The 57671-nt window shown below is 50.5% G+C and carries 44 protein-coding genes and 1 pseudogene (1 of these 45 running past the window's edge); 22 read left to right on the plus strand and 23 right to left on the minus strand.

The window, feature by feature from the left end; translation table 11 throughout:
• Window positions 1-516 precede the first annotated feature (516 nt).
• The 4 genes and pseudogenes from H6G21_RS21995 to H6G21_RS22010 form a co-directional block, all read right to left on the minus strand.
• Entirely contained in the window at window positions 517-810 is a 294-nt protein-coding gene (locus H6G21_RS21995; protein ID WP_190576024.1) for a hypothetical protein, read from the minus strand.
• Window positions 800-1097 (minus strand): annotated as a pseudogene (locus H6G21_RS26375) (BrnT family toxin). The gene H6G21_RS21995 and the pseudogene H6G21_RS26375 overlap by 11 nt, the downstream one beginning before the upstream one ends.
• Window positions 1098-2342: 1245 nt before the next feature.
• On the minus strand, window positions 2343-2561 hold the full coding sequence (locus H6G21_RS22005; protein WP_190576026.1) for a hypothetical protein: 219 nt from the start codon (window positions 2559-2561) through the stop codon (window positions 2343-2345).
• 423 nt (window positions 2562-2984) lie between these two features.
• Window positions 2985-4184: a pentapeptide repeat-containing protein gene (locus tag H6G21_RS22010; RefSeq protein ID WP_190576028.1), complete on the minus strand. Its 1200-nt coding sequence runs from the start codon at window positions 4182-4184 to the stop codon at window positions 2985-2987.
• 190 nt (window positions 4185-4374) lie between these two features.
• Here H6G21_RS22010 and H6G21_RS22015 point away from each other — a divergent pair, with 190 nt between their 5' ends.
• A complete protein-coding gene (locus H6G21_RS22015; RefSeq protein ID WP_242042000.1) occupies window positions 4375-4803 on the plus strand; it encodes a hypothetical protein in 429 nt (142 codons plus the stop codon).
• Between the two features lie 14 nt (window positions 4804-4817).
• Here H6G21_RS22015 and H6G21_RS22020 read toward each other — a convergent pair whose 3' ends face one another.
• Both H6G21_RS22020 and H6G21_RS22025 read right to left on the minus strand, forming a co-directional pair.
• A complete protein-coding gene (locus tag H6G21_RS22020) occupies window positions 4818-6188 on the minus strand; it encodes a hypothetical protein (RefSeq protein WP_190576030.1) in 1371 nt (456 codons plus the stop codon).
• A 68-nt stretch (window positions 6189-6256) separates the two neighbouring features.
• Window positions 6257-8905 carry a dynamin family protein gene (locus tag H6G21_RS22025; RefSeq protein WP_190576032.1) on the minus strand — a complete coding sequence of 883 codons (2649 nt, stop codon included), beginning with the start codon at window positions 8903-8905 and terminating at the stop codon, window positions 6257-6259.
• Between the two features lie 387 nt (window positions 8906-9292).
• Between H6G21_RS22025 and H6G21_RS22030 the strand changes: the two genes are divergently transcribed.
• The 3 genes from H6G21_RS22030 to H6G21_RS22040 are packed head-to-tail and all read left to right on the plus strand — an operon-like array spanning window position 9293 to window position 11819.
• Window positions 9293-10462 carry an FAD-dependent oxidoreductase gene (locus H6G21_RS22030; RefSeq protein WP_190576035.1) on the plus strand — a complete coding sequence of 390 codons (1170 nt, stop codon included), beginning with the start codon at window positions 9293-9295 and terminating at the stop codon, window positions 10460-10462.
• 35 nt (window positions 10463-10497) lie between these two features.
• Window positions 10498-10860: a hypothetical protein gene (locus tag H6G21_RS22035; protein WP_190576037.1), complete on the plus strand. Its 363-nt coding sequence runs from the start codon at window positions 10498-10500 to the stop codon at window positions 10858-10860.
• Window positions 10861-10865: 5 nt separating this feature from the next.
• Complete coding sequence (locus tag H6G21_RS22040) at window positions 10866-11819, plus strand: RsmB/NOP family class I SAM-dependent RNA methyltransferase (protein WP_190576039.1); 954 nt, start codon at window positions 10866-10868, stop codon at window positions 11817-11819.
• A gap of 83 nt (window positions 11820-11902) precedes the next feature.
• Here the strand turns inward: H6G21_RS22040 and H6G21_RS22045 are convergent, their stop codons facing one another.
• Complete coding sequence (locus H6G21_RS22045) at window positions 11903-12796, minus strand: MBL fold metallo-hydrolase (protein ID WP_190576041.1); 894 nt, start codon at window positions 12794-12796, stop codon at window positions 11903-11905.
• A 247-nt stretch (window positions 12797-13043) separates the two neighbouring features.
• Between H6G21_RS22045 and H6G21_RS22050 the strand changes: the two genes are divergently transcribed.
• The 4 genes from H6G21_RS22050 to H6G21_RS22065 all read left to right on the plus strand — a co-directional run bounded on the left by H6G21_RS22050 (window position 13044) and on the right by H6G21_RS22065 (window position 20940).
• Entirely contained in the window at window positions 13044-13238 is a 195-nt protein-coding gene (locus tag H6G21_RS22050) for a hypothetical protein (protein WP_190576043.1), read from the plus strand.
• Between the two features lie 275 nt (window positions 13239-13513).
• On the plus strand, window positions 13514-18463 hold the full coding sequence (locus H6G21_RS22055) for a PAS domain-containing protein (RefSeq protein ID WP_190576052.1): 4950 nt from the start codon (window positions 13514-13516) through the stop codon (window positions 18461-18463).
• Window positions 18464-18527: 64 nt separating this feature from the next.
• Window positions 18528-18986 (plus strand): response regulator, encoded by a 459-nt coding sequence (locus tag H6G21_RS22060; protein ID WP_190576054.1) that lies wholly within the window; start codon window positions 18528-18530, stop codon window positions 18984-18986.
• A 739-nt stretch (window positions 18987-19725) separates the two neighbouring features.
• A complete protein-coding gene (locus H6G21_RS22065; RefSeq protein WP_190576056.1) occupies window positions 19726-20940 on the plus strand; it encodes an ATP-binding protein in 1215 nt (404 codons plus the stop codon).
• Window positions 20941-20993: 53 nt separating this feature from the next.
• On the opposite strand, the gene H6G21_RS22070 is transcribed toward H6G21_RS22065, so the two are convergent.
• From H6G21_RS22070 to H6G21_RS22080, 3 genes are all read right to left on the minus strand, one after another.
• Window positions 20994-22058 carry a DRTGG domain-containing protein gene (locus H6G21_RS22070; RefSeq protein WP_190576058.1) on the minus strand — a complete coding sequence of 355 codons (1065 nt, stop codon included), beginning with the start codon at window positions 22056-22058 and terminating at the stop codon, window positions 20994-20996.
• 484 nt (window positions 22059-22542) lie between these two features.
• Window positions 22543-22920, minus strand: coding sequence for a type IV pilus biogenesis protein EbsA (gene ebsA, locus H6G21_RS22075; protein WP_190576060.1), 378 nt, complete (start codon window positions 22918-22920; stop codon window positions 22543-22545).
• A gap of 155 nt (window positions 22921-23075) precedes the next feature.
• Window positions 23076-25004, minus strand: coding sequence for a GTPase (locus H6G21_RS22080; protein ID WP_190576067.1), 1929 nt, complete (start codon window positions 25002-25004; stop codon window positions 23076-23078).
• Between the two features lie 248 nt (window positions 25005-25252).
• Between H6G21_RS22080 and H6G21_RS22085 the strand changes: the two genes are divergently transcribed.
• Window positions 25253-25468, plus strand: a complete 216-nt coding sequence (locus tag H6G21_RS22085) for a chlorophyll a/b-binding protein (protein WP_190576069.1) — start codon at window positions 25253-25255, stop codon at window positions 25466-25468.
• 217 nt (window positions 25469-25685) lie between these two features.
• Here H6G21_RS22085 and polA read toward each other — a convergent pair whose 3' ends face one another.
• On the minus strand, window positions 25686-28592 hold the full coding sequence (polA, locus tag H6G21_RS22090) for a DNA polymerase I (protein ID WP_190576071.1): 2907 nt from the start codon (window positions 28590-28592) through the stop codon (window positions 25686-25688).
• 175 nt (window positions 28593-28767) lie between these two features.
• Here polA and H6G21_RS22095 point away from each other — a divergent pair, with 175 nt between their 5' ends.
• Genes H6G21_RS22095 through H6G21_RS22115 form a run of 5 tightly spaced genes read left to right on the plus strand, consistent with a single transcriptional unit; the run spans window position 28768 to window position 32803 of the window.
• Complete coding sequence (locus tag H6G21_RS22095; RefSeq protein WP_190576073.1) at window positions 28768-30252, plus strand: class I SAM-dependent DNA methyltransferase; 1485 nt, start codon at window positions 28768-28770, stop codon at window positions 30250-30252.
• A 41-nt stretch (window positions 30253-30293) separates the two neighbouring features.
• Window positions 30294-30884, plus strand: coding sequence for a Uma2 family endonuclease (locus tag H6G21_RS22100; RefSeq protein WP_190576075.1), 591 nt, complete (start codon window positions 30294-30296; stop codon window positions 30882-30884).
• Window positions 30885-30906: 22 nt separating this feature from the next.
• Window positions 30907-31215, plus strand: a complete 309-nt coding sequence (locus H6G21_RS22105) for a nucleotidyltransferase family protein (protein WP_190576077.1) — start codon at window positions 30907-30909, stop codon at window positions 31213-31215.
• The gene (locus tag H6G21_RS22110; protein WP_190576079.1) at window positions 31199-31549 is read left to right on the plus strand and encodes a DUF86 domain-containing protein; all 351 of its coding nucleotides are present in this window, start codon (window positions 31199-31201) and stop codon (window positions 31547-31549) included. Before H6G21_RS22105 ends, H6G21_RS22110 begins: the two co-directional genes overlap by 17 nt.
• 39 nt (window positions 31550-31588) lie before the next feature.
• Window positions 31589-32803 (plus strand): restriction endonuclease subunit S, encoded by a 1215-nt coding sequence (locus H6G21_RS22115; RefSeq protein ID WP_190576081.1) that lies wholly within the window; start codon window positions 31589-31591, stop codon window positions 32801-32803.
• Window positions 32804-32855: 52 nt separating this feature from the next.
• Here H6G21_RS22115 and H6G21_RS22120 read toward each other — a convergent pair whose 3' ends face one another.
• The 9 genes from H6G21_RS22120 to H6G21_RS22160 all read right to left on the minus strand — a co-directional run bounded on the left by H6G21_RS22120 (window position 32856) and on the right by H6G21_RS22160 (window position 41788).
• A complete protein-coding gene (locus H6G21_RS22120) occupies window positions 32856-35090 on the minus strand; it encodes a CHASE2 domain-containing protein (protein ID WP_190576083.1) in 2235 nt (744 codons plus the stop codon).
• Window positions 35091-35325: 235 nt separating this feature from the next.
• Window positions 35326-36297 carry a glutathione synthase gene (gene gshB / locus H6G21_RS22125; protein WP_190576085.1) on the minus strand — a complete coding sequence of 324 codons (972 nt, stop codon included), beginning with the start codon at window positions 36295-36297 and terminating at the stop codon, window positions 35326-35328.
• 141 nt (window positions 36298-36438) lie between these two features.
• Window positions 36439-38292 carry a tetratricopeptide repeat protein gene (locus H6G21_RS22130; protein WP_190576087.1) on the minus strand — a complete coding sequence of 618 codons (1854 nt, stop codon included), beginning with the start codon at window positions 38290-38292 and terminating at the stop codon, window positions 36439-36441.
• A 178-nt stretch (window positions 38293-38470) separates the two neighbouring features.
• Window positions 38471-39385: an NAD(+) kinase gene (locus tag H6G21_RS22135; RefSeq protein WP_190576089.1), complete on the minus strand. Its 915-nt coding sequence runs from the start codon at window positions 39383-39385 to the stop codon at window positions 38471-38473.
• Between the two features lie 173 nt (window positions 39386-39558).
• Window positions 39559-39840: a 4a-hydroxytetrahydrobiopterin dehydratase gene (locus H6G21_RS22140; RefSeq protein WP_190576091.1), complete on the minus strand. Its 282-nt coding sequence runs from the start codon at window positions 39838-39840 to the stop codon at window positions 39559-39561.
• Window positions 39841-39967: 127 nt separating this feature from the next.
• A complete protein-coding gene (locus H6G21_RS22145; RefSeq protein ID WP_190576093.1) occupies window positions 39968-40738 on the minus strand; it encodes an MBL fold metallo-hydrolase in 771 nt (256 codons plus the stop codon).
• A 145-nt stretch (window positions 40739-40883) separates the two neighbouring features.
• On the minus strand, window positions 40884-41099 hold the full coding sequence (locus tag H6G21_RS22150) for an RNA-binding S4 domain-containing protein (RefSeq protein ID WP_190576095.1): 216 nt from the start codon (window positions 41097-41099) through the stop codon (window positions 40884-40886).
• 55 nt (window positions 41100-41154) lie between these two features.
• Window positions 41155-41520: a clan AA aspartic protease gene (locus H6G21_RS22155; RefSeq protein WP_190576096.1), complete on the minus strand. Its 366-nt coding sequence runs from the start codon at window positions 41518-41520 to the stop codon at window positions 41155-41157.
• Entirely contained in the window at window positions 41498-41788 is a 291-nt protein-coding gene (locus tag H6G21_RS22160; RefSeq protein ID WP_190576125.1) for a hypothetical protein, read from the minus strand. The genes H6G21_RS22155 and H6G21_RS22160 overlap by 23 nt, the downstream gene beginning before the upstream one ends.
• 185 nt (window positions 41789-41973) lie before the next feature.
• Here H6G21_RS22160 and H6G21_RS22165 point away from each other — a divergent pair, with 185 nt between their 5' ends.
• A complete protein-coding gene (locus H6G21_RS22165; RefSeq protein WP_190576098.1) occupies window positions 41974-43704 on the plus strand; it encodes an ABC-ATPase domain-containing protein in 1731 nt (576 codons plus the stop codon).
• Between the two features lie 357 nt (window positions 43705-44061).
• Window positions 44062-44394 (plus strand): hypothetical protein, encoded by a 333-nt coding sequence (locus H6G21_RS22170; RefSeq protein WP_190576100.1) that lies wholly within the window; start codon window positions 44062-44064, stop codon window positions 44392-44394.
• A 280-nt stretch (window positions 44395-44674) separates the two neighbouring features.
• On the opposite strand, the gene H6G21_RS22175 is transcribed toward H6G21_RS22170, so the two are convergent.
• Complete coding sequence (locus tag H6G21_RS22175; RefSeq protein ID WP_190576102.1) at window positions 44675-45193, minus strand: NYN domain-containing protein; 519 nt, start codon at window positions 45191-45193, stop codon at window positions 44675-44677.
• 1171 nt (window positions 45194-46364) lie between these two features.
• On the opposite strand from H6G21_RS22175, the gene H6G21_RS22180 reads away from it, so the two are divergent.
• Window positions 46365-48848 (plus strand): serine/threonine-protein kinase, encoded by a 2484-nt coding sequence (locus H6G21_RS22180; protein ID WP_190576104.1) that lies wholly within the window; start codon window positions 46365-46367, stop codon window positions 48846-48848.
• A 47-nt stretch (window positions 48849-48895) separates the two neighbouring features.
• On the opposite strand, the gene H6G21_RS22185 is transcribed toward H6G21_RS22180, so the two are convergent.
• A complete protein-coding gene (locus H6G21_RS22185) occupies window positions 48896-50185 on the minus strand; it encodes an FAD-dependent hydroxylase (protein WP_190576106.1) in 1290 nt (429 codons plus the stop codon).
• 294 nt (window positions 50186-50479) lie between these two features.
• Between H6G21_RS22185 and H6G21_RS22190 the strand changes: the two genes are divergently transcribed.
• On the plus strand, window positions 50480-50833 hold the full coding sequence (locus H6G21_RS22190; protein WP_190576108.1) for a hypothetical protein: 354 nt from the start codon (window positions 50480-50482) through the stop codon (window positions 50831-50833).
• 494 nt (window positions 50834-51327) lie between these two features.
• Here the strand turns inward: H6G21_RS22190 and H6G21_RS22195 are convergent, their stop codons facing one another.
• Complete coding sequence (locus H6G21_RS22195) at window positions 51328-51543, minus strand: hypothetical protein (protein WP_190576110.1); 216 nt, start codon at window positions 51541-51543, stop codon at window positions 51328-51330.
• Window positions 51544-51879: 336 nt separating this feature from the next.
• Between H6G21_RS22195 and H6G21_RS22200 the strand changes: the two genes are divergently transcribed.
• The 4 genes from H6G21_RS22200 to H6G21_RS26095 form a co-directional block, all read left to right on the plus strand.
• Window positions 51880-53607 (plus strand): AAA-like domain-containing protein, encoded by a 1728-nt coding sequence (locus tag H6G21_RS22200; protein ID WP_190576112.1) that lies wholly within the window; start codon window positions 51880-51882, stop codon window positions 53605-53607.
• A gap of 121 nt (window positions 53608-53728) precedes the next feature.
• Window positions 53729-54349 (plus strand): restriction endonuclease subunit R, encoded by a 621-nt coding sequence (locus tag H6G21_RS22205; protein ID WP_190576114.1) that lies wholly within the window; start codon window positions 53729-53731, stop codon window positions 54347-54349.
• A 26-nt stretch (window positions 54350-54375) separates the two neighbouring features.
• Entirely contained in the window at window positions 54376-54627 is a 252-nt protein-coding gene (locus H6G21_RS22210) for a hypothetical protein (protein ID WP_190576116.1), read from the plus strand.
• A 182-nt stretch (window positions 54628-54809) separates the two neighbouring features.
• Window positions 54810-57671: the 5' portion of an AAA-like domain-containing protein gene (locus H6G21_RS26095; RefSeq protein ID WP_190576118.1), read on the plus strand. The gene runs 1020 nt beyond the window's last position; the window shows 2862 of its 3882 coding nt (coding positions 1-2862); its start codon is at window positions 54810-54812; its stop codon lies beyond the right edge, outside the window.

The raw sequence follows: 57671 nt of genomic DNA on the forward strand, positions 1-57671 counted from the left end.
TTGGCGGGTTGGATTGGCAACTGCAGGGAGTCGGCTCATCGTCAACGCTTGAATGCAACACATTTACAATAAAAAATGTCGGAACCTGCCTTTGCCTCTCTTTAGATTCTCTTTAGAACTCAGCTCTAAGAAGAATGCTCTTTGCTCTAATCCTATCCTATGGATAGAATCTGCCACTGTTTTTTCGACTAATACAATTTCATTTAGTGTCGATGCTGATTGAGCTTGAACTTTAGACGGATCGTGAATAACATATGCACTTAAAAGAATGAGAATGCTGCTTCGTAGGAAATTAGCGCTAAATTTGCTGACGTTCATTCTCAACCCACAAAAAGATAAGGAACTCTTTCTTATCAAGTAAGACAAGAAAAATATACGCGAAATGCAATATTTTTTCACATGTTCACTTGTAAAGGAACGTTCTGGATCAACGGCTCCGAAGCCACGTTATGCTGCTTATAGATCAATCCTACGAGTCCGCTGCATCCGGGTTGTTGTACTGCTAGCAAGTACAGGTCAACTAGCTGTGGCTTGCACCACCTCGCTCAACGCTTCATCAATCACGGTATCGCTCACACCTCGCCGCTTCAAACTCGCAATCAAAGCACTCACCGTCTCACCTTCAAAGCGCTCCAAATCAGCACGTAATCCCTGGCCGATGTATGCCCGAACCAACGGCTGATAACCGGAAAATCCTAACAATGGCGCAATTCGCTTCAAATCCTCAACCACATCTTCCGGCATCCGAATCGTCACGCTCGTCATGGGCCGATTCTTATCTAATCGCTTCTTTAACGCTTCAACTTTCATATTCTTTCCTCTCTTGTCGCGTTGCTGTCCGCGCCGAAATAATCCGAATGCAGTCACCTTCCTGCTCAATATGGACGACATAGAGCAAGTTATAGCGAGTATCCAAGCCAATTACTGCATCTCTTGCTTCATCATTGCGACTCGCATCAACTAAAACTAGGAATGGATCGAAAAACGCCTCAGCTGCCTGCTGAAAGGTAATCCCATCATGATTGACCGGATTAAATCCGCGCCTTCTCTACATTCCAGATAAACGTAATGCCATTCAGCACAAAGTAAACGTCCATGCTCATCATTCTAAGCAAGACGTATGTACAGTGTCAATACGCATTCGCGGAAATCGACAATTCTTAACTTGCTGCCACAACCTGGAACGAAGCGGTACAACGTTCCGGTTGAGCGGCAGCAGATTAACCTAAACGATAGACACGAAGACTCTCAACTGTCCGCTCCAAGCGATTATGTTATGCCATTCAGACAGTATAGTAAAAGATGCTCCTCGAAATGCAATGGATGTACCATAATTCAGTCATCTGATGAATTGTCAGAAGACGAAGATGAACGCAATATACCTAGTAAGAACGAGATTCCGATAGCTTGGAGAAGAGAAATTTTTGATAATCCAAACAAATCTGGTATGAGCCAGTTCCACAAAAGAACAATCAATACAGAGTTAATGACTGCCCAAACGATAGCACTAATCAGTATTGTTAAGCAGCCACTACCGCAACCAATATTAAAAAAATTGCTCGAACTATTCATGAGAAATATTTCCCCATTTACTTAGCTCTATCTGGAACCGAAAGCTTACTTACTTGAAAGCAATAGTCTTGCTAACAAAAATAAGCCAACTGCTTGCAACCAAGATATTTGCTTCAATCCGAATAGAGTAGGCATAAGTGAATTCCATAGGAAGACTGTTAATGGACTGACCAAAATAGCCATAAACACTAACAACGGAATGCTGATTAAGAGAGCTATCGCAGTAGCAGAGACATACCATCGCCAGTATGACAATCCTGATTGTTGCGGGAAGGGAGAAGGATCCATGTACACCTCGTAGTAAGGCTTAAAGCTACTTCATAATGGTCTATCTGCTAGAAAAACTCAACCATACGTAAAACCTAACACTTCTTTACAATAATCTGGATGTCAGCTAGCGTACTTCCGGATTTTTTCCAATCCATAATTTAAGCCGCATAACGCAAAGTTCACCTGCTGTGGGTTGATTTTGCTGAAAACAGTTTAGCATTGCCAGTCAGGTGCGACGACGGGTTAGGCTGGGCTAATGAGGAAGTTTTTCTAAAGATTTAATTCAGAACGACTGCCCACGAAACTATTTGGAAAGCCGATCGAACTTTGTATCACACAAATGAGGGAGGAAATGAACGATCACTCTCAACTACCACGATCGCTGCTTTCGCAGACGGGTTTCTGGGCCAATGAGCTGATCGCTTTTGCAACACCCCGTGAGGTGCCTACAGTCTGCCAGATGAACAAACTTGTAGGGCACCTCAGCTTCATCGTTACCGTTATCGCAGCCGTTCGCGGCTGAGGATGCTGATGTATTGTCCGTCCGAATGCACGATCTTCATCGGTTGACTCCAATGAATCCTGTCTGCGATTCGATGGGCATGGAATTGATTAATTGTGTCCTGCACGAACTCCTTGTGACCGATTAAGTGGATCTGTAAGCGTTGTTTCTCAGGTTGAACTGTGCGATCGCTCCGATCGCTAGAACCGTTTGCCATAATGTGAGCTTCTCCTGTTTGTAGTGAATCTCATCCCTACTGCAATCTTGCTCCCTTCGCCTGCGTGTGGGAGAAGGGCCGGGAATGAGGGCGAAGAAAGCCCAAAAATTTAGAGCCACCCCGTTTGACATCACAAACAAGAGTGGCTCGATCGAATGTTAAAATTCTCAACAAGCCTCCTTGCTGGCGCTACAGCGAGGGGGAATAGCTACCCGGAGTTGCTCCAACAACAAAGGGTAGTGCCCTAAATTTTCAGGATCCCAGCGGCCCCGCGCTTCATACCGTACCGTCAATCGTAAGCCCAACTGAAAGAAGGATGTCCACGGAACCGCTATGAAAAGCTAGATTACGAATAAAGCAAGCCCCTGTCAATCCGTATTTACAAAACCATTACAGGTAACATTTGCTACCTACCCAGCCCCACTAGCGCCCCAGCCGATTCGGAATCCCCTCACAGCCCCCCGGCACCGTCGCCCGCGTCTTCGAGCCGCCCCAAGAACACACATAAATCCGCTGATCCTCCGACATATCCTCCACATTCGTAAAATCAGCATTCTCCACCACAGCCCCCGTTTGCGCCCCCGTCTTATAATCCGGCGGTTCCGTACGGCTGCGCGGCGTCGCCGTTTCCAGCTTGCCGTAGAACAACCGCGCGCTATTAATATCCGCCGCTTCCAAATTCGCACCCACCAAAATCGTCCGCGCCAAATTCGCCTTCACCAACTCACAATTGCGCAAATCCGCCCGAATCAAATTGGCATCACTCAAATCCACCCAGCGCAAATCCGTATTCTTCAAATCCGCCCCCGCCAACATCACCCCCAAATCAATCACCCGCACCCCATGCAGCCGATCCTCCGCATAGCCGCCCTGCCCATCCAAAATCGGACGCCCCAACCGCTGATCTCGCTTCAACGGCGACAGCAACCGCGCCCGTGACAAAAACCGCAAAATCTTCGCCTTCCCCAACGCATCCACACTGCTGAAGATCGACGCCGTACGCCCCTCCGCGATCGCCCGTTCCTGGGGCCAATCCTCCAGCAACCCCTCTTCATCCAACACCAAATCCGAAATCCCTTGGAAATAGGTATCGATCGTTTGTTGCTGCGTAATGTTATTTTGCTGAATCGTCAGATCCTTCGAAATCACATACTGCCGCCAAGCGATATACACCGCCAACACCGCAATCAAAATCTGACCCAACGCCCCAAACACTTCTCCCAACGCCCCGATCGCATCCCAGTTCGCATCCGCCAACTGCTCCGACAACCACCGACTCGCCCCAATCACACTCAACAAACCCAACAATCCCAAACCCAGCCCAAAGGATGCTAAAAGAATCGCACCATCCTTCGTCGTAAACAGATCCTCCACCGCTGGCTGAATCGTTGGATAAAAAACTTGTAACGATAACCCCAACGCTACCAATGATCCAATCAGAAGTAGCCAAGTATTGCCTAGAAAAAATCCAATTAAAATAATCGCGATCGCAATGAGCGTTAGCGCCGCAGCGGCATTCACCTTAGGCCCAGAGTCCACCGATCGCGAGACAGGAACGATCGACTGAGATGCCGTGGACGTTTCCAAATTCGGCTTAGCGGGAGGTTTAGGATCAACAGTCATACCAACAAGAATGACGAACTAGCAGGTCAAACAGGCTAGCCCTATGGTACCCCAAGCCTCCCAAGTTGCACCGAATTCCCACTCTTCCTGCCTTCACCCCTCCCACGCTCCTACCCGCCCACCTCCCTCAATCACAGATTCGAGTGGCCAAGTCGCCCCATTTCTGGTACCTTAGCCCATGGCCTGACCAATGGCTCAACCCTCCGGTCTGCTTGCGCTCTTTACCCCCAATGCCCCACCTATGGAACCGAGCACTGACTTCCTCACCGTTGAAGAATGCGCCCTCGTGGATGCCGCTCTGTTGACCTCACGGGACAAGTTCACCACCCGCGTCGCCATCTACGCCCTACGATCGCTCAAACAAATCGCCAACACCAAAACCTGTACGATCGCCGAACTCTCTCCCCAGGACATCGCCCACTGGATTGCCGCCGACCCCAGTTTGCAATCCAACGTGGACAGCAATTTCAAAACCTTCTTTACCCAACTCGTGCTCTCTTCCCTCAAACCCCTCAACCAAGCCGCAGAATCCATTCCCGTTTCATTAGAAAACCTGTCGATCGAACAGCTAATCCACTGGTTCGAGCAACAGGCCAAACAAAAGTTGGAAAGTAACTAAGATCGGAGAAGCAATTAATTAGCAGGCTGTAGGTAGTGGTAGAGATTCGCGATCGTGGCTTCTGACGCAGTACTCAAGTTATCAGCCAATAAAGCCTTCAATCCTTTCTTGGAAGCTTGAGTTTCGATCGCTTGCATATAGGATTCACGCAACTCTGGAGCCAACTTCAGCTTCAGTTGATCCTTTAATGCAACAAAGTGAGACTTTTGCTTAAACGCCTCATACTGGACTTGCTCAGGAGGTACAGCCATTACATCAATCACCAAGGGTTCAGAATTTACAATCTCAGCACTAGCTGACAATTCTAAGGGCTGTAACTCAGATGGACTGAGCAGTTTGACTTCCTCAGCAGATAAACTCCGTGCCCAGTCTAGCTGCGTTTGCCAAAGGTCTAGTGCCACTAAATCATGATTACAAATGTGCAGGATTTCAGGAAATAAGAAATCCAACTCTGCTTCTGTTCCTACCAGATCCAGAGCACTCTGGGCGTTACGACGAATCGTAGCTTGCAACTCCTGTAAACGACTGCTGGCAGATTGGTGCTCTCCTTGCAGTTGGTAAGTCATGATGATGGCTTGCTGGATCGCCCAAACACAGGCACGGCGGCGAATATACCCCGCAGCACAAACATTCTGTAAAAGATGGGGGTTCTCATAATCTGCAAGAGCCTTGAACATCATATCCCGCGCAGAATTAATATCCGCATCGCGACGCATGGGATCTTCCACCATTAAAGCCACCTTAAGCCGATCGGTCGCTTGAACAAACAACGCATAGGCCCTCGATAAAATTGTGCGATGGGAACGAAATTCTACATCATCCGCTACCCGATCGATGTGGGCAATGATTTCTGCTCCCTGATCTGCCAAGCTTTTCTTCAGGTCAATAAATCCATCCTTAACTTCGGCCCGAAGCTGTTTGACATCTTCCCGGAGCTTTAAGGTTTGGTGTAAATTGACTGCGGAGATGGCAATATTCGCCACCACACCCACACCAATAAATGCTGTTGTTGCTTGCAACACCCCAACCGACTGCGTAAGAGCCGTAACCCCCTGCAAAATTTGGCGACTACATTGCAGAATCTCCTCTCCCTGCTTCTTAATTTGATGGTTTTGATAGATAGTTACACTTCCAGTAACTAGTCCTGAAATAACTTGTGTAGTTATCACTGCGGGATGCAATGAAATTACAGACATTGGATTGATAGGAAATTTGGGAAGTTCATCCAGTTTATAAGCAATTCCGATAGCATGGGCAACAAATTTGCGGGTTTTAGGATCTACTGCAATGGGTAAAATTTGCCCCATCTTTGAAACCAGTGGAACCAACTGACCAGAATTGATGAGGGCTTGGATAGCAGGAGCAAACTCAAATAGAACACTCATGGGATACACCTTCAAGTAATTGATTGATAACTGCAACAAGAACAGGCCAATAAATAAATAGCAGAAAACTAGTCAAGAGACTCCCGCAGTAGGGACAAATCCCGCTGACATTCCTGATAAACTTCAAGCTGCAAAGCAGCTTGCTCTGGGGTCAGGCGTTGCTTTTGCTCCCAATCTTCCAGTAGTGAGTTGAGTAAGTACAAATAATCCTCAGTGATCCGTTGCATTGATGTAAGCCTCTGTTGAAACAGGTGCTCTACCAAGGTGGATATTGACTGTCTCATACGATCGATATTTTCAGTAGTAGCAAGCTGTTGAAAACCTGCATTCAGAACGTCTTTTTTGATAGTTTCGAAATCCGGTGGTGCAAAGAAGCCTAAGGTGCCTCCGATCGCGGTACCAAGTGCCGCTCCAGCCGCCGCAATTCCTGCGATCGCTGCTCCCGACAGAACAATGGGGAAAAACGCAATTGAACTCACGGCAAAAGCTAGCCCTCCTACAACAACTCCACCAGCCCCTAGGCCAACACCACTACCAATTCCCGTATTCCACATCGTTTCCCAATCATCTGCATCCATTTTCTTGTGTAGCTTAAGCTGCGGAAAAATCTTTTGGACTTCTAAATTTAATTGATTCTCTAGGTAGGAGCCAATTTCACCATCAATCGCTGCTAAGTTATCTTGAAACTCCACAAGCATTTGATGAATCCCATAGTCAAAATCCTTCAAGACCGGAAGCAAATTTCTCTGCAGTGCTTCCTTTTCCGTCCATTCTTGGAGCGTTGTATTAGTATCATCTTGGAACTTAGCTAGAAATGCCTGTTGAATTTTGCCTTTCTCAGTATGCTGCGTTGACCATTCTTTCGAACACTGTTGAAGAGTGTCTTGAAATTGAGCATCCAAAAAGCAGCTTAATCGTCCCAGGATATTTTGCTGTTGTTCCGCTTGTGTTCTGGTAATGTCAATTTCCAGTTTGCTCACATATCCCACCGCTTGACCTATCTGCTCAATAATTTTCTGTTTATTGGCCGCCGAAATTATGATCTCTCCTTCAATCACTTTCCTATGCTCTTGAATTTCCTCTTCAATTTGCTGAAGTAATCCATACAAAGGCGAAACAATTTTTTTGAGTTTAACTGTACCCCTTTCTTCGGTTAGAAACGCTTGGAGCAATCGAGAAAAGTTTTGCAGTCCCTGGACATACGGATCACCCATTTCACCTTTGATGATGGCATCTAAAGCTGCTTGCGCAGAGATGAAATGTAAGCGTTCCGGTTGACTCAGAATCGGATTCTCACCGAGAAGAAACCGCTCAAACAATTGCTGTACCTGTTGCCGATCTTGTTGACGCCGCAACAGATCCATAAAGTTCACTAGGACAAATAAATTATTAACAGGTTGCGCTGTTTGGCCGTAATTTAAGCATTTTCTCACATCTAGTAATAGCTCGCGTTCCCCTTGGGTTAGAGGCCGTTGAGCATTCACCAGAAAAATCACTGCATCCACATTGTCGAGCAGTTGCTGGGTTAATCGACTCCGTTCTGGATGCTCATTTAAACCGGGGGAATCCACTAACTCCACGCCCTGTTTGCATAGCGTTAATTGAGGATGTTCCAATACCAACTCGAAGAGATCTGCATTCGCTAATGCATCCTCGCGATTTCCCAAAGCGGCATCCTCAGAAAGCGCTGCTTTTTCCTGGTACTGGTCAAAGGGCATTTCTTCCTCTCGCCCATCCCGATAACGACCAATCACTTGGATTTGCGGCCCATACCGTAAGACCGTAACCGTACCACTACAGGGAATCGCCCGTACAGGCTGAATTTCCTCGCCGAGCAAGGCATTGAGTAACGTGGATTTGCCTTGGCTAAATTCACCGACGATCGCCACTCGGAAGATTGCAGAATTCAAATTTTGCTGCACTGTAGCAATATCTTCGTAAATCGATTTTGGCAAACTGAGATGCTCATCATACTTGTTAAGGAGCAACTCCAGATTTCCAACCACTTGTTTGAGGCTGTGCTGACGAGTTTGAAACTTCTCCAGATCACTATAATCAGTTGTTATCTTAGAATTAATTGCTGGACTGTCTACTGAGGTCTTGGATTGGGTCGCTTCTGTTAACAGTCGATCGGAAATTCGTTCTGCGGCTCGACAAAAGACCGGATCCAACGCCCGAAATCTTGCTGGATCAAGCTGAAGTAGAACCTCCAGCACCAAGTCTGGGTCAGCCGTCATATCTGTAGCCAAAGTAGCTTTAATGGTATGAGTTAACGTAAGGTCAATCTCAGATTGCTGGGCTATTTGCACCAAATAGTCTTCTTCTGCGGCATCAATCGTCCCATCTGCCATTGCCAATTCATACCCCAAAGACAACAGCAATAGGATCTCTGACTCTGATAGCTCCTGGGTGAAAATCCTCAGGGCTTGTAGCTTATGATGCAATTGATGGGCTATCACACCCTTCAACATTAGTTGTAATAAATTGTATAGAGAGCTACTTTTAGGAATAAATTCGTTCAAAATAGCAACTAGACGTTTCTTTTCTGCTTCCGTAACCTGTCGATCTGCAAAGGCTACTCCAACCAATAACGTAGACAACGCACTAACAAAGACCACTAACTTAGAAACCTGGGCTGGAGAAATTTCTTGGTTAGTCAGTTGACTCAGTAACTTCGCAATGGTAGTCCGATCGGTCACAGGAGCAGCAGCAATCATAGAAGAACCCACACAAGTCAAAACTTAGGGTATTTTGCCCATTCTGGTTCTCAGTATTGACAGGTTCAAAGAAAAAATCTCCCTACGCCTCCCTGGGTTTTAGCTCTTTTCAAAATTGAGTGTAGGCAATCAAAACCCATTCTCTATCGTAACGGTTGCGAATTTCTTCTAAAGTGAGAATTCCAGTTGCCATGGGTTTGGCTAACTCAGCATCCTAATTGTAGAAAACTGTTCTAGAGGGTTTAGGCATCTTCACCCAAGCAAGAGAGTCAATATCCTTGCTATGATCCATTTAGAGATGATCAAGATCGTAAGAGGATCGTAAATTGTATTCTTTGAGTAGCTTGCAACCATCTGGCAAGCATTGTCTATGTTTAACCATAACCTATGCCCCAGCCTCAACGACTTGTTTTAATCGGGGGTGGCCATAGCCACGCGATCGCCCTGCGGTTGTGGGGGATGCAACCCTTACCCCATGTGCAAGTCACGCTCATCAGCGATGTCACCGAAGCCCCCTATTCCGGCATGTTACCAGGACATCTTGCTGGATTCTATCGCCACCAGGATTGCCATATTGATTTACGATCACTCGCAACATTTGCCAACGCAACATTAATTTTAGATTCTGCGATCGGTATTGATAGCAATCAACAAAAAGTAATCTGCCAAAATCACGATCCCATTGCCTTTGATATTCTCTCCATTGACATCGGCAGCACTCCCCAGATTCCCCATGAACCTAATTCGTTCATTATTCCTGCCAAACCCGTTCCGCAGTTTCTCACCTGGTGGAAACAGCTTTGCGATCGTATTCAACAAACCTCTCACCCAACCATCACCCTCAGCATCATCGGCGGTGGTGTGGGTGGGGTAGAACTCGCCCTCAACCTACAAGCCCGCCTCGCCCAACTGATGGATCCTACACAAATTCAGATCCACCTCTTCCATCGCAGCCCCGACCTTCTACCCCAGCAAGCCCCTTGGGTGCAACACTATCTCCAGCAGCAACTGCAAGCACGCCAGATCCAGCTTTACCTCAACGAAACCGTCACCGCCGCGATCGCCCCAACCGTCCACTGCGCCTCCGGTTTGACCGTGACCTGTGATGCCAGCCTCTGGGTCACCCAAGCCACCGCCCCAGCATGGCTCCGCACAACGGGATTGGCACTGGACGATCGGGGATTTATTGCCGTCAATGCAGCCCTGCAATCCCCATCCCATCCCCACATTTTCGCAGCGGGCGATATTGCTACTCTGATCGATCGGCCCTGCCCCAAGGCGGGCGTCTTTGCCGTGCGCCAGGGCCCCCCGTTATTCCAGAACCTACGCCACGCCCTGCAAGGTCAGCCCCTCCAGGCGTATCACCCCCAACGACGTTACCTGAGCCTGATTGGCACGGGCGATCGATCAGCGGTGGCCACCTGGGGCCGTTGGGGCTGGGCATCGCCGTTGTGCTGGTGGTGGAAGGATTGGATCGATCGACGCTTCATGCGACAATTTCAGACACTGAAAAATCCCCTCTCCGCAGAAATTCCTACACCCAGCGAACGACCCTGAGCTAGGGTTAAGGCATCGAATTCACCCTAGCAACCATGCAACTACAACTTTTAGACGATCGCCTGGAAATCCATCTAACGGGCTGGGAACGCCTCTGGGCCTTCCATTTCTCTACCCCGATCACGATTCCTCTCAGCCATATCACCCAAGCCTCCACCGAGCCCCCAGCCAGTAGTTGGAAAGAACTTCGGGCTCCCGGTAGCTTTTTGCCAGGGGTGATCAAAGCCGGAACCTACTACACCCCTCGGGGCCGCGAATTTTGGTATGTGACCCGCTCGACCGACTACTTAACCCTGGAATTGACGGTTGAACCCTTTCAACGAATCGTACTCAATGTCGATCGGAGTGTTCCTTGGGCTGATAGGATTAACCATCAGAGAGCGAGATTGCAATCCTAATCCCAATGGCGCAACCGTCTAATCTCCTATTGAAACTGGCTAGACAACTGTTTCCTGATGGTGTAGAACGTGATCAATTTGTCGATGCATTAGTGCATCCCAAAGCGTTTCATCCCTGTATCCTCTGGTGCCAGCCCCAGGCAGAAAGTTTTACCACCCTGCCCCCCCTGGAATGGCAACCTCAGTTTGTCGATCGGCTGCAATTAGGACAACAACCTGGCAAACACCCACTGCACGATCAAGGGGCTTTTTACTGTTTAGATTTTTCCTCGGTTTTTGCCGCATCGGTGTTGCTGGCCATTGCGCCCACTGTTGCTAAGTGCAAATTAGTCTTTGACATGTGCGCCTCTCCCGGCGGCAAAAGCGTGTTTGCGTGGCAAGCCTTGCACCCCGAATTACTCCTGGCCAACGAGGTCATCGGTAAACGCACAGGCGCACTCATTTCCAACTTCCGGCGTTGTCATATTAGCCCCTCTGCGGTGATGAGCGTGGATTCGCAAATTCTGGCAGAGGTGATTCCTGCGATCGCCAATGTCGTCTTAGTCGATGCGCCCTGTAGTGGTCAGTCTCTCCTGGCTAAGGGCATTCCCAATCCGGGCTGCTTCCATCCGGTGAACGTAAATAAAAATGCCAATCGCCAAAAGCGGATTCTAGCCAATTCCGCCCACCTTGTTGCCTCCCAAGGCTATTTAGTGTACATGACCTGCACCTACGCCCCCGAGGAAAACGAGCGCGTTATCGAATGGCTCCTAGACCGCTTTCCAGACTTCCAAGCCGTTGAAGTAGACCATTTACACCCCTACCGATCGCACCTCACCGATCTGCCTTGTTATCGAATTTTTCCCCACGATCGTCTGGGTGCAGGAGCTTTCACCACCCTTTTACAAAATACATCCGGTACCGCCTCAAGACCATTACCTGAAGCATTTCTCAATCAACCTCGTATTACAGTCATTTAATATTGGTCATTGAATATCATAGTGATGAGCGATCTGTTGCAAATTCAAATGATTCAATTCCAACCCTGCTACCCACCGCTTGGCTAATCCCATTCGCCCGCCCGTCGATCGAGTTTCATCCAAGCAATACATTTCTGCATTTCGCGGTTCATTGTTGACCGATCGGCTTGATAGCGCCGCCCATGCCCCGGCAACACCCACTCAAAGGCGTAGGTGGCCAACCGTTCCATCGATCGAATCTGTGCCTCCCAGGAATACCAACAGACTTCCCGAAACCCCACCAATTGATTCTGCTTCGGCGACCAAGCTAGATGATCGCCACTGAAAAGAATCCGATCGTCGTAGAGTAGAACTGTGTGACCTTCCGTGTGCCCCGGAACCGGAATGATGCGCACATCCGGGGCGAGTTCGTAGGGTTCCGAACCCGTCAGTTGCATTTCCACCGTTTCCGTCTTTGGGGTGATTTCATCACGATGGAGAATGCGATCGCACTGAAAATGATCCCGAAATTTTTGGTGATCGGCCACATCGTCCCGATGGGTGAGATAGAGATATCGAATGCCGCCCAGTTTTTCCAACTGCTTGACCAATGGGGGTGCAAACCGGGGAGAGTCTACTAAAATATTGCCTTCCGATTGCACAATTAGATAACTTGCGGCCCCAAAGGAACTTTCAGCATGGTAGCCGCAATGGTAAACATGATCGACAATGGGAATGGGAATACTGGAATGAACGGATTGGATATCCTGCGGTTTCTCCACTGTGCCGATCGAAGCCGTGGGACAGGACAGCAAGGCTTGCATGGCAGCAAGACGATCACCATCTGACTGCGGTTGGTGATAGACCGCCGATTGCCGATTCTCCCGAGTAAAGACCGTCGGAGCCATCCAGCGACAGGTATCGCAATCAATGCAAGACTGATCGACATAAAATTCACCCGCAACATTTTCCGATCGCCGATGGGTTAGGTGTGCCATCGTAGTCAGACCTCCTAAAGCGTCAGGGAACCATCCTGCCCCATTCTATCGATTTCAGACCCAGATGACGGCAAACCCATCCCCGAAGGGGGGCAATCCTCACCCGCCGTGCTCTATGGAGATCGGGCAGAACCCCCTATCATGCTGTTACAGCGGTTTTGTTACAGAGTATTTCACAGAACATTTCGCAGAATATTTCACAGAATATTTCACAGAATATTTCACAGAGTATTTCGGAGTTCTCCCCATGCCACAGCTTGTTCCCCCCAGCCCCCGTTGGCGGAAGTTTCTGCTGAAAGCGGCAGCAGTCGTAACCACTGAAGTAGTTCTAAATGCAGTGGGTTTAGACACGTTAGCGAACTACGTTGAATTTTTAGAAAATCATAGTTCCACTGTCAGTACGATCGCTGAAACGGTTTCTAATTGGATTACTTTTGTATAGAAGGCTTGCATTTTATCCAGTTAAATTTTTGTTGATCATTTTTTGAAGATAAATGTTTTAGAACTCTTTTTTAGCCATCTGTGTTAGCGATCTATGTTAGCAATCTTTAGCATGGGTCATTTCAAACAACTCATTATCTGACATTCGAGCCAATGATCTAGAAGTTGTACTCGACCATTTGGCTTATTTGATTAAGGAGTGTAAGGAGGTTGGACGACTTCATTATCGGTGTATTAGAGTGTGGGAAAGATCTCTGGTATCCCGGCTAGGACAGTATGACTTCATCCAACCTGTCATCCACACCTTTAGACCGAAGTCAGCAATTGGAGCGATCGCTCCGCCTGGTCAGAGTATGCCACCATACGCTAGTTCATGCCAAGGAAGAACAGGAACTTTTGCACACCCTGTGTCAGCTCATTGTGGACGTGGGGGGATATTCGTCAGCTTGGGTGAGTTCTCCTGATCAGGATGCCGAAGCCATCCACCAGACCTTAAGCAATGCGGGCGATCGATCAGACCCACTTCAACGAGCCGCGATCGCACTACCGCTAATCTACGACAATCAGTGCTTTGGCACCCTGCATATTGCCGCAATTGATGTCACTGACATCATTGATGTAGCTGACGTAACTGACGTAATTGAGGCCGCACAGATTGCCCCCTTCCCGCCGGAAGAGCTTGAGATCCTCACTGAGTTGGCCGATCACTTGAGCTATGGCATTCACACATTACGGCAAACCCAAAAACACCAAGATCTCCAAACAGCACTGGAATCACAAATCAAACTCGATCGCCTAATTAACCACCTCACCAGTAGCCTGATTCAAGCATCGCCCCAAGCCATTGATCAATGCATTAACCAAGCGTTGCGAGCAATTGGCGAATTTGCACAAGTCGATCACAGCTATATTTTTCACTATTCCGACGACCATCTCACCCACAGTATGACCCACGAATGGGTCGCCGACGGCATTCCCTCTCAGATTCACCATACCCAAAACTTTCCCCTGGCCCAGTTGCCCTGGAGTACAAAACGCCTGCAGAACGGAGAAATTGTCCATATCAGCAGCGTTGCCAACCTAGGCCCCGACGCTGATCGCGATCACCAAACCTTTCAGCGCTTTGGTATTCAATCTGCTCTTGCCCTGCCTCTCCGTACTCGGAACCAAATCATTGGCCTCGTGGGGTTCATTTCCTTTCACCAAGAGCTGCTTTGGCCAGAAGATCATATCCATCTCCTGCGCAGTTTTGCCGATGTATTAGCCAATGCCCTCCAACGACAACGAGCAGAATGCCAATTACAGGAGAGTGAGCAACGCTATGCATCCTTAGCAGCGGCGGCCCCCGTCGGCATTTTCCGAACCAATGGCAGCGGCCACTGCATTTATGTCAACGATCGCTGGAGCCAAATGACGGGCTTATCCCGAGAAGACGCGCTGGGTGACGGTTGGATGGCTTGCTTACACCCCGACGATCGGGCACAGGTGATCCAAACCTGGCAGCAGCAACTCCAACACAAAATCCCCTCTAGCACAGAATATCGACTACAACACACCAACGGTCAAACCCTTTGGGTCTTTTGCCAAGCCGTTGCCGAATATGACACCAGTGGTCAGATTAGCGGTTATGTGGGCACCATAACTGACTTAACCGATCGTAAACAGGCAGAACTGTCCCTCCAACAAGCCACCCAAGCCCAGATTCACCTGCAATATCTTGCAGTGGTCATTGAGCAGGTGCCCATCTCCATTGCCCTGTTCGATCGCGACATGAACTACCTGGCCGCCAGCCAGCAATGGTTAACGGATTATAAGGTCGATCGACCCTCACTCATTGGTCACAACCATTACGAAATTTTCCCGGAAATTGGGGAGGATTGGAAAACGGTTCACCAGCGTTGCCTACAGGGAGAATTTGTCAGTCAACTAGAGGAGTGCTTCCAGCGGGTAGACGGCACCCTCCAATGGATTTCCTGGGATGCGCGCCCTTGGTTTACGCCCACTGGGGAAATTGGCGGGATTCTGCTATTTACCGTCGATATTTCAGAACTCAAACAACTAGAACAGCAGCGCCGCGAACAGGAAATCGAAGTATCCCTGGTGTTGCAAGGGGCAAAGGCAGGAACCTGGCGATGGGATCCGGTCAACTGTCATTCCATCTGGTCTGAGGAAAATTATGGCTTACTGGGGTATGCACCAGGGGATTGCGAAGCATCCTACGAAAATTGGTTAAATGCAGTCCACCCAGAGGATCGAGGTATCGCTGAAACCTGCATTCAAAAAGCACTAGAGCAAGGCAATGATTTTGCCTTTGAATATCGAGCCTTGCTCCCCGATGGTTCAGAACGGTGGCTGACCTGTCTGGGACAGGTTTTTTACAACGATCAGCTACAACCTAGCAGCCTGATTGGCATTCAGTTTGATATCAGCGATCGCAAACAAGCAGAACTCGCCCTACAACAACTGAATCAGGAACTAGAAACCCGCATCGCCCAACGCACCGCAGAACTCGAAGCAAGTGAAGAACGATTACGCCTTGCGCTGGAATCGGCCAATCAAGGCATGTACGATCTCAATCTCCAAACGGGAAAAGTCTGGGTTAACCCAGAATATGCCACGATGCTGGGCTACGATCCAGTCACGTTTGAAGAAACCAACGCCAATTGGGCTGATCGTCTCCATCCTGCCGATCGCGACTTGATTACACAGACCTACCACAACTACATCACCGGAACCATTCCAGAATACAAAGCAGAATTTCGTCAACGCACTCCTACAGGTAATTGGAAATGGATTCTCTCCCTCGGGAAAATTGTTGCCTGGGATGAACAGGGGAACCCTCTGCGCATGGTTGGCACCCACACCGATATCACCGATCGCAAACAAGCCGAAGAAGAACGCCTCAAATCAGCCCAACTACAACAGGAACTAAATCTTTTAGAAAGCCTTCTGGATACTGTCCTAGCAGGTTATTGGGACTGGGATATTGCCAATCATACGGAATACATGAGTCCTGGTTTAAAGAAAATGCTGGGCTACGAAAATGACGAACTAGCAAACGTTCCAGAAACTTGGCAAAATCTAATTTTTCAGGAAGATCTCCCCAAGGTTTTTGAGAGTTTTGAGCGCCACGTCCAAAGCCATGGAACCCTTCCCCACTACAACGAAGTGCGCTATCACCATAAAGATGGTTCGACGGTTTGGGTGATCTGTGCCGGACGAGTGATTGAGTGGGATGCCAGCGGACAGCCCTTACGCATGATTGGCTGCCATGTCGATATCACCGATCGTAAACGGGCAGAAGCCATTCTCCAAACCAGTGAGGAACGCCTACAACTCGCCCTAGAAGGATCGGGGGATGGATTGTGGGACTGGGATATTCCCAGCGGCGCAGTCTATCTCAGCCCTCGCTGGTTGGAAATGCTAGGCTACGGCGTCGGCGATCTCCCCGGCCATGTCCACACCTGGCAACAGCTCATCCATCCCGATGATGCTCCTTATGTTACGGCCACTCTGCAAGCCCATCTCAAAGATAGTTCGATTCCCTATGCCTTTGAGTACCGCATGAAGCATCGATCGGGGGAATGGCGCTGGATCGCGAACTATGGCAAAGTCGTCACCTATGATCTAGCCGGGAAGCCCCTACGCATGGTCGGGATCCATCGTGATATCACCGATCGCAAGCACGCAGAAGCTGCCCTCCAAGAAAGTGAAGCCCGTTTCCGATATTTAGCGGACTACGCACCCGTCCTGATGATAATGACCGATGCCGAGCAGCATTGCATCCACGTTAACAAACGCTGGCTTGAATTCACAGGTCGGACGTTAGAGCAAGAAATCAATCATGGCTGGATGAAAAGTATCCATCCCCACGATCGCGCTGTATGTTCAAAAACCTATACCATAGCCTTTCAAGCCCATCACCCCTTTGAATTAGAATTTCGTTTGCAGCGGGCTAATGGTGCCTATCGATGGTTCCTGACCACCGGCATTCCCCGATTTGATTCAAATGGTGTTTTGTTAGGCTACATTATCTCGGGCACTGACATCACTGGTCGTAAACGGGCAGAAGCTCAAGTTTTGCGCCTCAAAACCGCCCTGGAAAATGCCCTGGAAGGCATCTCTCAGCTGAACCTCGATGGCTACTATATTCAAGTTAACCAAGCATACGCTGCCATCTGTGGGTATGAGCCGGAAGAACTCATCGGCCAACCCTGGCAAGTAACCATCCATCCCGAGGATTTACATTCCTCAGAACAGGTTTACCAAACCATGCTGGAGCTGGGGAAGTCTGCAGCGGAGATTCGGGGAATTCGGCAAGATGGCTCGCAATTTTATAAAGAAGTTTCCCTCATCCTCGCTTGCGATGACCAAGGCAATGCGATCGGTCATTATTGCTTTATGAAAGATATTACAGCCCGCAAACAAGCGGAGGAACAGCTCAAACAAGTCAATATTGAACTTCAACGATCGAACCAAGAACTTGAGCAGTTTGCCTACATTGCTTCCCACGATCTGCAGGAACCCCTGCGCGCCATCATTGGCTATACCCAGCTCCTGGAAGACATTTATCACCAGTCTCATTCTGCCGAATCCCCGATCGCCGATCCCAAAACTCAGGAATACATGACATTTATTATCCAGGGGGCGAAGCGGATGAGAGCATTGATTCAAGATTTACTCGCCTATTCCCGGGCTGGTAGTCGTCCCCTAACCCCAAGCCTCACGGACTGCAATGCTGTGCTAATCGATGTGTTAAATAACTTAGCAATCGCGATCGCGGAATGTAAAGCCACTATCACGCACGATCCCTTACCGACGCTATTCATCGATCGCATCCAACTCGCCCAAATCTTCCAAAACTTAATTAGTAATGCAATTAAGTTTAATCAGGCAGACAACCCCCAAGTCCATATTTTTGTGAGGGAGTTTCCTGCCGATCCCACACGATCCGATCCCCACCGTCCGCCAGAGCACCATTGGCAATTTGCCGTCCAAGACAATGGGATCGGGATTAAACGCCAATACCTCGATCGCATTTTTGAAATCTTTCGCCGACTCCACAGTCAGCAGAAATTTCCCGGCACCGGCATTGGTCTAGCGATTTGCAAAAAAATTGTTGAACGCCACGGGGGAACCATTTGGGCAGAGTCAGAATTAGGCCAAGGAACAACTTTTTACTTTACAGTGTTAAATTTAAATTCCACAGGTTTCAGCCCCCAGTAATCCTTGGATAGATTATCCATTCCAGCATCCCTAGCTCCAGATCCTTACTTTACAAGTTTTCGCCATGTCCTCCAGCCAGCATCCCTCCATGGGGCGTCCGATCGAAATTCTACTCGTTGAAGATTCACCGAGTGATGCAAACCTGACAATCCGTAATCTAGAGAATGGGAAACTCAACAATCATATCCATTGGGTCGAAGACGGTGATTCTGCAATGGCCTACTTACACCAAGAGGGTGAGTACAGTCAGCGACCGCTCCCAGATATTATCTTGCTAGATTTAAACTTACCGGGTATGGATGGACGGGAAGTCCTGGAAGCCATTAAGACCGATCCACACCTGCGCCACATTCCAGTGGTCGTTTTAACGACTTCGGACAACGAAGTTGATATCTTAGCTGCTTACCAAATGAGTGCTAATTGCTACATTACCAAACCTGTAGACATTCATCAGTTTATTCAAGTCATCCGGTTAATTAACGATTTTTGGTTAACGATTGTCAAGCTCCCTAATCTACCGTGATAGATCTACCGCGATAGATCTCCCGTGACGGAATCTATCATGACCGTCGATCGTGAAAGCTGGACTATGAAGGCTCTACGATTGCAGCCTTGCAGCCAACAGATTGCCTCGCTAGGCAGACATGAGAATTGTTGTAGCAAAAAATTGATGATAAGCAAAGGAAATTATAGGGCACAATATTGAGTGGTTATGGTACTTAGTCTAGTCAAAATCATCTAAGTATATATAACTATTCACTACGGCGTCCTGTAATTCGCACTCTAATCAGCCATCCTAGTCAACAAATCAGTTGGATATATTGGACACTTGAATACCTGTAACACCCAATTTGCAATTAGGCAATCACTCTGATTGATTTGTAAAGTGAGTCGCAAAAATTGTAGGTTGTACCTATGAGAAATTTTGACCTGTCAAATACACTCAAAAAATCCCTGGAGATGCTGGGCTAGTCGCATTGAGCTAGTCACATTAGGCTAGTTACACTGGGCTATTTACTGGGCTCATTATACTGGGCTAGTGACGCTGAATTCAGTTGGACTGGGCTGCATCCAGTTTTCGTATTTGCATTCTGCGGCCAACAGGCTGATGAGTCAGGATGGAATAGATGATTTCATTCAAAACCAATCACCCCACTGAGAGTGATTGCCCAATCTAGCCCACAAATTAATGCAAGGCTTCGAATATCTGACGGAGTTTATATCACTCGTTTGAGTGGCAATTTATTGATTCAGGCTCTGGAATGACACAATCACACGCTATCAATATTCTTCTAGTTGAAGATAATCCAGCAGATGCCAGCCTTTTCCGTCGCGTATTTTGGAGGCTAGAGCAGGATACCTGGAAGTTAGTTGAAGTCCAAACCCTGGAAGACGCGATCGACACCTATTGCAACTACTCTAATCTCGTCCCAGGGCAGCGAACCTTTGATGTTGTGTTGCTAGATTTAGGGCTACCTGATGCAACTGGATTAGACACGCTCAAGCAATTTCGCATGGCCCTTCCCAACGCAGTGGTGATTGTTTTAACGGGATTAGATGATGAAACGATTGCATTACAAGCCGTTGGAGAAGGAGCCCAAGACTATCTCGTCAAGGATCAAGTCACGCCACAATGGTTACTCCGAACCATCCGGTTTGCGATCGAGCGCAATAACCTGTTGAGTCAACTTAAATACAGTGAAGAATGTACCCGCAATTCCCTAGAGCGGGAGCAAGAGTTAAATCACTTGAAATCCAGCTTTGTCGCGATGGTGTCCCATGAATTTCGGAACCCCCTAGGCGTCATCCGGAACGGCATGGAAATTGTCCGACAACTTTTGCCGGACACCCTGGAAAACAATGTGGAGAAATGGTTCAACCAAATTGAATCCGCTACGGAGCAACTCGTTTACCTGGTCAACGATGTTCTGCTGTTGAGCCAAGTGCAAGCCACGAGCTTAAGGTGTAATCCGGCTGTCGTAGATCTGGAGGATTTTTGTAGTGAAATTATAGAAACCATCTCCCAAAGCTTAGACGATCGCCTGCACTCGATTTGGTTTGACATCACGGGCGACTCCGTCAGCGTGTTTACAGACCCCAATTTACTTTGGCATATTTGCACCAATCTGCTGTCCAACGCAATTAAATATTCCCCCCAAGGCGGTGTGATTCAATTGGGGTTAACCTACCAGGCCGATCAAGTCATCCTCCGCGTGAAAGATCCAGGGATTGGAATTTCTGAAGAAACCCAGCGTCATTTATTTGAAAGCTTCTATCGGGGCAGTAATGCCAAGGGGATTACTGGCACTGGACTGGGGCTAGTGATTGTGAAACGCTGTGTAGATGTTCTGCAAGGAAACATTGAGATTACCAGCGCTCTGAATGTTGGAACAACCGTCACCATTACGCTCCCCCTCAACCAGCCAAGCTCCGCCTCTGAAAGACATCAAGTGAGTGAAACCCGTGAAGTTCCATAAATTCTGATTGCAATCATCCCCCGTAGGGGGGAGCGCAAGCAGGAGCCCCTGATCTAGCCTCTAAGCGCTTTCAATAAGCGATCGCAATCGACATGATCGGCAGACATTTCATAGACACACTCCACCTTAATGGGTTCATGGAGCCGCACCTGCCCAAAGGCATGATCGATAATTTCGACCGTGGTCAACGTATCCAAATCCACCGAGAGAATAGGAATCTCCATTTCCTCTGCACGGGCTAGGATTTCTTTAGTTGGCGAAAGATGTCCTGTCAGGATCAGGCATTGGGTTGAGGTTTCCAAGGCAGCCAGTTGCAGATCCGTACGATCGCCCCCGGTAACCACCGCCATGTTGTGACCTTGACGGAAATATTTCAACGCAGAGTTGACATTCATCGCCCCGATCGTCAAGCTTTCTACTAACAGATCTAACCGATCGGCCCGACACAGGACTTCCGCCTTCAACTGGTGCACCAACTCGGCCACACTCACACTGCGCAGCAGCGTACTACTGGGCAGAATGCCAAACACTGCAATGCCCTGCGCCTCCAAGAAGGGTTTGACTTGTTGCGTCACCGTCGTCCACTGCTTACTAGGCACGTCATTGATCACGACCCCCAACAAGCGATCGCCCAGTTGCTGCTTCGCCGCCAACAAATTATCTAACAGCAGAATAGAGTGATACCGGGCCACCAGCAAAATTGTGCCCCCCACCGCATTGGCCATTTGCCCCAAGGAGAAATCAAACAAACGCCCTTCATCCAACGATCCGGGGCCTTCTAGAATGACTAAGTCTCCCTCCTGCGCAACGCACTGCTGCTGCAATTGAGCCAAGTAAGGGGGACGATCGTTGGCCCCCAGTCGGTGAGCGATCCGCTCTGCATTGAGGTTGAGTACCGTCGGTTGGACGCGATCGTCCGCCAATTTCAGGGTTTCCGGAATAAACGGAATATCCTCATCTTCATCTTCGCTATTGCCAATGTCTCCACTCAGAGGCTTGCCATAGGCAATGTCTAGCCCTTGGGCTTGTAATTGATGCGCAACCCCTAAAATGACAGCCGATTTACCACTGTAGGCTTCTAGAGAACCCACAACCAGATATTTTGCGGACTTTGCCACGTCCTCGCTTCCCATGCAGATTCCGATCCTATGCGTCTAAGCAATGCATTTTAAACAATGCATTTTAAGTAGTATAGAGGACGATGATTCCCTTCGGGTTGACCTCAAACAAGCAAACACAATGCAGGCAACCAGAAAACAAAACAGACAACAAAAAGGGGTACCGTCACACCTAACTTGCTAGTTCCTAGCTTAGGCCCATGACCAATGCCCCTCCCTGGATGGATATGCTTTTGGATGGATATGCTTTTGGATAGATATATTCTGCTTGACCGTTCAACTTGCGCTATAGTTGCAATCCTTTCGCGCAAGGTGTAACCCTTGTCGCGCCAGAGGGATAACTCTTGCACTGAAGGTGTAACCCCCAGCAACCGTTCCCCCCAGCGATCCTCACCCACGGACAGCATCGATCTACTCAGCTGAGTTCTCAATGCACCTAGTTGTCAACGAACCTAGTTGTCAACGAACCTAGTTGTCAACGAACCTAGTCCTCAATGCGCAGGAGCTTACGGTAGAACCCTTGGGAAAAGTCTGCTAGACGGCTGCGTTTGAAGTTCATAATGACTTCAATCAAAAAGTCAACAAACTCAAAATTGGCCATCATCACTTCATAGCTCAACTCTGCATTGCCATCAAACTGGATGCGGCAGCGGCAGAGATCAGCGGGAAGAGAAGAGACATTCCAAGTTGCAATGAATGGGATACTATCCGCCCCTTCAATATTTCGCTGACCTTCTAAACTGCCTCGTTGATACAGGCTAATCGCGAAGGGCAGAATTTGCTTTTTAGTAGTCTGGGGATAGTAAGGAACATACACCCCACATTGAGGAGCAGGCGCTGGTTGGAGTTTCTCGATGGACATGGATCTATGGATTCAGGCGATGAACTCAAGCGTAACGCAGGATAGATAAAGGAAGAGTAAATTTCGGAAAAAGATTAAATTCCTCTATCTCCGCTCAATTTAATTCACCTTATTCTGCCCAGGATATTTCTACTTGTACCCTTTTGAGAAGAATTTCAGCCCATGGGAATAACCAATCCACGATCGAGGAACTGGGTAAAGCGATCGGCCAATTTTTCCCCTGGCAGCCCCCCCGTCCAATATTCCACAACAGTATGACCAAAGGCCCAGGCATTGCGATCGGCGGTTCCCGCAGGATTTGTCAACACCGGCCAGAGTGTTAGTAAATCGAAGGCAGGCCCCGGAGGAGCTTTGGGCCGATCGGCCAGCAAGGTATACAATTCGTAGGCCATCTGCAACTTACCAATCACCAGTGGTAATTGCTCAACCGGAATTTTTTCAGCTAGCAGAATAGCCAGGGCGGGAGATCCCGTTGCTAGGGTGGAGAGAAAATTGAGCACGGGGCTTTTGAGAAAGGCCGTTAACCCTTGGGTCGTCGTCATTTGGAAGCTGTACTGATCAATAATTTTGGCCGCAGCGAGACTTCGGCTGTCGAGGTCATTGAGAAACCGAGCAAGGCGCAATTGTTTAGCAGGATCCAGAACTTGGATGATCGCTTGGGAAAGATCTGCAAGCCCCCAGGCTGGGCGATCGGTACTCTGGGTCACTAGGGGAAAAATATCTTGCAGGAGGGGCAAGGTTTCACGACGGTAGGCGATCGCCTCGCGGATGGCGATTTCCTTGGGTTGGGTGCCCGTGCGCCAGTCGTAGGACGGTTGCCACTCCCGTAGGGGCCGCAGGCGATCGACCTGGGTGACAACGCCCAGCAGCGGCAGATCCGGCGCAACGGCTTGTAGATCTTGCAAAAATTCCAAGTCCATTTGTAAGGCTGGATCCAAGGCAGGTGTCACTAATAGCAACCCATCACAATCCTGGGCGTGCTCCAACACCTGATCCCGCAAGTCCGATCGCTGCACCTGCTCATACCCCGGCGTATCCCAGAGGGTCAGCGTTTCCCCCGTAGGAGCCTGCCAGCGGTAGTCCCGAATCCTATCGGTACTAGGTAATGCATCCACCTCGGCTTGGGGCTCTACAAACAGGGTGTTAATTAAGCTGCTCTTGCCCGCCCCTGTGCGACCCACCAGCAATAGGTTCACGGGCTGCTGCGCAACCGTTTCCGGGGGGCTAGCTTGGGCCAGGATTTCCTTCAGCGTTCGGGTTTCGGCCTTGGGCAGGGCGGGTTGGGGCGTATCGGGTAGGGCCGTTGCAGGTTGACCGCTGTAAAGGGCGATCGCCTGTTGGGCCAGGTTGCGCAGGGTGGCTTCCCGCAGCAGTTGCCCCAGGTTGCCAATCAACTCCTGGGTGGCGCGGTTGTTCGTGCCTTGGGTGAGGGTGCGGGCCGCAGCAGTTACAGGATTGAGGATCCATTGAGCCCACTGCCAAAGTTGCCAGACCCTGCGGGCGGAGGGGGCTAACTTCTGGTAGATTTCGTAGGCTTCGTAGGCTTGGCCGATCGTCAGTTGATTCAAGACGGGGGAGAGCTTTTGCATCCATTGATCGAGGTCGTCCACCGTCCCCCGCAGCAAGGCGTAGGCTTGGGGCACGTAGATATTCAGCAAGGGTTGCTTGGCTTGGGGTGCGTAGAGGTGGGCGATCGCGCTAATCAAACTGAGACAGCGTTGCCAAAATAGATTCCAGTCCTGCCACACTGGGGGATCGCTGCGGGACTCGTCTAAAATTCGCCGGAGTTCTGCGTCTGCTTGGCTATCTAGGGAGCCTCCCATCGCCGGAGCCGGGGCTGAATCATCCACGGGGGGCAATTGGCTGGACAGTTCCGCGATCGCGGCTTCTACCTGGGTTAACGCGGGTTGCGTCCACTTCACCAACAGCCAGCGCCAACCAACGAAGAGAAGGCCGATGACTGCCCAGATCCAACTGAGGCCCCAGGCGTGGATTTGGAGACCTGCGGCAATCAGCAGAAAGGTCAGAACTAGGGCGATCGGCGCAGCGAGAACCCCCCACTGCCAAGTTTGCAAACGCACCATAGGAAAAAGCTAGAAGCAAAGGTCAATCAGTTCAGCCCTTGGGCCTGCCTTTCAGTCTAATCAAGGAAATGGTATCTCGCTCGAATAGAGGTCGGATTGCTTGTCCCGCCTGGGTTGAGGAGATTTTCCCGAACCGTCATGGGGGGAATACCCCCTCGAAATTTCGGAGTTCTTTACAAATCGAAATATCTTTATTAAGATAAGTTAAGAATATGAAGCACTTCGAAAACAAATCTTGAGGAAACCCCATGAGAAGCGGTGGAATTATTGACGACCAAGGCAAAATGAACAACTTCGCGATCGAGCCGAAGATGTCCTACGTTGAGAATGGCCAGTCTCAGTTTGGTTTCAATGCCTATGCTGAAAAGCTGAATGGTCGGTTGGCGATGATTGGTTTTATTTCTGCGATCGTCCTAGAGATCGTCACGGGGCATGGTGTTGTCGGCTTTTTGACTGGACTGTAATTAGGTTGATCGTTGATTCAGTTCATACTTGCATTTTGCATTGATCGCACATCACTACGGGGTGAAATAGATCAGTAGTGGAATAAACAATAGAAAACTCGGGGCTTCAGTATCGTTACGGTGGAAGCCTCGAGTTTTTTGTTGTTCTTTGTTGCGCTTTTCTGCGATCGCTTTTGTAACTTAAATAGATCACAGGCTCGGCCTACTGGTATTAGGCTTACTTGGTTTCCATCCAGTTATCTCCCGCATGAATTTCCACCACGAGGGGTACCGTTAATTCAACCGCCTGCTCCATCGTATTTTTGATCACAGACTGTAACTCTGGCCAAATGTTCGGTTCTACTTCTAGCACTAATTCATCGTGCACTTGTAGCAATAAATTCGCGTCATACTGCTTTAGTTGCTCATGTAACCGAATCATGGCCAGTTTAATAATATCCGCACTGGAACCCTGAATCGGTGCATTGGCCGCCGCCCGCAGTAACTGAGCATCGTACTGATCCCGTAATTTAATCTGACTTAAATCGATCGTGTTGGGATCTTCCCCCCGTAACCGTTTCAGCACATCACTCCCGAAGGAGAAATAACGCCGCCGCCCACAAATCGTTTCCACATAGCCCTGGGCGATCGCGTCCCGTTGCATTTGTTGTAAGTAGGCAAACACGCGGGGATAGCGTTCGTTAAAGCGATCGATAAACCGTTTTGCCTCGGTCGCTTTGACCCCGGCTTCCCGCGCAAACCGCTGGGCACCCATGCCATAGATCACACCGAAGTTAATAATTTTCGCCAATCGCCGCTCTTCGGATGTGATCTCTTCCTTCTCAAATAGCAAGGTAGCCGTTAAACGGTGGACATCCTGGTTATTGCGATAGGCATCCAAGAGCGTCGGTTCCTGACTCAGGTGGGCTAAAATCCGCAGTTCAATCTGGGAATAATCCGCCCCCACCAGTAACCACCCCTGTTTCGGCAGAAATGCCTTGCGAATTTGCCGACTGAAAGCTGTGCGGATGGGAATATTCTGCAAGTTCGGTTCCGAGGACGATAAGCGCCCCGTAGCCGTCACAGCTTGGTTGAAATCCGTATGCACCCGCTGGGTATCGGTACGCACCAGGGTAGGCAGTTTATCAATGTAGGTTGATTTCAATTTTGACAAAGTGCGATGCTCAATAATGGCATCAATCACAGGGTGATCTCCTTGAAGTTTCTCCAGCGTTGCTGCGTCCGTTGAGTAACCTGTTTTCGTTTTTTTGGATTTCTTTCGATCGAGCCCCAATTGATCAAACAATAATTCACTCAGTTGCTTCGGCGATCCCAAATTAAAGGTCTGTCCTGCATCCTGGTGTGCTTGTTCTTCCAGCTTTTGCAAATCCTGTTCTAGGGTTTTAGAGAATTCATTCAGATAGCCACTATCGATGCGAATCCCGATCGTTTCCATTTCTGCCAATACGGGTTCTAAGGGCAGTTCCACCGTTTCAAACAATTTCCGTAGGCTGGGAATCTGTTGTAATTGCTCCTGGAGCTTGGCTCGTAGTAGAAATGTGGTGTACACATCCGCACCACAGTAATTGGCTGCCGCCGCGATCGACACATCCGCGATCGTTTTGCCCTTAGGAACTAATTGGTCATAGCTTTGCTGGGTCACCCCCAAATGGATTTCACTCAGTTCCTTCAGTCCATGTTTCTGTTCGGGATTGATAACATAGCTAGCCAGCATCGTGTCAAACACCACCCCCGCCAACTGAACGCCCTGGAATCGCAGAATGAGGCGATCGTATTTGGCATTTTGCAGCACCTTGGGATAGTCCGCACTTTCCAAAATGGGTCGTAGAGTTTCCAGCACCTGGTGTTTCGGCAAATTTTGACCTGTGGTGTGGTGTAGGGGAATATAGGCCATCCCATCGGAGGTTCCCGCCCAACAGCAGCCAATCCCCACCAATTCCGCATCGCGGGGTTCCAATGATGTCGTTTCCGTATCCCAAGCCACAGGCAGGTTAATATCCGTCTGTTGTTTTAGCCGTTCTACTAGTTCGTTGAGTTGCTCTATCGTATCCACAATCCAGGGCGTAATCTTCATCGTTGGCGGAGGAGTTGCCGCTTCGGTTTCCTCAGGGCTAAAGAACCAAGTATCGTCAAAACTATCGTCGATCGAATTCGCACGATTCGCTGCAGACTTCCCAGAATCCACACCCGCAGACTCACTCACCTCCCCCGATAGTCGCTGCCGCAGCTTTTCCAGCTTGGATTTAAACGTGCGGAATTCCAAACGTTCCATTTCCCGTTCCACCGCCTGACTGTCAAAGGGGCGTAACTGACAATCTTCAAGCTGCACCGGCAACGGAGTATCGAGATGAATTTGAGCCATCCATTGGGAATGGAGCGCTGAGTCTTTTCCATCTTCTAATTTTTTCTTGACGGCTCCCTTGAGTTGTTCGATCGCGTCATAAATCCCGTGCAAGGAACCGTAGGTATTAATCAGTTGAGCCGCCGTTTTTTCCCCAATGCCCCGCACCCCCGGAATATTGTCCGAGGTATCCCCACAGAGGGCTTTGAAGTCCACAATTTGTGAAGGCAAAACCCCCATTTTATCTTTGACTTCCTCCAGTCCAAATTCCTTGGGGGGCGGAGTCGCTTTACCAAAGGTGGTGCTCATGTAGAGGATTTTGATGCGGCCTGCGTCATCCACCAGTTGAAATAAATCCCGATCACCGCTCAATACTTTAACCTGAAACCCTTCCGCACTGGCTTTGCGCGCCATGGTGCCAATCACATCATCGGCCTCATAACCGGGAGACACCACAATTTGCAAATTCATCGCCTTGAGGACTTCCTGCAAATTATCCAGATCGGGAATAAAGTCCTCGGGGGTTTCCGCGCGGTTGGCTTTGTAGGTCTCGTCGGCCTCGTGGCGATAGGTGGCCCCCCCGAGATCAAAGGCGATCGCGATATAGTCGGGATTTTCCGCTTCGATCGTTTCTAGCAACGCTTTGATGAACCCATAGGAAACGCTAGTAGGAATTCCAGTGGAAGTGCGAAGTCCGCCATCACGACCCTTGGCAAAGGCATAATAGGATCGGAACGCGAGTGAGTGTCCGTCTACAAGGAGCAGTTTTGGAGAGGCAGTCATCGGTGCGACCCAGAAAAATCAACATCCTCCATTGTATAAGGCGAGGGGGTATCAGGCTAAGGGAAGATCAGGCGATGTTCTTCCCTGGAAGCTGAGACTGACGATTTGAAACGATTCAAACGTTTTTGAAACGATAATGTAGCATGGTAGGCAGGATCAGGGAGACGCACGGCCAATGATCACGGGTGAGTTGAAATCCAAAGTTGATAAATTATGGACAACCTTTTGGAACAACGGCATTAGCAATCCCCTCTCGATCATTGAACAAATTTCCTATTTACTATTCCTGAAACGGTTAGATGATTTGGAACTTGCCAAAGAACGCAAGGCTGAGCCGCTTTGTCGATCGATTGATCATCCTGTTTTCACCCCAGAACAGCAGCATTTGCGTTGGTCACAGTTCAGGCATCTTAATTCTCCAGAAGAAATGTTGCGGATTGTCCGAGATGAGGCATTTCCGTGGATGAAAACCTTAGGGCAAGGGGCAAGCAAGACAGCCTACACCCAACATATGCAGGATGCCATTTTTTTGATCACCTCTCCGGCCTTGCTAGCAGCGGTGGTGGAGCAAATTGAACAAATTCCCATGGACGATCGGGATACGAAGGGGGATCTGTATGAGTACATGCTCTCAAAACTCAATACAGCGGGCACCAACGGCCAGTTTCGCACCCCCCGCCACATTATCCAGATGGTGGTGGAACTGATGGCTCCGGGGATACAGGATACGATTTGTGATCCAGCCTGTGGGACAGGTGGCTTCTTAGTCGCAGCAGCGGAATACGTGCAGAAATTGAGGGATCAAGCCGGAAATTTACAACTGAATACACCGAGTCATCGAGCCCATTTTGACCATGACATGTTCCATGGCTTCGATTTTGATGGAACCATGCTCCGCATCAGCAGCATGAATTTGTTACTGCACGGCATTGAAGATCCTACCATCAAGGCACAGGATTCGCTGGCAGAAGATCATGCGGGGGTGCAGGAAGCCTTTACGATGATTTTGGCAAATCCTCCGTTCAAAGGTTCAGTCGAGAAATCCACGATCGCCCAGAATCTGACCCAAACGATTCGCACCACCAAGACGGAGCTATTGTTTCTAGCGTTGTTTTTGCGGTTGCTGAAGCCGGGGGGACGGGCAGCGGTCATTGTGCCGGATGGCGTCTTATTTGGATCTTCTAAGGCGCACCAAGAGATTCGCAAAGTGCTATTGGAAAACCATCGGGTGGATGGCATTATTTCCATGCCTTCAGGGGTCTTTAAGCCCTATTCAGGCGTATCCACCGCGATCGTAATGTTTACGAAGCTGGGGGTATCCCAGGGAGGAACGGATTGGGTTTGGTTTTATGACATGCAGGCGGATGGATTTTCATTGGATGATAAGCGGCAACCGTCCGCAGACAATGATATTCCGGAGGTGTTACACCGTTGGCAAACCCGTGACCCGGCAAAGCAGACCGATCGCCGTTGCAAAGCATTTTTTGTGTCCCGTGGGGAAATTGCAGCAAATGGCTATGACCTATCGATGAATCGCTATCGGGAGGCCCCCTATCAAGCCGTGGCCTACGACGCACCTCAGGTGATTTTAAACCGATTACGGGTCTTGGAGAATGAGATTCGGGCTGATCTCGATGCGATCGAAAAAATGTTGGGATAATAGGGGTAACTGTAGCCCGTTCTTTTGGAGGTGTGGCTTCTATGACAGTTGCAATGACTGCGATGGGGTTAGCAGACTTCTTGGCCTACGAAGATGGCACCGAAACCCTGCATGAGTTGGAAGATGGAGCATTAATTGTTATGCCGCCGGAAAGCGATCGAAATCGTCGGATTGCAACGTTTTTGATGATTTATTTAGCCCAGTGCGGTGTCTTACCCCAGTACTTAACCATGAAAACCGAGTTGGTCGTGATGGGGGCGCGGGTTGGAGTGCGGGTGCCGGATTTGATGGTGTTGTCAGAAGAGTTAGCGGCAGAACTGGCTGGGGCCACCCGATCGACGGTCACACTAGAGATGCCTCCTCCTCGGTTAGTCGTAGAAGTGGTGTCTCCGGGAAAGGAGAATATCGATCGGGATTATCGCTATAAGCGATCGCAGTATGAAGCGCGGGGAATTGCGGAGTATTGGATCGTTGATCCGATCGTGGATCGAGTCACCATCCTGACGCGGATAGAGGGGCTCTATGAAACCGCAACGTTTGAGGGTGAAATGGCCATTCGATCGGCGTTATTGGCAGAGTTCGCGCCTAACCAGCAATTGACCGCAGCCCAGGTTTTAGCATCTGGCACATAACAGCAGTTCGAGGAGAGATAGAATGGGCGTTGAGAATAAGCAGCAAGTCATTCGCTTAGTTGAGGATCATCACCAAGTCTTACAACAATTGGGGGTGAATCGTTTTGGATTGTGTGGTTCATTTCGACGCGATGAGATGACCAAAGTCAGTGATGTAGATGTATTGGTGATATTTCAGCCAGGAATGAAGACGTTTGCTAACTTTATGGATCTATGTTTCTTCTTAGAGGAGCTATTTGGGCGGAAAGTCGATCTTTTAACACCAGAGTCATTAAGTCCTTATTTAAAAGATAAAATTCTCGCTGAGGTGGAATATGTCTCGTTCCCTTAGGGTGTATTTACTGCATATTCTAGAGGAAACAACTTATCTACTGGAAACCTGTGAAGGGCTCAATAAACAGGATGTTCTCAATAACGCAACGTTTCAAAGATCTTTTGTAAGAAGTTTAGAAGTAATCGGCGAAGCTACCAAAAACTTACCAGAAGATTTTAGGCAAAGGCATCCACACATTCCCTGGAGACGAATGGCTGGTATGCGAGACAAGTTAATTCATGACTATTTTGGAGTGGATTATGATATCGTTTGGGATGTGGTTGTCCATCAAATCCCAGAGCTACACGACCAGATCGAAACCCTAATTCAGAGAATTCAGATCAACGAATAAAGAAATTTAGATCGGTTGACATAGTAGACAAATATATCAATGAATTGGCAACATGTTTCTCTACGATCGATCGCGACAGTCATCACGAAAGGAACCACCCCAACGTCGATCGGTCATGGGTTTTCTGACACTGGAATTCCATTCCTACGAGTTCACAATATTCACAATCATCACATCAGCCTTGACGATGTTCTCTTCATTGATGAAACGACTGATGAAGCCCTAGCTCGCTCCCGCATTTACCCCAAGGACGTACTAGTTTCGATCGCGGGAACTGTGGGAAGAACCGCTGTCGTTCCACCGGAGGCTCCCCCAATGAACTGTAACCAAGCGGTTGCCATTATTCGACCGCAAGATGGAGTTAATCCCTATTATTTATCCTATTGGTTCAACACCGAAGCAGCAATTCAGCAGATTCAAGGGTTACAAGTCACTGGTACGATCGCGAATCTAAGTCTCAGCGGAATCCAGACCCTACACCTTCCTTTGCCTTCCCTGCCCGAACAACAGCGAATGGTCGCCATTTTGGATCGGGCCCATGCGGTGCGACAGAAGCGCAAGCAGGCCATTCAATTAATGGAAGACCTGCTGCGATCGATCTTTCTAGATCAATTCGGCGATTCCGTTACCAAGCCGAAAGGCTGGAATCGGCTAACGTTAGGGGAAATGGCTAGCATTCAGAAGGGCTTACACGTCACGCCCAAACGGCAAGACTACCCTTTAGAAGTACCCTATTTGCGCGTTGCCAATGTGTACCGAGATCAGCTGCACCTAGAGGATCTCAAAACCATGCGAGTCACCCCCCAAGAACTCCAAAAAATCAAACTCGAAAAAGGCGATCTACTCTTAGTAGAAGGCCATGGAAACCCTGAAGAAATTGGCCGATCGGCAGTTTGGGACGGTTCCATGCAAACTTGTGTCTATCAAAATCATCTGATTCGGGTCAGAGTCGATCCCAAGATCGCCGATCCCACTTACATCAGCACCTATCTCAACAGCGAAGGCGGTCGTCGGCAATTCACAAAATTTGGGAAAACAACATCGGGACTCAATACGATTACTGCATCCAACGTAAAAGCAATCACGATCGTCTGTCCTCCCCTAGAATTGCAACAACAATATTGTGAATGGCAACGGCAACTCACCCACACCCTTCAGATTGCCCAAGCAAGTTTCCAGGAATCCGAAGCTCTGTTCAACACGCTTCTCCAACGTACCTTTCGCGGAGAATTACAGCCGGTTCCGCCCCGTTAAACTCATTCGGGCAATGGCATCTGCAGTTTGATGCTATCTTTCAAGCTTGTATTCACTCACAATCGGTCTGATCTGCGATCGCAAACTGGCTCTTACCCGCCTGTTTAGCTCGATACATCGCCGTATCCGCCTGTTTCAGCAACGTTTCTAGATCTTCCGCATGGTTGGGATACAGACTAATTCCAATGCTGGTGGTGACTCGCACGGTGTGACCCTCTAGGATAAACGGTTGAGCGAGGGTGTGGAGTATTTTTTCCGCCACCCGAATCACCTCCTGAATTCCAGGAACCGCTGGCAAAATGACTGTAAATTCATCACCGCCCAATCGTGCCACCGTATCACTTGCCCGCAGGCAGCAGGTCAACCGTTTCGACACCGATCGCAATAACTGATCGCCAATCCCATGGCCTAACGTATCATTCACTTGTTTAAAACCGTCCAGATCCAGAAATAGCAAAGCAACCTGGCGGCGGTTGACCTCCGCCCATTCGATCGCTGCTTGCAGTTTTTCTTGGAAGTACTGACGGTTCGGGAGTCCTGTTAATGGATCATGATTGGCGAGGTAACTTAAACGATTTTGGGATTGCCGCAACTCTTCATTGGACTTCGACAATTCCGCTGTGGTACGGCGCAATTCTTCCTCCACACTCTTACGCTGGGTAATATCCCGAATCACCCCAACAAGGAATAAATTACCCGCCGCATCCTTGTGCAGCGATCGCTTGGTCGCAATGCAATAGGTGGTTCCGTAAATGTTGGTCAATTGTTCTTCGTTTTCCTGCTCGGTTTCCCGCCGAAACACTTGAGCGTCCTGCTGCCAGAACACATCGGCTTCCTGCTTGGGAAACACATCGTAAACGGTGCGTCCAACCAGATCCGCAACGGGAACCCCCACAAAGCGGGCATAGGCTTCGTTCAGCACAATCCAATGATGCTGTTTATCTTTGACAAACACAGGATCAGGAATCGTATCAATCACCCGCCGCAGAAATTCCGTCGATCGCTTCAACTCCTCTTCCGAATGGGCGACATAGCTGGTAATCGCTGCTGCTGCCCCTACAAGGCCCAGAATCGGGGGAACAACAGGAATCATCCAGCTATAACGAAACGCTGCATAGCCTAACCCAACCACAATCATGCAAGCCAGACTAATCGCGGCTAACGATCGCCGGGGTGTCCGCAATCGCCAACACATTGCCGTCCCCAACCACGTCCAGAGCCCAATCCACAACCACTCCAGGGGCTCGGCCCCATTGCGCAAAAGGGGACGCTGATCCAAAACAGCACTAATGATTTGACTGACAAAGTGGGCCTGCAACTCCACACCACTCATCAATTGCGTACGCTGGTGCTTACCCACGAGATAGGGATCAGAATTGTACGGGGTGGCGGAAAAGTCTTTCAGGCTGGTGGCCGTTGATCCAATCAGGACAATGCGATCGCGGAGCTCATCCTGGGAAAGACGACGCTCTAGCACATGGCTTAGGGGAATCATGCGGAAAGAGCCGGTCTTGCCTCGGAAATTGACCCAGACTTGGTAAGCACCGACATCCGCCCGGACGTAATTTCCATCATCCGCCTTGAGTTGCTGAAACACAGCGGAACCCAGTTTTAAATTACGGGAATTAGGCGTAGCAGGCTTGGGCGCAATGCCATAGGGAGCCAGGTAAAGCTGCGCTAACTTGAGGGCAAAACTTTCTTGATAGCGGGGACGATGTTCTGTCTGCCAGTAGAGAATCGATCGCCGTACGGTTTGGTCTGGGTCGAGAATAATATTATTGAATCCCACTTGTCCCAATTCATCCAACGGAGCCGGAGGCTTGATGCCAGCCGCATTACTTTGATCCGGCAGTTGCTCAATGCCGATCAAATTGGGCATGGATTTCATCACATTCACCAGTTCAGGATACTGACGATCGTTGGGTAAATCTCGATAGAGATCCAAGCCGATCGCCCGCGGCTGGGCGGCCTTGAGGGTTTGCAAAAGCTGCGTCAAGGTTTGATTGGAAATTGGCCAGCCCCCCGCCTGCTGAAGATCGCCCTCCTCAATCGCAACAATGACAATCCGGTGATCGATCGGTTCAGTGGGGCGTAGGCGAAAAAATTGATCACTCACGCTAAATTCCCAGCCTTGCAGAATTCCCGTTGACCGCAATGCAATGATGCAGCCTGCTACCCCAACCGCTGTCAACAGGGTGCCACTCCTTGCCCAAACTCGTCGGCAACGATCGACCCATACCGATCGCGACTGAACTTGGGCAGAGGCACTAGATTGACGGGGATGCAAAAATCGGAGAATCACTGCTAGCAAAGGCGTAGGCGAGTATCAAGCAAAAACACTCTATCGATTGATACATTCACTCGTTGGCCCCCAATCTTTTCGGCCAACCGATGCAACACCATCCATGCTGATGCAACATCACAAGTGTCAGTATTAGACTATCAAGCGCGAATCAATCCTACAAAATGTAAGTTGGAATGGCCTTTTGGAAAATCATACTTGGGAGATAAAAATCATTAAATTAAGTTTTTTGTCGAGATTGAGCAACCCACTCAATGACCTGATGTCCAAGGCGGACATGGCTGAGCCGATCGATCTCCCGAATGCCCGTGGGACTGGTGACATTCACTTCCGTCAGGTAACCACCAATGATATCAATGCCGACGAAGATGAGACCATCCCGCCGCAGGGTCGGCGCAAGTTGGGTGCAAATTTCCCGATCGCGATCGGTGATATCAATTTGGTCAGCCCGTCCCCCAACGGCCATGTTGCCCCGGAACTCTTCCCCGGTGGGAACACGATTCACTGCACCGATCGGCTCGCCATCCAGCAAAATCACCCGCTTATCCCCCTGCTTGGCGTCGGGGAGATAGGTTTGCACCATGATGGGCAGGCGGCCTTGGTGGGTGCTGATTTCAACCAGGGAGTTGAAGTTGCGATCGCCCGGTTCCAGAAACAAAATCCCTTCTCCTGCCTTGCCCCCCAGAGGTTTGAGCACCGCTGCCCCCTGGTCTTCCAAGAACTTGCGGATGACTTGTTTATCTTGGGTGACGATCGTCGTGGGGACGGCCTCGGTAAATTGCAGGGCATACATCTTTTCGTTGGCGGCCCGTAACCCACTGGGCGCATTCAGCACCAAGGTCTTGCGGCGATCGATGTAGTCCAAAATATAGGTCGTGTAGAGGTAGAGGGTATCCACCGGCGGATCGACCCGCATAAAGACCGCATCCATGGACTCCAACGGTTGCAACGACGATTCGCCGAGCGTATACCAATGGGCAACCGCCACCCAGCGATTGGCCCCTGGCGTAACCGGAATCAGTTGCACAGGTTGCAGCGTGGCCCAAGCTTTGCCGTCGATGACGCTGAGTTGGTTGGCATAGGTGATCCAAACTTCGTGGCCCAGTTCCTGCGCAGCTTCCATCATGGCAACGCTGGAATCATGGGTTGGATCAAGGTGATCGATCGGGTCAATGATGAATGTCAGTCTCACGAAAGGGTTCCTCTGATTCAGCAAACGAAACGTCTCTCACCATAGCGCAAACTGACTGATTCCCTGTGTCCACCCGATCGACGGCTCAATCGGCGCGATCGAGGGGCTCCCCCGACTCTTCTCCGTTATCTCCGAGGAAGCTTACTGGGATTGGTACTCCTCCAGCAGGCGCAGGGTTTGTTCATATAGTTCAAGCCCTAGAACGCGGATCAGATCCGCCTTTTCCTGCTCTAGCAGCAGTGGAAACTGTTCCCCCAACTTGCCTTGCAGGATAGTCAGCAAGCCTGCCGCCTGTCGCCACTCCGACGCCTCCAGGAAATGCAGGTAATGGATCGCCAGCATACCTGCATAGACCACTTGATCCATCTCCCCCAATTGGTAGCAAGCCTCCGCCATGGCAATCAAATTAATTCCATAGAGATAAATATCTCCCGATAGGCGCAGGGAACTGAGACCCGTCTTGATGTGGGCCAGGGCCTGCTCCGGTTGGCTGAGGGCAATGTAGGCAATCCCCAAACTGGTAGCGCACAGTCCTTCGCAGACGGGGTCTTCCAAGACATGGGCCACTTGCAGACCTTGGGTCAGGTAGGCCATGGCAGGTTCGTAGACCTCCGGCGCGAGTTCTAGGGCTTGGGCACGGCAAACTTCGCTATAGCCCAAGTTCGCCAAAGCATGGGCTTCCCCGAGCCGATCGCCGTGTTGCCGACTCAGGATTAAGGCCCGTTGGCTGTAGTCGATCGCGGCCTCGTACTGCTTGAGGGCGACGGAGGTCTGGCCCATCATGTTGAGGGCTGCCACCTCGCAGAGGCTGTCGGCGGCAGCTTGGGCAATTTCGCGGGCGGAGGTGTAGATTTCCAGGGCATCGCGATGCAGCCCCCGATTGCGCAGGAAGGAGCCTAGCAGGGTCAACAGCCGCGCCTTTTCCTGGGTGCCGTCCACTTGGCGCAGGGGGGCGCTGAGGTAGTCCATGGCCGATCGAAAGTTGTTGGTACCGATGATGCCAAAGCTGCTGTTGTAGAAAGGAAAGTACGATCGCTGGGCCAGGGTGCGCAGAACTTGCAGAGCCGCTCGAAAGGCAGCGGTGGCGTACTGTTCGCGGTGGTGGGAATTAAGTAACGTGGCATGGGTCAGCCCATTGGCCAAGCCCACCCACACGGCCGAAAAGCCGACAAAAATGGCGGCACTCAGCTTCGCTCCCAGCTTGGAATCGTAGACCCGCTGATCCGCCCAGATGCCTAACCCCTGTTGCAGCCGCTGCAAAACCAAGGTCAGTTCCACCCAATCCTGCATTTTGACGGCGGTTTGTTGGGAGGCCCAGACATCGATCGCCTGATCCAGTTCGATCGCGTGAAAGAGCGATCGGGGCAGACTGCCGATCGGTTGCTTGGCCCAGTAGCCCCAGGGACTCAGCCGTTGGCTACTTTCCGTAAAGCCCAAACCCTGCCGTTCGTAAATCCAGGCCACGAGGTGTTCCCGGAGCGCCTGCCAGGATTGCAGTCCTTGCAGAATGCCCGCTGCTAGTTGCTGCAAATCCTGTTTGGTGTCGGGATCGGTGAAGGCTTGGCGCAGGGCGATCGCTAACTGGTTGAGTTGATCGGTCGTGAGGGGATTGGCCTGGTTCGGATCAATCACCGTCAGAAAGGCCAGTAACCGTTGCTGCGGTTCAGCGGTGGTGATTTGGTGGATGGCAGTGGCGATCGTGCCTCGGGCTTGGTTGTCCTGTTGGTAGCGGCTCCAGGCACTTTCCAAGGTTTTCAGCGCGCGCAGGGCCCGTTGGGCTTTGGCTTGTTTCAGTTCATCACGGGAATCTTCCGCCTGTTGCTGGGTGCTGCTACTGCGATCGGTCAAACAGGTGGAAAATTCTTCATCACTGCCCGGTTCCAGTTCCTCCACCAACATCTCATACACCTGCTCCTTCGATCGGATTTGACCTTTTAGCGTCATTTGCACAATGTTTTCGATCAAGGTGGTGTAACGGGCTTGGAGATCGGCCATGGAGGGTGGTATTCAGGGAAAAACAGCTTGTACTTCCAGAGTAAAGGATGAACTTAAAAGGTGGAAGGATCGATCGAGAATCTCTCACGGGGGATCCGATCGAAGGAGGTGGCCCAGCGGTGCAGTCAGCCTGCGATCGATGCATGTAGCAGTGCGATCGTTCGGGGGCTAGCCCTGACTAATTCCGGTGATGGTTGCTGTAACGAATTCTCGCTCCGGCCCATTGCAACTTCTCTTCTAGAGTACGGTAATAGGAGTAATTTTCCCGCAGTATAATAAACTGCGCTTCACAGTCCGCCACCCGAATATCCACCCGCTGTCCCGGCCAAATGGCAGTAGCTAACACCCCATCCATCCAGAGCTTGGTATTTACATCAGGATCCATGAGCGGCCAGATACTCACGATGCAACCGGGAGGCAGCACGATCGGACGGCTGGATAGACTGAGGGGACAGATGGGTGTCACGACGATCGCTTCCATACCGGGATGGACGATTGGGCCATTGGCTGCCACGGTGTAGCAGGTGGAACCCGTGGGCGTGGCGACGATCAGCCCATCCCCCTGGTACTGATCCACCACTTCGCCGTCGATTTCCATTTCCAGGATGGAAGTCAGCATGCGATCGGCGGCAGCGGGTTTAATACACATTTCGTTGAGGGCGAGAAACGTATCGCTCTGGGGTTCCCGATCGCGGTGGCCTTCGTAAATGGCCGCTTGCAGCATCATGCGCCGTTGGATGGCATAGCGATCGTCCAAGAGCCGATCCCAAATGGTTTCGCTGTCGAAGTCATCGGGCGACTCCGCCAGAAAGCCCAAATGGCCGCCGATGTTGACCGCCAAAATGGGAATTTGGGCTGCGGCCAGGTTGCGGGCAGCGCTCAGGGCAGCTCCATCCCCCCCGAGAACTACTGCGAGATCGATCGAATTCCGTACCGAGCCGAGAAACACCGGGTAGGGATTATCGTGGGGGCCACTGGGGCCAAGGAGGACGTTAATCCCGCGTTGCTCTAGGGCTTGGGCACACCGTTCCGCCGATCGCTTGGCCAGGGCATCCCCTGATTTGTAGGCCACAATCACCTGTTCCAGCTTCATGCGCTATCCTGCTGCCGAAATTGCTTTTCCTTAAGCTACTCTGCTTTGGCAAAGGAGGGACAATGCTGGTGAGCTAAATTCTGGGCAGGACAGACAACTGCCTTAGATGACAGTAGATAGACCCAGGAAATTAGATAGACCCACGGGCTTGAGATTCCAGCCGCAGGCGGCCATCAAGCGATTTCGTTGGCTTTTTTCGCCCATTCAATATCCTTGAGCGTAATGCCCCCTGCATCATGGGTCGTCAGTTCGACCGTGACGCGATTGTAGACATTAAACCACTCTGGGTGGTGTCCCATGGCCTCCGACACCAGCGCCATACTGGCCATAAAGCCAAACGCCCGCACAAAATCAGCAAATTGGAACTGGCGGTAGAGTTTGCCGTTTTGCACTGACCATCCTTCTAGTTGGCTCAGTTGGCTTTCCAGATCTTGGGGGGATAACACGATCGCCATGGGCACTCCTGATTATTTTTAGGTAGATAGATAAAATTTGGCAGAGAGCTTGTTTAAAGAACTTGGCAGAGAACTTGCTGCGAGAAATTGGCAGAGAATCAGAACTCCTGAAATCACGAAGTCCGGCTTAAACCGCCATTTTGAGGGGGATTTCGCAGCGATCGCCCGGTTTGGGTTCCAGGACTTGGGTGGCTAGACCTTTGGCTGTGAGTTGTTTTTGCAGATCCGCAGGGCCACCATCGGCAGACAGGAGCTTGATTAACATCCCATCAAATTCAATATCTCCCCCGGCAGCGGTGGGCAGCATGACTTGAGGCTTGACCCATTGCGCCAATTCCAGCGCACTGGAGGTGCCTTTAATAAAAGATCCCAGCAATGGCAATTTCAGATCCACCATGGGTGTCAGCACCACATCGATCGTGCCTTGCTTCTTCAGTTCTGGGGAATGGTAGCCGTGGGGTTCATAGTACAGCGTTGTCCCCTGGGTCAAATCTTTGAGCAGGTAAGCATTTTCCTTCGTAGTCGGGCCGACGGGTGAGCCTTCCAACGCTTGGACTTTAACCGTCTTATCCAAGGTAAAAACGTGGTGGTGGGGAAGGGCCGTCACTTGGGCGAATCCCAGCGATTCTGCAACTTTGGCCGCATTGGGCGAACCCACCACGGGAATGGACTTGTCCAGTGCCTTGAGGGTGGCAGGATGGGCGTGATCTTCTAACCCTTGGGAGAGCAAAATCAGATCAATATTTTCGGGAATGGCCCGATCGTGGCTGCGAAACCCTCGGAAAAACCATTTCGCGTTGCCGAACATCAAGTCATCAACCAACCAAGGATCGAGGAGAATCCGCTTACCAGCCAGTTCAATCAGCCAAGAGTTGCTATCAAGCCAAGTCAAGTACATTGGAAAATTGGAAAGTGAAGGACGGGATCTCTTTCAGGGTAGCACCCTCGATTCTGTCCTGGTTTATCCCTGGGTTGTTTTCCCAGGGTCGTGTTCCCTGGGTCGTTTTCACGAGAATGCTTACATTGGCAGTTGCAAGGGGCCTTTACGCCCAGGCATCCTGATCGCCCACCAGTTCCACTTCGAAGGTTTCGCCCATGGTCGTCACCCGATCGCCATTGACTAACTTACGACCTCGCCGCAGTTCGATCGTGCCGTTGACCCGCACCCGACCATCTTGGATTAACAGTTTGGCTTGGCCACCGGTGTCCACAACACCGACTAATTTCAGAAATTGATCCAGTTTGATAAAGTCAGCCATGGGGAGAGGCTACCGCTAGTGGTGGTGGGGTGAAATGTGAAATTCTAGGAAGCGCTTACAACTCATCGATCGTCACTAATCCGCCCTCTATGAATTGAATCACAAGTTCTTGCTCATTCAGCATCGCCGTTCCAATCAGAGGTCTGCGCCCTGTCGCAAACACACGGATATCCCGCTCCACGCCATTCCAAAAAATTGTTGCTTGATGAACGGCTAAAGAAACTGTGCTGTTATCTGCCAAATTCACAGGCAGGTTATACAAGAATGGAAGCCTCAGCAAATTTACCGCTTCTGGTGGTAAACACAGGTAATCCGTAAAACCGGTATCTACAACAAACTCGATCGGGAAAGTTGAACCATTTACCAAGAGAAATGTCAATGATACGATCGCATGTCTGTCAGTCACTATACCGGAAATCACTGCTCACCCTCTCCATAACACCCCCTAACGAAGCCGCTACATTGTAGCCAATGCGAATCCCAAAAAGTCTTGCAAAGGGATGTTTTGCATTGAGATTGTGTGCTGCTTGCAGTCCAGTTTCATCAATCTCGTAGTCACCTGTCTCAATATCAATGATGACCATCTTACCAATATTTTCCTCCGTCTCAACGACTTGACGGATTTGGTTATCGTAAAGTTGGTTGGCACGTTTCGCGACTTCTTCGCTGCTTAATAGGATCGCTTGCATCATTGACCCCCGATCGCTACGCTATCTCTTTGAATTCTTTCATACTAACCTACGAATAGTATGATGAGCATTGCCCACCCCCCATGCAGGCTGACCCAGATTTGCTTTGGATAGACTCAACAGATAGCCTTTAAACCGCACTCCAACCCATACATGAAGTAGGCTAACTAGGATCCAACCGCACTATGCCCACGAATTCCGATCTTCTTTCCCGTTTGCAATCCCTCGATGGAGCCAGCTACAAAGCCTATCGAGAGATTCAGGGTCGCCATGACTTTCCGGACTTCACGCTATGGATCGATCGGGTACAAGGGGATCCCTTTGCCACCCCGAGCCAAGTCCGGGTCATCGTACCGCAGGCGATCGCGCAATTTCCATCCCACCTCTTCCGTAATCAAATTCGCGAAATTGCGTTGCGGGATTGGCTGACTCGGCAATTCGATCGGGTGGTGCGATCGCTGTGGCATCAACTGCCCCGCGCAGGTACAGGGAATAGTGGCACGATTCAGATGGTGCAGCCGGGACAGGCCATTTTGGAACGTACATCGGTCTTGATTTCAGGAGAGGCAGTAGAAGCACGATTCAGGGTGGGATTACCGGCCTTCGGTCGGAGGATTGCTGGGAGAGAAGCCAGTGAATTACTCTGTAAAGTTCTACCCAGAGTCGTTGAACAAACACTGATCTATACAAATTTAAATTCTGAAGAGATTCGAATTCACATTGAACAGGCGGAAGATACAGATTTCATTCGCCAACAGTTAACCGAGCAGAATTTAATCGCGTTTATTGCAGATCAGGCAATTCTGCCCCGGCGCAGTGGCGTGGACGATCGACCCCTGTTAGAGTCTGTCATTTCCTTTCAAACACCGGAAACGTTACGGGTCGAATTGACCTGCCCAAATCGCGGTCAAGTCACTGGCATGGGCATTCCCGCTGGAGTCACCTTGATTGTAGGCGGTGGCTACCATGGCAAATCGACCTTACTGCGGGCGATCGAACGGGGCATTTACAATCACATTCCGGGGGATGGGCGCGAATGGGTTGTAACAAATCCGACAGCGATGAAAATTCGGGCTGAGGATGGACGCAGGATTCCCCCGATCGATCTCTCGTCCTTTATCAACCATCTCCCCCAGGGTCGATCGGTGCAGCAATTTACAACCGATAACGCCAGTGGCAGCACCTCCCAAGCCGCGAATATTCTGGAAGCGTTGGCAGTGGGTACCCAAGTTTTACTGCTGGATGAAGACACCTGCGCGACGAATTTTATGATTCGCGATCGGCGGATGCAAGCCCTGATTCGTAAAGACCAGGAACCCATTACCCCCTTCATCGATCGCATTCGGCAACTATACGAAGAACATGGGGTGTCCACTGTATTAGTGATGGGGGGCTGTGGGGATTATTTAGAAGTGGCTGATACGGTGATTGCGATGCAGGAATTTCAGCCGCAGGATGTAACCGTCCAGGCTCAGCACGTGGTCAAGACCTATGGGGGCGATCGCCTTCGGGAAGTCACAACGCCCTTGGAGCCTCGACTATCGCGATCGATTCAGCCCGGTTTCCTCGCTCTGCGTCAGGAGGATCAATTTCCCAAAATTAAGCTACGAGGACTACAGCAGTTAGAAATTGGGCCTTATACCATTGATCTGTCAGCGGTAGAACAACTGATCGAACCGGGACAACTCCGGGCGATCGCCTCCGCCCTCCTGATGCTGAACGAACCCAGTCCGCACGGAAATCGTTGGGATCTCCCAGCCCAACCCATCTACCTACAAGAGTTAAATTCTTTACACCTGTATCCCCAGGGTGACTTGGTGGAATTTCGACCTCAAGAATTAGCTGCTGCCCTCAATCGCCTACGAAAAGCGAGTTCACGCCATCGAGATGATGAGGATTCTGTGAAGTCTTTCTAAGGGATTGAACCCTGTTCTCAAAAAACGTGTTCGAAAGGATACACTAGATCATGCATCAGGGCTACTGTAGATTCTGCTAAATTGGCGGGGTCTTCTCAAATTTCTCCGCATTTTGGATCATTTTTGAAGATGAATCGATCGGGCTCCACGGGTCTCAACCGGATTCGCTTAGGCAAAGCATTGATGGAATCAAAGCATTGACTTGATCAAAGCATTGGTTGAAACCAAGGATTGACTTAAGCACAGCATTGGCTTGCGTAGAGTGCTTGTGCCCTGTGATCAATACTCTGTGATCAATACCCTGTGATAAATGCCCTGTGATAAAACCTGTGATAACAATGCCCTGCCTGCAATGCAATGCTAGATCAATCTTCCGATAGCCCTCTTTTCTCTGAATTAACAGAGTACTTCGAGATACAAACCTCGCGGGAGATTGAACTGCTGGAAAATCCTTGGCGGAATGCCCCCAGCCTCCTCCGGCCTCGTCAGCCGTCTGCACCAGTGCTAGACCATGCTGAGCCTATTGCCGTTTTGCGCGATCGCGATTGGAGCGAACTCATGAATCTCTTCGATCGTGGGGAAATGCCTGAGATTGAGCAAGAACTAGAACAACGCCTACGGATGCTATTTCCGGCACCCTACTGGGAAGATGATGAAAATTGGCAGTTTGTTCAACATTTGTTGGAATAGCCACGATTTAAGCAGCGATTTAGTGCACAAGTTAGTGAGCACAAGTTATTTGCCGCAAGTTATTGAGTACAAGTTATTGAGTACAAGTTATTTGCTGCAAGTTATTGAGCACAAGTTATTTGCCGCAAGTTATTTGGTGCAGCAGCAATTTGCCGTAGCAGTGTGGCAATCCTGGAAGACTGTGCCCTGTCGTGGAAAATCGAGGTTCTTGATTGACTAATCGAATGCTCGTAATGGCTACCCTGTATTGGAGTCACGCACTACTGAGCAATCGATCGCATTAATACTCAACTTTTTCAATGAACCCGCGAATGCCGTTCAAATCAATGTATCGATCGGTGGCATTGCGGAGTTCACGGGCGATCATGCCTTCCGTGGAAACAACCGTGATGTGGGTGTTTTTGCACCGCAAAAGTTCAACCGCTCGCTCAAAATCCCCATCCCCACTGAATAGAACGACGCGATCGTACAACTCCACCGTGTTGAACATGTCCACAACAATCTCGATATCGAGGTTTGCCTTCTGGGAATAACGCCCCGATGAATCGTCGTAGTACTCCTTCAGGATCTTCGTCCGCACGGTGTATCCCAGACTAATCAACGCATCCCGAAACCCGCGCTGATCTTGCGGATCCTTCAAACCTGTGTACCAAAAGGCATTCACTAACTCGATGCCTTGTTCACTTGCAAAGTACTCCAAAACCCGTTTCGGGTCGAAGAACCAACCGTTCTTCTGTTGCGCATAGAACATATTGTTGCCGTCCACAAAAATGGACAGACGACTGAGTGGGTAAGGCATAGGAATTTAAAAACCTAGAATTTTTGTATGCAAAACGAGCGATCGCGCTTCATAAATAAGAACTGGCTGCTCAACATCAGCACTCACTGAGTGGGGGCGAAGATGAGACTTGGGAGGTATCCAAGCATATTTCAGGGCATATTCAGTCGAGCAAATAGTTAGGATAAAAGTTCTCCAAATGGAGTTAGCTTTCTTTCCTTAGAGAACTTAGAAGTTAATTTAACTAATCTCTCAGCGTACCTGGTATGGATAGTGCAGTTGAGTCTGTCCTAGGACAGAATTTCTACAAGAACTTTTAATAGAGCATATTCGGTGTATTCGATCACTGCCATCACAAAGAACACGGAGTCCAACTAGTTTTTTCAATGGAGTCAGTGTATCTATCTACGTTAACTTACGGCTGGAAAAGTTTACCAGACCTTGCAAAGAGACTACCCTTGCAAAGAGACTGCGAATTTAACCACGTTGTTAATCATTGTGCCGATGAAACCTTATAAAAACTAGTATCTGAAGTCGTAGGTGTAGACAGGTTTGAATGGTATCTGACTCAAGTTTTCTATCGGGTTAACTCTATCCTCATGCAAGACACACTGGAAGATATCCGGCCTCCGTGTTTTGGAAAAGTCCATTACAGATCGAGGAATAGGAACTTTATTGGCTGTTGCAGATTGTCAAACAGTTTCTTGATAGATTCCCTGGAATCCTAAAGTCCTCCGAAACAAGCCATGACTACAAGCCCTATGAAACAGAAGCCCTATGAAACAGAAGCTCTATGAAACAAATACAGATTAGACTGTTTGGGAGAGACGACAATAATTCTTCTTTCCTGAATACGTTCTTCTTTCCTGAATACGTTCTTTTTTCCCGAATATGTTCTCCTTCCCTGAATAAACTGGGTTAGCAACCTCCACGCCTAAAATTCTCGATTATGCTGAATTCTATAGTGTCTTAACCCCATATAGAGAAATTTAGGCTGCTAGATAGAAGCGGTTGCCCCGTAGTAGGGTGCTAGAACTGTAAAGGGTGCTTCCTCGGATTTTGAGTTCACAGCTTTGGATTCACAGTTTTGGATTCACAGTTTGAACACCCCTTGGATAGCCAGTTTCCCAAGTCAGAGTGCCTGAAGCTGATCTAGCCCACCTAAATTTTGAGTCATGGTTTAGAGTGAAGCATGCCACGAGGATCCTCCAATTCTGCGACTGAAACTTTGCCTCTGCCTCCTAAATCGCGGCTCAGTCGCTTGCAAAAGCACTTTCGTTGGCCCCAACCTAAGTTTGAACAGGTGGTTCACTTAATCGCAGGGGCGGGGGCAGTTGTTATGGCGATCGCCACCGCCACCAATCCCCTGTGGGTGCAGGTCGCTGAACGCAATGTTCAAAGTGCCTTCCAGCAAATGCGTGGACAAAAACCTGTCCCGAACAACATTGTGATTGTGGAAGTTGATGAACAGTCCATCAGCTTGCTGGGAGCCTGGCCCCTGCGGCGGGAAATCTACGCCCAAGCCCTAGACCGGATCATGCAGGCCGGAGCCAAGGCGATCGCGGTGGATGTGATTTGGGATTTGCCCAGTAGCTATGGCTCAGGGCAGGGGGCACCGGAGGACTGCCTCGATCCGACAACCTATCCAGCATCGGCAGATGATCGGGCGCTCCAAAAAGTTTTACAACGCTACGATGGGCGGATTGCCTTAGCGACCCATTTTCTCCCCAAGACCAATGTTTGGAACCAGTACCAACTGTCTCTGCCGTCATGCCCTTTCCGCACGCCCCAAGCCACCTTTGGCATTGTCAATGTGCTGTTTGAACCGGAAGGCATTGATCCGAGTCAGCAACGGGTTTATCGGTTGGGGGACGCCTTTATCAATACCAAGATTCGACCGGATTTCGACCAGAATGAAATTTTGGACGTGACGGGGGCACTCTCCTTTCCTCAAGCGGCATTAAAGGTGGCTGGATTGACCCAGAAGCCCCACGCAGGGGACACCCTGTCCTTTTATGGGCCGCCGGGGGTGCCCTTTCAAGACCAAACCCTTTCCTTTAGCTACGTTCTATCGCCGGAAAACTGGAGCGATCGCCTGCAGAATGGCCAGGTTTTCAAAGATAAGCTGGTGGTGATTGGGTCCGCGTTGGAAAATCCGCCCGATTTTGTCCAGACGCCGGTGGGTCGGATGAAGGGAGTGGAATACCAGGCCACCGCGATCGCGAACCTGATGCAAGGGGTGACGCTCAAAGAAGCGCTACCCAACACCTGGGCGCAGGGAGCAGTCACCTTTGGGCTGGTGCTGGTGGGCATTCTTCTGCAAGGTCGATCGCAGCGGGCGATCGTGCGGCTGACAATTGGCAGCTTCAGTATCCTGGCTTGGCTCTCTATCAGCTATGCCTTGATGAGTGGGGCACTGCTCCTCGTGCCAACGGCTTTGCCCGTTTGGGGCATGATTTGGGTGGGGGGAACCTACGGGATCGCTGGAATTATCGGCGATCGGCGGACGCAGGATCGCTTACGCCAGACCTTGAAACGCTACGGAGCCTCACCCGTTGTCCAAGAAATTATTGACCAACAGGAAGACAGCAAGATTCGCAATTTACTGCATGAGCGGCAGTTAGAGTTGCAGGGCAAAAAGCTGGGTGGACGCTACAAAGTCATTCAAATCCTCGGCTCCGGCGGGTTTGGCGAAACCTATGTCGCAGAAGATACGCAACGTCCAGGCACCCCCCGTTGTGTCGTGAAGCAACTCCATCCCACCAGCGACAATCCACGCCACCTCCGGTTAGCCCGACGGCTATTCAAACGGGAGGCCGAGGCCTTGGAGCAACTGGGCAGCCATGATCAAATTCCCCGCCTTCTGGCCTACTTTGAAGAAGAGAATGAATTTTATCTCGTCCAAGAAATGGTGATTGGGCGACCCCTGAGTGAAGAGTTTGCCCTAGGGCGACATTTTCCCGAGACGAAAGTGGTCTCCATGGTGCGGGAACTGTTGCAAATTCTCAGCTTTGTGCACCAGCACGGGGTGATTCACCGCGATATCAAGCCCAGCAACATCATCCAGCGGGAATCCGATAGCAAGCTGGTGTTGATTGACTTTGGGGCAGCCAAGGCGATTCAAACGGGACTGCCCCTGGATGATAAAGCCAGCGACCTCACCGTTGGCATCGGCACCCAGGGGTATATGCCGCCGGAGCAATGTACGGGCAATCCGAGGCTCAACAGTGACCTGTATGCTGTGGGCATGTTGGCGATTCAAGCTTTGACGGGACGCCCGCCGAGCCAATTGAAAGCCCATCCGGTGACTGGCGAAGTTGATTGGCTGGATTACAGTTATGTCAGTAACCAATTTGCAGCGGTGCTGGCGAAGTTGGTGCGCTATGACTTTCAAGCCCGCTACCAAACGGCCCAGGATGCCCTGCAAGATCTGCGTCAACTGGCGACCTTCCCCACGGCTCCCGCCCTCGTGGAAAAAGCAGTGCAGGAAGCGACAACCGTGACGAGCGAAGAAATTAACAGTGACACGCGCATCTGGCCCCAAAACTTTGGGGCAGCCCAAGAGATTCCGCCGACCGATCCCCAGTCGCTCAAGGTGACCGATGCCCCTCCCCGCGAGCCGGAGCAGTCTGATGCCATGCAGGAAACGCCACCAACGGATCCTCCCTATGCTTAAGGTGCTTAAGGCATTCCCTGGGCTGTCTGAATTATGGGCTGTCTGGGTTATGGGCTATCTGGGGCTGCGATCTGGGGGGCACGGCCCGTTAGCCCGAGCATCAACCGCAGGATTTGGGTCTTAATCGGTTGAATATTGCCGAGGATCCAGAGACCCAGGCGGCGGAGTCCCACGATCGGGAGAATCCGGTTGGAGAACAGGCGATCGAGGCAATCGGTAAAGGCCAGCACGATGACATTTTCAACCATGCGCCACCGCTCATAGCGCTTGAGTACCTTGAGGCTGGCAAAATCTTCGCCTCGGTGGTGGGCTGTGCGGATGACCTCCGCCAGGGCCGCTGCATCGCGCACACCGAGATTCATGCCTTGGCCGCCGACGGGATGGCAGCAGTGGGCCGCATCGCCAATCAGCGCCAGCCGAGGTTTGACGTACTGGGTACTGTGGAGCAGCCGCACGGGAAAAACATAGGGATCCCCCACAAGGTCGAGCTGGCCCATCTGGGAGCCGTAGCGCTGGGTCAGTTCCTGTAGGAAGCTAGCGCGATCGAGCTGCATCAGACGTTCTGCTTCTGCGTGGGGCACCGTCCAGACAATGCGGCATAGATTATCTGGCAAGGGCAGGATGGCGAAGGGCCCATCGGTTTGGAAGCGCTCGTAGGCGATGTTGGCGTGGGACTTTTCGGGCTGGATAAAGGCGACCACACAGGATTGCCAATACTGCCAGCCGTAGGTGCGAATGCTGGCCTGTTGCCGCAGGGGAGATCGGGCACCGTCCGCCCCCACGACGAGCCGACTGCGCAGGGTGGTGACTTCCCCCGACTGGTCGATCGTCAGCCGTGCAACCTTGGCTTGAAAGTCTGTCTGCACGACCTTGGCAGGGCAGAGCCAAGTGATGTCAGGGCATTGGCGCAGTTGGGTTTGCAATTCCGCCAGGAGAATCCGATGTTCGGCCACATAGCCCAACGTGTCTGACTGGATATCCTGGGGCGAAAACTGGACAACCCCTGGATGACGCCCATCGGAGAGATAAACCTGGGTATAGGTTTCGATTTGGGGGCGAATCCGTTGCCAGAGGCCCAATTGGTCAAAAATTTGGCTGGAGAGCAGATTGAGGGAGTACGCCTGTCCACGAGCCACGGCCAAGGATTGTTCGCTCGCTTCAATCAGGGCAATTTTGAGTCCTGAACCGGATAGGGCACAAGCCGCCAAGCTCCCAACGATCCCACCGCCCACGATCGTGACATCGTAATCGTAGGTGGCTTGATTGTCATCGGTCTCAGCGTCCTGGGAGTTTTCACGCGGAGCGTATGCAGATGTGACAGCCTTCACCTGAGCCATATTATCTAACCGTTATTATCCAACCGTGAAGAAAGGGGTTAGCCCCTAAGCAAGGGGTAACTGTTAAGAAACGCAAGAAACCGTTACATTTCTATTCTGACCTGAAGAAATCCGAGTCGGCAAGCAGATCGATCGATTCTGGCCGGGATCAAGGGGATGGATCTGGGCTATGGGGTATACGTGTGATCGTTTGACGATGGGCAACGGGAATGGGTTTAGCGATCGGAATCACGATCGAACCACCTGCAAAATCGATCGATCGTGGGCGATGCAGCAAGGTTGAACGAGATCACGATGACAGGCATTGACTGCACGTTTTCGGTCAGCAGTAGCCGGAAATTTGGCTGGGAATTTAGCCAGGAATTTGGCTGGGAATTTAGCCAGGAATTAGCCAGCCGTAATTGCGTCAATACTCAACTAAAGACGCTGATGGTCTATCAATCCGGTGTACTCCTGTACAAAGGATTGAGGGGGTTAGGCCCGATCGAAATTATTTTCACCCATTTGGATGATCTCATCAGAGGAGGTAGGAATGGTCTTCCATTGGGTATCCTGAAGAGGTATAGAGCACAAGACATCTCAGAAAGCGCTGGATGGGGCATCCGGATTGCTTTCTGGGATTTTTCTGTTTTGGAGAGACCTATTTAGATAACGAATGAAGGAACAGAGATCACAAAAAGATGTGATTGTTAAACGCTTCAAGAGCATGTTCAATGAAATACTCACTAAAATACTGGTTGCAAAGTTCACAGAAAAAATTTCCTGAGAAGTTCAATACAGTCTATTAATCTATTTTTTATTTGCCTCTAAAAAACAAATCTTGCAAGACTTAGGACATCGGAAATGGAACAGATCTAGCAACTTTGACGGCATGTCGTAGTTGAGCCAGCCGATACAAATTCCCCCACAGTGAGATGAATCCAGGAAGGCTGTGTCGTGATTCTGCACAGTCAACGACGAGTTAACGACGAGTTAACGACTGGTTAACCGTCAGGTAGCCATCATGTAGCCATCAGGTCAGCATCAGGCCACGCAGCTTCAGTCGATCGTCGAGTGGGTTGAGATCCGTAGGAGGCCCCCGTAGACGCATGGCGGGGGCTGGCCGATCGCGCCCTAAACCCAGGCGCACGGAGGCGCACGGACTACGACGCCTGTTCGCGCTCCATCATGCTGATGTATTTCCAGTCGGAACCGAGAACGGGGATGGGGGGACTCCAACGAATGCGCTCACAAAACCGCAGCACTTGCAGTTGATTGATCGTCGCTTGGACTTCTTCGCGGGTGCCCACGAGGTAGAACTGGAGCGGTCTGCGGCTATCGTCGATCGGGTGATCGGCGTGATCAAAACCAATAAACATGGGATTTCTCCTAAACGTTGTAGCGGGAAGAAATCCCAAAAATTAAAGCCACCCTTTTGCGCAGGACAAGTAGGGTGGCCCGATCGAATGTTAAAATCCGTGTCAGACCGCCTAGCTGCCTAGACCAGCTTCGGGGTTTAGCTGCCTTACGTTGTTGACGCAACTGGGGCAGCGCTTTAATTTTTGGGGTCTAGCTGATTGATTGACCGACGGGCGGTCTGTGCCCTACGAGCCGTTTTCCACGGCTGTAGTCAGCTATAAAAAACAGCTGTAGTCAGCTATGAAAAATAACAGTACGAAGAAAGTCCCACCCTGTCAACCGTATTACGAAAGTTTATGCTCTGTGATATTTGGCAACAGGGAAGGGCGTCTCCGGCAGGCGCGATCGCGGGTGCAGATCCCCTTCTGGGAAAGTGCAGTAAATTGATAGACGAAGGCATTGCAGGAAGTCAATCGATCGCCATGGCACGGATCTTTATCAGTTATCGCAGTCGCAATCCCGATATGAGTTTGGCGCAGACGTTCCATGATGCGTTCCAGGCGGCAGGCCATGGGGCATTTATGGCGGGGGAAAGTATCCGACTGGGGGAAGATTGGGCCAAGCGAATTGATTTGGAATTGGAACGCTGTGATTATTTTCTATTGCTGCTGTCGGAACAGTCCGCTGTGAGTGAAATGGTAACGGAGGAAGTCCGGCGGGCGAAACAATTGCGGGATCAAACGGGAAAGCCAATGCTATTTCCGATTCGGGTCAATTTCCCGATCGATTCGCCCCTCAATTATGATCTACGGGGTTATTTGCAACGTATTCAACAACGGGAATGGCACCGTGAGACGGATACCGATAGTATTTTTCAAGAAATTCTGGCGTTAATTGCCGATCGCACTCCAGTTACGCCAAAGACAACAGCTATAGCAGCACCTACTGAGAACCCCGAAGCCACGCAGCCCGAAGAAGCCCACCCCGAAGCCTTAGATCCGCCCGCGATCGAAACCCGGTTTGCCCAGCGGGAGTCGGTGCAGATGCCGCCGCTCCCTGTGGCCGAGCCGGAACTGCCGGGGGGACAGGTGGATTTGGCGTCACAGTTTTATGTGGAGCGTCCTCCGATCGAAGCGCGCTGTTATGAAGCGATTTCCCAACCCGGTGCCCTGATCCGCATTAAAGCGCCTCGGCAGATGGGGAAAACGTCGCTGATGTCGCGGATTTTGCGCTATGGCGAACAGCAGGGGTGCTTGGGGGTGCCTTTGAGTTTTCAGATTGCGGATTCTGTGGTGTTTGGGGATTTGGATCGCTTTCTGAAATGGTTTGCGGCTAGTGTGGGGCGGCGCTTGCAATTGCCGAATAAGCTGAAGGATTATTGGGATGATATCTTTGGCAGCAAGGATAATTGCACGGCTTATTTTGAAGAATATTTATTGCAGGAGTTAACGCAACCGTTAACGCTCTGTTTAGACGAAGTGGATATGGTGTTTCAACATCTCAGTATTGCCAATGATTTCTTTGGATTATTGCGCAATTGGCATGAGATGGGTAAGACGAGCGAATTGTGGAAACGCTTTCGCTTAGTCGTGGTGCATTCCACGGAGGTTTACATCCCAATGAATATCAATCAATCGCCGTTTAATGTGGGACTCCCGATCGAATTGCCGGAGTTTACCGCTGAGCAGGTGCAGGATTTGGCCGATCGCCATGGCTTGAAGTGGAATACGTCGCAGATTGGGCGGCTGATGGGTATGGTGGGGGGGCATCCCTATCTGGTGCGGTTGGCGCTGTACCACATTGCGCGGGGCGATACGACGCTGGAAGGGTTGCTGCGGGAGGCTCCGACGGAGGCGGGGTTGTATGGCGATCATCTGCGGCGGCATTTGTGGAATTTGGAGCAGCATCCGGAGTTGGCGGCGGCGGTGCGGCAGTTGGTCGCGACGGAGCAGGCGGTGCGGTTGCCCTCGGTGCAGGCGTTTCAACTACACAGTATGGGGTTGGTGGATCTGTTGGGCAATGATGTGGGCTTTCGGAGTGAACTGTATCGCAGCTATTTTGCCGATCGCTTACGATCGGAGTAGTTTCTATCTAATCGATCTGTGATTGCGATGCGAACGATCCCCCTCAATCCCCCTTAATAAGGGGGACTTTCAAGAAATTCAGCCGAATACCCTTCTTTTTTCTAGTACAGAGGAAGCGACGATGACTGCAATTCAAATTAATCAATTAACTTTGGATGAGGTAATTGGGCAATTCCAATTAGTCGAAACAACCGATCTGGATTTTTTCTCGGAGTGGCAAGGGGAATTGCCAGAGATTGACGATCGTACTCAAGAGGATCTCGATCGTATAAAGGCGAATTATGCCTATCTCAGCCGCAAATCCCTAGATGAGGGGGTGGTGAAACTCGTGGTTCTGGGGCGGTTATTGTCGCTGGCAGGATTTTATGAACCGCCCTTTCGCTTAATCACGGAAAAGGCGGTTCAGATTAGTGCCGTAGACGAAGACCAGATTTTCCGAGGGATGGTGGATATTTTGGCCATGCATGAGAAGGTGTGGGTGTTGCTGGTTGAGGCGAAACATAATCGCTTTTCCCTAGAGCCTGCGTTGCCCCAAGCGTTGGCCTACATGAGTGCGGCTCCCTATCCAGATTATCCAACCTTTGGATTAATCACCAATGGGCAGAACTTTTTGTTTTTGAAGATGTTGAATCAAGTTTATGGCACATCCAAGGAGTTTGCCATGCGGAATCCAGGAGATCTAACGCAGGTGTTGCAAGTAATGCGACGGTTAGGGGAAATTGTACGCAGTTGGGAAGTTTAGGGAAAGGAAGGAGTTCAAGGAGTTCTATGAATCGACAGTTGGTAGAAGGTTTAGTCCGAACAATTCGGGCGCTGTCTTCTGAAGAACGGCAAATGCTTTGGGCTGAAGTGCAGCACGATCGGACGCGGGACGCCATCCGTGAGAAATTACGCGGTTATGAACAGCAGTACAAGATTCCCAGTGAACAGTTTTATCGTCAATTTATGGCTGGTGAGTTGGGAGATGAAATAAATTATGTTGAGTGGGCAGGATTTTACGAAACGTTATTACAGAGATAGGTTTAACTGTTACTAATTTTAATGGTCTTGCATTATCACTAACCATCATTGTTCAGGGAATCCGTGATGATTGATGGGACGATTGAGTCCCTCGATGGAGTGAGGATTCACTGTAAGCTGGAACGGATAATTTTTCCACTGGTATAGTGATAGTGCCCTCTTGTTGCTCTATTGCATTGCCCATGACGAATGCGAGTTTCTACCAAGTTGGCGGGACGTTGCCGGGGGACAGTCCAGCCTATGTGACGCGACAGGCGGATGCGGATTTGTATGCGGGTTTGCAGGCGAGTCAGTTTTGCTATGTGCTGAATTCTCGGCAGATGGGGAAGTCGAGTTTGCGGGTGCGGGTGATGCAGCGCTTGCAGGCGGAGGGGGTGGCCTGTGCGGCGATCGATATTACGGCGATCGGCAGTCAGAGTCCGAATTTGGAGCAGTGGTATGCGGGGGTGGCGCGGCAGATTTTGGCGGGGTTGGGGTTGACGGGGCAGTTGCCGTTGCGCAGTTGGTGGAAGGAACGGGAGTATTTGCCGCCGGTCGATCGCTTGGGGGCGTTGATTGAGTGGCTGCTGGGGGCGTTGCCGGGGAAGATTGCGATTTTTGTGGATGAGATTGATAGTGTTCTGAGTTTGCAGTTTCCGATCGATGATTTTTTTGCGTTTATTCGGGCTTGTTATAACTTGCGGGTCGATCGGCCTGAGTATGAGCGGATTACGTTTGCGTTGTTTGGGGTGGCGACACCGGGGGAGTTGATTCGGGATAAGACGCGGACGCCGTTTAATGTTGGGCGGGCGATCGAGGTGGCGGGGTTTACGGCGGGGGAGGTGGCTCCGTTGGCGGCGGGGCTGGGGCCACGGGGGGCGGAGATGTTGGCGGAGATTTTGCAGTGGACGGGGGGCCAGCCGTTTTTGACGCAGCGGGTGTGTCGGCTAGTGGCCCTCACCCCTGGCCCCTCTCCCGCAGGAGAGGGGAAGTTGGAGGAGTCGATCGCGCGTCTTGTGCAGAGTCAGGTGATTGACCGTTGGGAGGCGAATGATGAGCAGACGCATTTGCGGACGATTCGCGATCGGGTGTTGGAGCGGCCTGAGCAGGAGCGGCGGGAGATTTTGGGGATTTATCAGCGGGTGTTGGCGGCGGGGTCTGTGCGGGCGGAGGATAGTGGGGAGCAGATGGCGCTGCGGCTGAGTGGGTTGGTGGTGAAGCGGGATGGGCGGTTGTGGAGTTATAACCGGATTTACCGATCGGTGTTTGATGGGGCTTGGATTGAGGGGGAGTTGGCGCGGTTGTGTCCGTTTGCGGAGCAGATGATGGCGTGGATGCGCGATCGGGATGATTCGCGGTTGTTGCGGGGGCAGGCGTTGCGGGAGGGCCGCGAGTGGGGGATGGCGCAGGTGCGGCTGCGATCGGAGGAGGTGGGGTTTATTCAGGCGTCGTTGGATCTGGAGCGGCAGGAAGAGCGGGTGGCGGCGCAGGGGGCGTTGGCGGTGCAGGAGGAGGCGAATCGGATTTTGCAGGCGGCGACGGCGGAGGCGCAGGGGAAGCTGGCCGTGGCGGAGGAGGAAGCGGAACGGAAGGTGGCGGCGGCGACGCGGAAGGCGAATCGGCGGAATGCGGTTAGTTTGGTGGGGGCGGCGTTGGCGTTGACGGTGGCGGCGATCGCGGTGCCGAGTTCGATTAAGGCAGGGATGGAAGCCCAGAGAAATCTGAAGATGGCTCAAACTGAAACGAGTTTGGAGCGGCAAGCAACCAACTTACTGCGTTATCCCTTTGAACGGTTTCGAGAATTAGAAATTTTGCTGGCTGCGACGAAGCTGGGAATGGCGTTGAAACAGCAAGAGCAACCTATAGGTCTTGCGGAAGTGCCTGCCAGTGGTAAAAGTACAATCTTGGCCTTGCACTTGGCAATCAGCAGCGTAATTGAAGAAAATATCCTGGAATTCCAGGGATCCTTTGGGGGCTTCAGCAATGATGGCCAACGGCTGGCCACCTATTCTGATGAAAATGGCGTTGTCACCAGTCGCATCTTTGATGCCAATGGCAAAGAACTGCTCAAACTCCCCGGATACTTTAGCGGCTTCAGCAAGGATGGCCAACGGCTAGCCATCTCTTCTAATGAAAATGGCATTACCGCTCATATCTTTGATGTCAATGGTAAAGAACTGCTCAAACTCCCCGGATACTTTAGCGGCTTCAGCAATGATGGCCAACGGCTAGTCATCTCTTCTAATGAAAATGGTGGCACCATTCGCCTGTTTGATGCCAATGGCAAAGAACTGCTCAAACTCCCCGGATACTTTAGCGGCTTCAGTAATGATGGCCAACGGCTAGCTATCTCTTCTGATAAAAATGATATCGTCACTAGTCGCCTGTTTGATGTCAATGGCAAAGAACTGCTCAAACTGCCTGGAGAATTTAGCGGCTTCAGTAATGATGGCCAACGGCTGGCTTCTTCTTCTGATAAAAATGGCGGTACCACCCATATCTTTGGTGCCAATGGCAAAGAACTACTCAAATTACCTGGATCCTTAATCAAGACTGGCTTATCTCTGTCCATCTCTCGTGGGAAAATTCTTACATTCCTTGGAGACTCTGGTGGCTTTAGCAATGATGGCCAAAAGCTAGCTACCTATTCTAGTGAAAATGGCGGCACCACCCGTATCTTTGATGTCAGTGGCAAAGAACTGCTCAAACTGCCTGGAGAATTTAGCGGCTTCAGCAAGAATGCACAACGACTGGCTACCTATTCTAGTGAAAATGGCGGCACCACCCGTATCTTTGATGTCAATGGCAAAGAACTACTCAAACTGCCTGGAGAATTTAGCGGCTTCAGCAAGGATGACAGCAAAGTTATTACCAGAAACACTAAAGCGATACTTGGGATGGCTAACTTTGAGATAGTTCGCTTAATGAATGTTCGAGGGAGACAATTTCCTAAGCTAGACCGCCAAGACTTTAGCAGTTTTAGCAAGGATGGACAGTGGCTGGCCACCTCTTCTAGGGAAAATGACGTTGCCACCAGTCGCTTGTTTGATGCCAATGGCAAAGAA

The organism is Alkalinema sp. FACHB-956 (assembly GCF_014697025.1).
Lineage (GTDB): Bacteria > Cyanobacteriota > Cyanobacteriia > Leptolyngbyales > Leptolyngbyaceae > Alkalinema.

Bases quoted from the DNA above. Each gene is read 5' to 3' on its own strand.
- H6G21_RS22030 (WP_190576035.1), top strand. From the start codon at position 9,293: ATGCCCCAGCCTCAACGACTTGTTTTAATCGGGGGTGGCCATAGCCAC.
- H6G21_RS22025 (WP_190576032.1), bottom strand. From the start codon at position 8,905: ATGATTGCTGCTGCTCCTGTGACCGATCGGACTACCATTGCGAAGTTA.
- H6G21_RS22135 (WP_190576089.1), bottom strand. From the start codon at position 39,385: ATGAAGCTGGAACAGGTGATTGTGGCCTACAAATCAGGGGATGCCCTG.
- H6G21_RS22055 (WP_190576052.1), top strand. From the start codon at position 13,514: ATGACTTCATCCAACCTGTCATCCACACCTTTAGACCGAAGTCAGCAA.
- H6G21_RS22060 (WP_190576054.1), top strand. From the start codon at position 18,528: ATGTCCTCCAGCCAGCATCCCTCCATGGGGCGTCCGATCGAAATTCTA.
- H6G21_RS22015 (WP_242042000.1), top strand. From the start codon at position 4,375: ATGGCTCAACCCTCCGGTCTGCTTGCGCTCTTTACCCCCAATGCCCCA.
- ebsA (WP_190576060.1), bottom strand. From the start codon at position 22,920: ATGTCCATCGAGAAACTCCAACCAGCGCCTGCTCCTCAATGTGGGGTG.
- polA (WP_190576071.1), bottom strand. From the start codon at position 28,592: ATGACTGCCTCTCCAAAACTGCTCCTTGTAGACGGACACTCACTCGCG.
- H6G21_RS22150 (WP_190576095.1), bottom strand. From the start codon at position 41,099: ATGGCTGACTTTATCAAACTGGATCAATTTCTGAAATTAGTCGGTGTT.
- H6G21_RS22185 (WP_190576106.1), bottom strand. From the start codon at position 50,185: ATGGCTCAGGTGAAGGCTGTCACATCTGCATACGCTCCGCGTGAAAAC.
- H6G21_RS22170 (WP_190576100.1), top strand. From the start codon at position 44,062: ATGCTAGATCAATCTTCCGATAGCCCTCTTTTCTCTGAATTAACAGAG.
- H6G21_RS22005 (WP_190576026.1), bottom strand. From the start codon at position 2,561: ATGGCAAACGGTTCTAGCGATCGGAGCGATCGCACAGTTCAACCTGAG.
- H6G21_RS22175 (WP_190576102.1), bottom strand. From the start codon at position 45,193: ATGCCTTACCCACTCAGTCGTCTGTCCATTTTTGTGGACGGCAACAAT.
- H6G21_RS22205 (WP_190576114.1), top strand. From the start codon at position 53,729: ATGACTGCAATTCAAATTAATCAATTAACTTTGGATGAGGTAATTGGG.
- H6G21_RS22145 (WP_190576093.1), bottom strand. From the start codon at position 40,738: ATGTACTTGACTTGGCTTGATAGCAACTCTTGGCTGATTGAACTGGCT.
- H6G21_RS22080 (WP_190576067.1), bottom strand. From the start codon at position 25,004: ATGGTGCGTTTGCAAACTTGGCAGTGGGGGGTTCTCGCTGCGCCGATC.
- H6G21_RS22200 (WP_190576112.1), top strand. From the start codon at position 51,880: ATGCTCTGTGATATTTGGCAACAGGGAAGGGCGTCTCCGGCAGGCGCG.
- H6G21_RS22085 (WP_190576069.1), top strand. From the start codon at position 25,253: ATGAGAAGCGGTGGAATTATTGACGACCAAGGCAAAATGAACAACTTC.
- H6G21_RS22065 (WP_190576056.1), top strand. From the start codon at position 19,726: ATGACACAATCACACGCTATCAATATTCTTCTAGTTGAAGATAATCCA.
- H6G21_RS22165 (WP_190576098.1), top strand. From the start codon at position 41,974: ATGCCCACGAATTCCGATCTTCTTTCCCGTTTGCAATCCCTCGATGGA.
- H6G21_RS22130 (WP_190576087.1), bottom strand. From the start codon at position 38,292: ATGGCCGATCTCCAAGCCCGTTACACCACCTTGATCGAAAACATTGTG.
- H6G21_RS22105 (WP_190576077.1), top strand. From the start codon at position 30,907: ATGGGCGTTGAGAATAAGCAGCAAGTCATTCGCTTAGTTGAGGATCAT.
- H6G21_RS22010 (WP_190576028.1), bottom strand. From the start codon at position 4,184: ATGACTGTTGATCCTAAACCTCCCGCTAAGCCGAATTTGGAAACGTCC.
- H6G21_RS22180 (WP_190576104.1), top strand. From the start codon at position 46,365: ATGCCACGAGGATCCTCCAATTCTGCGACTGAAACTTTGCCTCTGCCT.
- H6G21_RS22045 (WP_190576041.1), bottom strand. From the start codon at position 12,796: ATGGCACACCTAACCCATCGGCGATCGGAAAATGTTGCGGGTGAATTT.
- H6G21_RS22190 (WP_190576108.1), top strand. From the start codon at position 50,480: ATGACAGGCATTGACTGCACGTTTTCGGTCAGCAGTAGCCGGAAATTT.
- H6G21_RS22020 (WP_190576030.1), bottom strand. From the start codon at position 6,188: ATGAGTGTTCTATTTGAGTTTGCTCCTGCTATCCAAGCCCTCATCAAT.
- H6G21_RS22040 (WP_190576039.1), top strand. From the start codon at position 10,866: ATGGCGCAACCGTCTAATCTCCTATTGAAACTGGCTAGACAACTGTTT.
- H6G21_RS22140 (WP_190576091.1), bottom strand. From the start codon at position 39,840: ATGGCGATCGTGTTATCCCCCCAAGATCTGGAAAGCCAACTGAGCCAA.
- H6G21_RS22110 (WP_190576079.1), top strand. From the start codon at position 31,199: ATGTCTCGTTCCCTTAGGGTGTATTTACTGCATATTCTAGAGGAAACA.
- H6G21_RS22195 (WP_190576110.1), bottom strand. From the start codon at position 51,543: ATGTTTATTGGTTTTGATCACGCCGATCACCCGATCGACGATAGCCGC.
- H6G21_RS22050 (WP_190576043.1), top strand. From the start codon at position 13,044: ATGCCACAGCTTGTTCCCCCCAGCCCCCGTTGGCGGAAGTTTCTGCTG.
- H6G21_RS21995 (WP_190576024.1), bottom strand. From the start codon at position 810: ATGAAAGTTGAAGCGTTAAAGAAGCGATTAGATAAGAATCGGCCCATG.
- H6G21_RS22100 (WP_190576075.1), top strand. From the start codon at position 30,294: ATGACAGTTGCAATGACTGCGATGGGGTTAGCAGACTTCTTGGCCTAC.
- H6G21_RS22035 (WP_190576037.1), top strand. From the start codon at position 10,498: ATGCAACTACAACTTTTAGACGATCGCCTGGAAATCCATCTAACGGGC.
- H6G21_RS22115 (WP_190576081.1), top strand. From the start codon at position 31,589: ATGAATTGGCAACATGTTTCTCTACGATCGATCGCGACAGTCATCACG.
- H6G21_RS22210 (WP_190576116.1), top strand. From the start codon at position 54,376: ATGAATCGACAGTTGGTAGAAGGTTTAGTCCGAACAATTCGGGCGCTG.
- H6G21_RS22160 (WP_190576125.1), bottom strand. From the start codon at position 41,788: ATGCAAGCGATCCTATTAAGCAGCGAAGAAGTCGCGAAACGTGCCAAC.
- H6G21_RS22095 (WP_190576073.1), top strand. From the start codon at position 28,768: ATGATCACGGGTGAGTTGAAATCCAAAGTTGATAAATTATGGACAACC.